The 54,620-nt window shown below is 68.2% G+C and carries 53 protein-coding genes and 1 pseudogene; 25 read left to right on the top strand and 29 right to left on the bottom strand.

Annotated features, from left to right (window positions below):
* The first annotated feature begins 71 nt into the window (after nucleotides 1-71).
* The gene (gene dnaB, locus A9G05_RS08720) at nucleotides 72-1,466 is read left to right on the top strand and encodes a replicative DNA helicase (protein WP_069560595.1); all 1,395 of its coding nucleotides are present in this window, start codon (nucleotides 72-74) and stop codon (nucleotides 1,464-1,466) included.
* Between the two features lie 87 nt (nucleotides 1,467-1,553).
* Nucleotides 1,554-2,630: an alanine racemase gene (gene alr, locus A9G05_RS08715; protein WP_069560594.1), complete on the top strand. Its 1,077-nt coding sequence runs from the start codon at nucleotides 1,554-1,556 to the stop codon at nucleotides 2,628-2,630.
* Between the two features lie 11 nt (nucleotides 2,631-2,641).
* Here the strand turns inward: alr and A9G05_RS08710 are convergent, their stop codons facing one another.
* Entirely contained in the window at nucleotides 2,642-4,549 is a 1,908-nt protein-coding gene (locus A9G05_RS08710; protein WP_069560593.1) for a diguanylate cyclase, read from the bottom strand.
* A gap of 210 nt (nucleotides 4,550-4,759) precedes the next feature.
* Between A9G05_RS08710 and A9G05_RS08705 the strand changes: the two genes are divergently transcribed.
* Nucleotides 4,760-7,054, top strand: a complete 2,295-nt coding sequence (locus A9G05_RS08705; protein ID WP_044401200.1) for a YgiQ family radical SAM protein — start codon at nucleotides 4,760-4,762, stop codon at nucleotides 7,052-7,054.
* Nucleotides 7,055-7,133: 79 nt separating this feature from the next.
* On the opposite strand, the gene A9G05_RS08700 is transcribed toward A9G05_RS08705, so the two are convergent.
* The 7 genes from A9G05_RS08700 to A9G05_RS27600 form a co-directional block, all read right to left on the bottom strand.
* Nucleotides 7,134-8,066, bottom strand: coding sequence for a transglutaminase family protein (locus A9G05_RS08700; protein ID WP_069560592.1), 933 nt, complete (start codon nucleotides 8,064-8,066; stop codon nucleotides 7,134-7,136).
* A complete protein-coding gene (locus A9G05_RS08695; RefSeq protein WP_069560591.1) occupies nucleotides 8,066-10,561 on the bottom strand; it encodes a circularly permuted type 2 ATP-grasp protein in 2,496 nt (831 codons plus the stop codon). The genes A9G05_RS08700 and A9G05_RS08695 overlap by 1 nt, the downstream gene beginning before the upstream one ends.
* A gap of 27 nt (nucleotides 10,562-10,588) precedes the next feature.
* Nucleotides 10,589-13,870, bottom strand: a complete 3,282-nt coding sequence (locus A9G05_RS08690) for a DUF2126 domain-containing protein (RefSeq protein WP_069560590.1) — start codon at nucleotides 13,868-13,870, stop codon at nucleotides 10,589-10,591.
* A 292-nt stretch (nucleotides 13,871-14,162) separates the two neighbouring features.
* Complete coding sequence (locus A9G05_RS08685) at nucleotides 14,163-14,537, bottom strand: GNAT family N-acetyltransferase (protein ID WP_305879753.1); 375 nt, start codon at nucleotides 14,535-14,537, stop codon at nucleotides 14,163-14,165.
* A 75-nt stretch (nucleotides 14,538-14,612) separates the two neighbouring features.
* Nucleotides 14,613-14,987, bottom strand: a complete 375-nt coding sequence (locus A9G05_RS08680) for a DUF393 domain-containing protein (protein ID WP_069560588.1) — start codon at nucleotides 14,985-14,987, stop codon at nucleotides 14,613-14,615.
* A 71-nt stretch (nucleotides 14,988-15,058) separates the two neighbouring features.
* Entirely contained in the window at nucleotides 15,059-15,646 is a 588-nt protein-coding gene (locus A9G05_RS08675; protein ID WP_069560587.1) for a TIGR00730 family Rossman fold protein, read from the bottom strand.
* Between the two features lie 101 nt (nucleotides 15,647-15,747).
* The gene (locus A9G05_RS27600; RefSeq protein WP_165672068.1) at nucleotides 15,748-15,885 is read right to left on the bottom strand and encodes a hypothetical protein; all 138 of its coding nucleotides are present in this window, start codon (nucleotides 15,883-15,885) and stop codon (nucleotides 15,748-15,750) included.
* 118 nt (nucleotides 15,886-16,003) lie between these two features.
* Here A9G05_RS27600 and azu point away from each other — a divergent pair, with 118 nt between their 5' ends.
* Nucleotides 16,004-16,453: an azurin gene (azu, locus tag A9G05_RS08665; protein ID WP_069560585.1), complete on the top strand. Its 450-nt coding sequence runs from the start codon at nucleotides 16,004-16,006 to the stop codon at nucleotides 16,451-16,453.
* A 427-nt stretch (nucleotides 16,454-16,880) separates the two neighbouring features.
* Here the strand turns inward: azu and A9G05_RS08660 are convergent, their stop codons facing one another.
* Together A9G05_RS08660 and A9G05_RS08655 are read right to left on the bottom strand one after the other, a co-directional pair.
* Nucleotides 16,881-17,906: a DUF1338 domain-containing protein gene (locus A9G05_RS08660; RefSeq protein ID WP_069560584.1), complete on the bottom strand. Its 1,026-nt coding sequence runs from the start codon at nucleotides 17,904-17,906 to the stop codon at nucleotides 16,881-16,883.
* 80 nt (nucleotides 17,907-17,986) lie between these two features.
* Entirely contained in the window at nucleotides 17,987-18,898 is a 912-nt protein-coding gene (locus A9G05_RS08655) for a LysR substrate-binding domain-containing protein (protein ID WP_044401243.1), read from the bottom strand.
* Nucleotides 18,899-19,028: 130 nt separating this feature from the next.
* Between A9G05_RS08655 and A9G05_RS08650 the strand changes: the two genes are divergently transcribed.
* The 9 genes from A9G05_RS08650 (at nucleotide 19,029) to A9G05_RS08610 (ending at nucleotide 30,089) form a co-directional block, all read left to right on the top strand.
* On the top strand, nucleotides 19,029-20,519 hold the full coding sequence (locus tag A9G05_RS08650) for an aldehyde dehydrogenase family protein (protein ID WP_069560583.1): 1,491 nt from the start codon (nucleotides 19,029-19,031) through the stop codon (nucleotides 20,517-20,519).
* A 33-nt stretch (nucleotides 20,520-20,552) separates the two neighbouring features.
* On the top strand, nucleotides 20,553-21,836 hold the full coding sequence (locus A9G05_RS08645) for an FAD-binding oxidoreductase (protein ID WP_069560582.1): 1,284 nt from the start codon (nucleotides 20,553-20,555) through the stop codon (nucleotides 21,834-21,836).
* 438 nt (nucleotides 21,837-22,274) lie between these two features.
* Nucleotides 22,275-23,396 carry a branched-chain amino acid ABC transporter substrate-binding protein gene (locus A9G05_RS08640; protein WP_069560581.1) on the top strand — a complete coding sequence of 374 codons (1,122 nt, stop codon included), beginning with the start codon at nucleotides 22,275-22,277 and terminating at the stop codon, nucleotides 23,394-23,396.
* A 275-nt stretch (nucleotides 23,397-23,671) separates the two neighbouring features.
* Nucleotides 23,672-24,586 (top strand): branched-chain amino acid ABC transporter permease LivH, encoded by a 915-nt coding sequence (locus A9G05_RS08635; RefSeq protein ID WP_069560580.1) that lies wholly within the window; start codon nucleotides 23,672-23,674, stop codon nucleotides 24,584-24,586.
* Nucleotides 24,587-24,588: 2 nt separating this feature from the next.
* A complete protein-coding gene (gene livM, locus A9G05_RS08630) occupies nucleotides 24,589-25,866 on the top strand; it encodes a high-affinity branched-chain amino acid ABC transporter permease LivM (RefSeq protein ID WP_069560579.1) in 1,278 nt (425 codons plus the stop codon).
* Nucleotides 25,863-26,738: an ATP-binding cassette domain-containing protein gene (locus tag A9G05_RS08625; protein WP_069560578.1), complete on the top strand. Its 876-nt coding sequence runs from the start codon at nucleotides 25,863-25,865 to the stop codon at nucleotides 26,736-26,738. The genes livM and A9G05_RS08625 overlap by 4 nt, the downstream gene beginning before the upstream one ends.
* Nucleotides 26,735-27,451: an ABC transporter ATP-binding protein gene (locus A9G05_RS08620; RefSeq protein WP_069560577.1), complete on the top strand. Its 717-nt coding sequence runs from the start codon at nucleotides 26,735-26,737 to the stop codon at nucleotides 27,449-27,451. Before A9G05_RS08625 ends, A9G05_RS08620 begins: the two co-directional genes overlap by 4 nt.
* Nucleotides 27,452-27,548: 97 nt before the next feature.
* Nucleotides 27,549-28,478 carry an ornithine cyclodeaminase family protein gene (locus tag A9G05_RS08615; RefSeq protein ID WP_069560576.1) on the top strand — a complete coding sequence of 310 codons (930 nt, stop codon included), beginning with the start codon at nucleotides 27,549-27,551 and terminating at the stop codon, nucleotides 28,476-28,478.
* A gap of 846 nt (nucleotides 28,479-29,324) precedes the next feature.
* Nucleotides 29,325-30,089 (top strand): SDR family oxidoreductase, encoded by a 765-nt coding sequence (locus A9G05_RS08610; protein WP_044401270.1) that lies wholly within the window; start codon nucleotides 29,325-29,327, stop codon nucleotides 30,087-30,089.
* A gap of 87 nt (nucleotides 30,090-30,176) precedes the next feature.
* Here the strand turns inward: A9G05_RS08610 and A9G05_RS08605 are convergent, their stop codons facing one another.
* Complete coding sequence (locus A9G05_RS08605) at nucleotides 30,177-31,100, bottom strand: LysR family transcriptional regulator (protein ID WP_069560575.1); 924 nt, start codon at nucleotides 31,098-31,100, stop codon at nucleotides 30,177-30,179.
* A gap of 105 nt (nucleotides 31,101-31,205) precedes the next feature.
* On the opposite strand from A9G05_RS08605, the gene mdlC reads away from it, so the two are divergent.
* From mdlC to A9G05_RS08585, 4 genes are all read left to right on the top strand, one after another.
* Entirely contained in the window at nucleotides 31,206-32,792 is a 1,587-nt protein-coding gene (gene mdlC, locus A9G05_RS08600) for a benzoylformate decarboxylase (protein ID WP_069560574.1), read from the top strand.
* A 66-nt stretch (nucleotides 32,793-32,858) separates the two neighbouring features.
* Nucleotides 32,859-34,250, top strand: coding sequence for an MFS transporter (locus A9G05_RS08595; protein WP_069560573.1), 1,392 nt, complete (start codon nucleotides 32,859-32,861; stop codon nucleotides 34,248-34,250).
* Between the two features lie 69 nt (nucleotides 34,251-34,319).
* Complete coding sequence (locus tag A9G05_RS08590) at nucleotides 34,320-35,258, top strand: ketopantoate reductase family protein (RefSeq protein WP_069560572.1); 939 nt, start codon at nucleotides 34,320-34,322, stop codon at nucleotides 35,256-35,258.
* 104 nt (nucleotides 35,259-35,362) lie between these two features.
* A complete protein-coding gene (locus A9G05_RS08585) occupies nucleotides 35,363-36,838 on the top strand; it encodes an aldehyde dehydrogenase family protein (RefSeq protein WP_069560571.1) in 1,476 nt (491 codons plus the stop codon).
* A gap of 1 nt (nucleotide 36,839) precedes the next feature.
* On the opposite strand, the gene A9G05_RS08580 is transcribed toward A9G05_RS08585, so the two are convergent.
* The 3 genes and pseudogenes from A9G05_RS08580 to A9G05_RS08575 form a co-directional block, all read right to left on the bottom strand.
* Nucleotides 36,840-37,757: a glycerophosphodiester phosphodiesterase gene (locus tag A9G05_RS08580; protein WP_069560570.1), complete on the bottom strand. Its 918-nt coding sequence runs from the start codon at nucleotides 37,755-37,757 to the stop codon at nucleotides 36,840-36,842.
* Nucleotides 37,758-37,981: 224 nt separating this feature from the next.
* Nucleotides 37,982-38,128 (bottom strand): annotated as a pseudogene (locus A9G05_RS28025) (urease accessory protein UreE); the annotation flags it as partial.
* A 171-nt stretch (nucleotides 38,129-38,299) separates the two neighbouring features.
* A complete protein-coding gene (locus A9G05_RS08575; protein ID WP_044401292.1) occupies nucleotides 38,300-38,935 on the bottom strand; it encodes a TetR family transcriptional regulator in 636 nt (211 codons plus the stop codon).
* Nucleotides 38,936-39,112: 177 nt separating this feature from the next.
* On the opposite strand from A9G05_RS08575, the gene A9G05_RS08570 reads away from it, so the two are divergent.
* Entirely contained in the window at nucleotides 39,113-40,219 is a 1,107-nt protein-coding gene (locus A9G05_RS08570; protein WP_069560569.1) for a ferredoxin reductase, read from the top strand.
* Nucleotides 40,220-40,230: 11 nt separating this feature from the next.
* The gene (locus tag A9G05_RS08565; RefSeq protein ID WP_069560568.1) at nucleotides 40,231-41,313 is read left to right on the top strand and encodes a fatty acid desaturase; all 1,083 of its coding nucleotides are present in this window, start codon (nucleotides 40,231-40,233) and stop codon (nucleotides 41,311-41,313) included.
* 2 nt (nucleotides 41,314-41,315) lie between these two features.
* Here A9G05_RS08565 and A9G05_RS08560 read toward each other — a convergent pair whose 3' ends face one another.
* From A9G05_RS08560 to A9G05_RS08525, 8 genes are all read right to left on the bottom strand, one after another.
* The gene (locus tag A9G05_RS08560; protein WP_069560567.1) at nucleotides 41,316-41,537 is read right to left on the bottom strand and encodes a hypothetical protein; all 222 of its coding nucleotides are present in this window, start codon (nucleotides 41,535-41,537) and stop codon (nucleotides 41,316-41,318) included.
* Nucleotides 41,538-41,747: 210 nt separating this feature from the next.
* Nucleotides 41,748-42,221 (bottom strand): hypothetical protein, encoded by a 474-nt coding sequence (locus A9G05_RS08555; RefSeq protein WP_069560566.1) that lies wholly within the window; start codon nucleotides 42,219-42,221, stop codon nucleotides 41,748-41,750.
* Nucleotides 42,222-42,627: 406 nt separating this feature from the next.
* Complete coding sequence (locus A9G05_RS08550; RefSeq protein ID WP_069560565.1) at nucleotides 42,628-43,074, bottom strand: GyrI-like domain-containing protein; 447 nt, start codon at nucleotides 43,072-43,074, stop codon at nucleotides 42,628-42,630.
* An 83-nt stretch (nucleotides 43,075-43,157) separates the two neighbouring features.
* Complete coding sequence (locus tag A9G05_RS08545) at nucleotides 43,158-43,694, bottom strand: bacterioferritin (RefSeq protein WP_069560564.1); 537 nt, start codon at nucleotides 43,692-43,694, stop codon at nucleotides 43,158-43,160.
* Nucleotides 43,695-43,808: 114 nt separating this feature from the next.
* Nucleotides 43,809-44,150 carry an osmotically-inducible lipoprotein OsmE gene (gene osmE, locus A9G05_RS08540; protein ID WP_069560563.1) on the bottom strand — a complete coding sequence of 114 codons (342 nt, stop codon included), beginning with the start codon at nucleotides 44,148-44,150 and terminating at the stop codon, nucleotides 43,809-43,811.
* Nucleotides 44,151-44,296: 146 nt separating this feature from the next.
* Nucleotides 44,297-44,641: an osmotically-inducible lipoprotein OsmE gene (gene osmE / locus A9G05_RS08535; RefSeq protein WP_069560562.1), complete on the bottom strand. Its 345-nt coding sequence runs from the start codon at nucleotides 44,639-44,641 to the stop codon at nucleotides 44,297-44,299.
* A gap of 118 nt (nucleotides 44,642-44,759) precedes the next feature.
* Nucleotides 44,760-44,972, bottom strand: a complete 213-nt coding sequence (locus tag A9G05_RS08530) for a hypothetical protein (protein ID WP_069560561.1) — start codon at nucleotides 44,970-44,972, stop codon at nucleotides 44,760-44,762.
* Between the two features lie 95 nt (nucleotides 44,973-45,067).
* On the bottom strand, nucleotides 45,068-46,333 hold the full coding sequence (locus A9G05_RS08525; RefSeq protein ID WP_069560560.1) for an Hsp70 family protein: 1,266 nt from the start codon (nucleotides 46,331-46,333) through the stop codon (nucleotides 45,068-45,070).
* A 131-nt stretch (nucleotides 46,334-46,464) separates the two neighbouring features.
* Here A9G05_RS08525 and A9G05_RS08520 point away from each other — a divergent pair, with 131 nt between their 5' ends.
* A complete protein-coding gene (locus A9G05_RS08520; RefSeq protein ID WP_044401336.1) occupies nucleotides 46,465-46,734 on the top strand; it encodes a PsiF family protein in 270 nt (89 codons plus the stop codon).
* A 25-nt stretch (nucleotides 46,735-46,759) separates the two neighbouring features.
* On the opposite strand, the gene A9G05_RS08515 is transcribed toward A9G05_RS08520, so the two are convergent.
* The gene (locus A9G05_RS08515) at nucleotides 46,760-47,197 is read right to left on the bottom strand and encodes a YqaA family protein (RefSeq protein ID WP_069560559.1); all 438 of its coding nucleotides are present in this window, start codon (nucleotides 47,195-47,197) and stop codon (nucleotides 46,760-46,762) included.
* A gap of 244 nt (nucleotides 47,198-47,441) precedes the next feature.
* On the opposite strand from A9G05_RS08515, the gene A9G05_RS08510 reads away from it, so the two are divergent.
* Together A9G05_RS08510 and A9G05_RS08505 are read left to right on the top strand one after the other, a co-directional pair.
* Nucleotides 47,442-48,311, top strand: coding sequence for an oxaloacetate decarboxylase (locus tag A9G05_RS08510; RefSeq protein ID WP_069560558.1), 870 nt, complete (start codon nucleotides 47,442-47,444; stop codon nucleotides 48,309-48,311).
* 105 nt (nucleotides 48,312-48,416) lie between these two features.
* Nucleotides 48,417-48,683 (top strand): DksA/TraR family C4-type zinc finger protein, encoded by a 267-nt coding sequence (locus A9G05_RS08505; protein ID WP_069560557.1) that lies wholly within the window; start codon nucleotides 48,417-48,419, stop codon nucleotides 48,681-48,683.
* A 7-nt stretch (nucleotides 48,684-48,690) separates the two neighbouring features.
* On the opposite strand, the gene A9G05_RS08500 is transcribed toward A9G05_RS08505, so the two are convergent.
* From A9G05_RS08500 to A9G05_RS08480, 5 genes are all read right to left on the bottom strand, one after another.
* Nucleotides 48,691-49,281: a hypothetical protein gene (locus A9G05_RS08500; RefSeq protein WP_069560556.1), complete on the bottom strand. Its 591-nt coding sequence runs from the start codon at nucleotides 49,279-49,281 to the stop codon at nucleotides 48,691-48,693.
* Between the two features lie 17 nt (nucleotides 49,282-49,298).
* Complete coding sequence (locus A9G05_RS08495; RefSeq protein ID WP_069560555.1) at nucleotides 49,299-49,700, bottom strand: DUF3592 domain-containing protein; 402 nt, start codon at nucleotides 49,698-49,700, stop codon at nucleotides 49,299-49,301.
* A gap of 124 nt (nucleotides 49,701-49,824) precedes the next feature.
* Entirely contained in the window at nucleotides 49,825-50,169 is a 345-nt protein-coding gene (locus A9G05_RS08490; protein ID WP_044401354.1) for a DUF805 domain-containing protein, read from the bottom strand.
* 223 nt (nucleotides 50,170-50,392) lie between these two features.
* Nucleotides 50,393-50,674: a DUF2218 domain-containing protein gene (locus tag A9G05_RS08485; RefSeq protein WP_069560554.1), complete on the bottom strand. Its 282-nt coding sequence runs from the start codon at nucleotides 50,672-50,674 to the stop codon at nucleotides 50,393-50,395.
* 86 nt (nucleotides 50,675-50,760) lie between these two features.
* On the bottom strand, nucleotides 50,761-51,402 hold the full coding sequence (locus A9G05_RS08480; protein ID WP_069560553.1) for an NAD(P)-dependent oxidoreductase: 642 nt from the start codon (nucleotides 51,400-51,402) through the stop codon (nucleotides 50,761-50,763).
* Nucleotides 51,403-51,507: 105 nt separating this feature from the next.
* Here A9G05_RS08480 and A9G05_RS08475 point away from each other — a divergent pair, with 105 nt between their 5' ends.
* The 3 genes from A9G05_RS08475 to bfr all read left to right on the top strand — a co-directional run bounded on the left by A9G05_RS08475 (nucleotide 51,508) and on the right by bfr (nucleotide 53,911).
* Nucleotides 51,508-52,398, top strand: a complete 891-nt coding sequence (locus A9G05_RS08475) for a LysR family transcriptional regulator (protein WP_069560552.1) — start codon at nucleotides 51,508-51,510, stop codon at nucleotides 52,396-52,398.
* 79 nt (nucleotides 52,399-52,477) lie between these two features.
* Complete coding sequence (locus tag A9G05_RS08470; protein ID WP_069560551.1) at nucleotides 52,478-53,359, top strand: PA4780 family RIO1-like protein kinase; 882 nt, start codon at nucleotides 52,478-52,480, stop codon at nucleotides 53,357-53,359.
* Between the two features lie 87 nt (nucleotides 53,360-53,446).
* The gene (bfr, locus tag A9G05_RS08465; protein ID WP_044401369.1) at nucleotides 53,447-53,911 is read left to right on the top strand and encodes a bacterioferritin; all 465 of its coding nucleotides are present in this window, start codon (nucleotides 53,447-53,449) and stop codon (nucleotides 53,909-53,911) included.
* 87 nt (nucleotides 53,912-53,998) lie between these two features.
* On the opposite strand, the gene cueR is transcribed toward bfr, so the two are convergent.
* A complete protein-coding gene (gene cueR, locus A9G05_RS08460; protein ID WP_069560550.1) occupies nucleotides 53,999-54,445 on the bottom strand; it encodes a Cu(I)-responsive transcriptional regulator in 447 nt (148 codons plus the stop codon).
* Nucleotides 54,446-54,620 lie beyond the last annotated feature (175 nt).

Genomic DNA, 54,620 nt, shown 5'->3' with positions numbered 1-54,620 from the left:
AACAATCGGGCACGTCATTGCGCAAGCGGTGACGTGCCCGTTGTCTTTCTACCCCCTTCCATTCCGAGCCCATGAACGAGATCAGCATTCCCGAGCAGTTCGACCTGGAAACCTCAGCCCTCAAGGTGCCGCCGCACTCCATCGAGGCCGAGCAGGCGGTTCTGGGTGGCCTCATGCTGGACAACAACGCCTGGGAGCGGGTGCTGGACCAGGTGTCCGATGGCGACTTCTACCGCCACGACCACCGACTGATCTTCCGCTCCATCTTCAAGCTCGCCGAGCGCAACATGCCCTTCGACGTCGTCACCCTGTCCGAGCAACTGGACAAGGAAGGGCAGCTCTCCCAGGTCGGTGGCCTGGCGTACCTCGGCGAACTGGCCAAGAACACCCCCTCGGTGGCCAACATCAAGGCCTATGCGCAGATCATCCGCGAGCGCGCCACCCTGCGGCAGCTGATCGGCATCAGCAACGAGATCGCCGACAGCGCCTATGCCCCCCAGGGTCGTACCGGCGAAGAGATCCTCGACGAGGCCGAGCGCAAGATCTTCGAGATCGCCGAAGCCCGTCCCAAGACCGGCGGCCCGGTGGGTATCAACGACATCCTGGTCAAGGCCATCGACCGCATCGACGAGCTGTTCAACAACGGCGACGCCATCACCGGCCTGACCACCGGCTTCGACGACCTCGACCAGCAGACCAGCGGCCTGCAGCCGGCGGACCTGATCATCGTCGCCGGTCGTCCCTCCATGGGTAAGACCACCTTCGCCATGAACCTGGTGGAGAACGCCCTGATGCGCAGCGACAAGGCGATCCTGGTGTACTCCCTGGAGATGCCCTCGGAATCCATCGTGATCCGTATGCTCGCCTCCCTCGGCCGCATCGACCAGACCAAGGTCCGTGCCGGCCGCCTGGACGACGACGACTGGCCGCGCCTCACCTCCGCCGTGAACCTGCTCAACGACCGCAAGCTGTTCATCGACGACACCGCCGGCATCTCCCCCTCGGAAATGCGCGCCCGCACCCGCCGTCTGGCCCGCGAGCACGGCGAGATCGGCCTGATCATGGTCGACTACCTGCAGCTCATGCAGATTCCCGGTTCCAGCGGCGACAGCCGGGTGAACGAGATCTCCGAGATCTCCCGCTCGCTCAAGGCTCTGGCCAAGGAATTCAACTGCCCGGTGATCGCCCTGTCCCAGCTCAACCGCTCCCTGGAACAGCGCCCCAACAAACGCCCGGTCAACTCCGACCTCCGCGAATCCGGGGCCATCGAGCAGGACGCCGACATCATCATGTTCGTGTACCGCGACGAGGTGTATCACCCCGAGACCGAGTACAAGGGTGTCGCCGAGATCATCATCGGCAAGCAGCGTAACGGCCCCATCGGCACCGTCCGCCTGGCCTTCCTCGGCAAGTACTCGCGCTTCGAGAACCTCGCCCCCGGCAGCTACAACTTCGAAGACGAGTAGACCGGCTCGCAACATCCGTCGTGGATCAATGAACACGGGCGCCCTGCAGGTATCATGGGCGCCCGTTTTCGTTCATGAGCCACCCCCATGCGCCCGCTGATCGCCGCCGTCGACCTCTCCGCCATCCGCCACAACCTTGCCGTCGCCCAGCGCTGTGCGCCTGGCCGCCAGGTGTTCGCAGTGGTCAAAGCCAACGCATACGGCCACGGCGTGCGCGAAGTGGTGAGCGTGTTGCGCGGCGTCGCCGACGGTTTCGCCGTCGCCTGCCTGGAAGAAGCCGCCGAAGTCCGCGCCCTGGACGACCGCGCCCGCATCCTGCTGCTGGAAGGCTGCTTCGAAGCCCGCGAAGTGATGATCGCCGCCCAGCTCGGCCTCGACCTGGTGATCCAGAGCGAGCGCCAGGCCCGCGCCCTGCTGGCGTCGGACATCGGCCGCCCGCTGAATGTCTGGCTCAAGCTCGACAGCGGCATGCACCGCCTGGGCTTCGACGCTGACGGCCTGCGCACCTGGCACGCCCGCCTGCAGGGTGACGCGCGCATCGCCGAGCTCAACCTCATCAGCCACTTCGCCTGTGCCGACGAGCGCGGCCACAGCCTCACCGAAGTGCAACTGGAGCGCTTCCTCGACGTCCTCGACCTGGATTTCCACCAGCGCAGCCTGGCCAACTCGGCCGCCGTACTCAGCGTCCCGGCCGCCCACATGGACTGGGTCCGCCCCGGCATCATGCTCTACGGCGCCAGCGCCATCAGCGACCTCAGCGCCCGCGAACTGGGGCTCAAACCGGCCATGAGCCTGACCGCCGAACTCATCGCCGTGCGCGACGTGGCTGCCGGCGAGAGCGTCGGCTACGGCGCCACCTGGGTCGCCCAGCGCCCCACGCGGATCGGCACCGTCAGTTGCGGATACGCCGACGGCTACCCGCGCCACGCCCCCAGCGGCACTCCCGTGGTGATCCATGGCCAGCGCGTCCCGCTGGTTGGGCGGGTGTCGATGGACATGCTCGCGGTGGACCTCACCGACCTGCCGGAGGCCCGCGAAGGGGATGCCGTGGAACTCTGGGGCGCGCAACTGCCGGTGGATGAAGTGGCCGCCGCCTGCGGCACCATCGGCTACGAGCTGCTGACCAAAGTCACCGCCCGCGTTCCCCGTCGCTACCTGAGCTGAGCGGGAGAGGCTCAGGTCAGCCCGGTCGACACCTTCAGCACGTCCAGGCGCAGGCAGGCCTCGCCGGAAAGCTCACCGTTGTCGCCGAAGATCGCGAAGCCCGAACGCCCCCGGGCCTTCACCCGGTAGAGCGCCTGGTCCGCCGTCTTGTACAGGCCGGCGAACTGCCGGGCGTGGTTCGGGTAGAGCGCCACGCCGATGCTGATGGTCACCGTCAGCTCGTGTTGGCCGTAGCACACCGGCCTGGACAGCTCCGCCAGCAGACGCTCGGCGATCTCCCGCGCGTGGGGCTCGGCATCCGGCCCGCAGATCAGCACCGCAAACTCGTCCCCGCCCAGACGCGCCACACTGTCGCCACCCCGCACGTGCTCGCGCAGGCGCTGGCCGATGGCCCGCAGCATCGCATCGCCGGCGTCGTGGCCATGGCGGTCGTTGATCGGCTTGAAGTGGTCCAGGTCGATCAGCATCAGTGCCACCGTCTCCTCGCGGCGCCCGGCATTGGCCAGGGCCTGCTCGGCGCGGTCGATCAGATGGCGGCGGTTGGGCAGGTCCGTGAGGCTGTCGTGGAAGGCCGCATGTTCCAGCTCGCACTCCCGCTCGCTGAGGCGCTGGTTGGCCGCCGCCAGTTCCGCCGTGCGCCGGGTCACCGCCGCCTGCAGCTCATCCGAACTGGCCTGCATCTGCGCCAGCCGCGCGGTCTTCTCGCGGTCGGCCAGCTCCAGCGCAGCCGCCTTCTCCTGCTTGAGCATCTGGATGCGGTAGGCCAGGGCGAAGGAGAACAGGATGGACTCGGCCGCCACCGCGATGGGAAACATGTAGGCCGTGAAATTGGTGGGCTGCACGATCCCCGCCGCACGCATCACCAGCACGGCGGTGCTGATCAGCACCGTGCCGTAGCCCACCAGGTAGAAGCGTGCCGGGAAGAAGCCCTGGTACCAGCGCACGCCGGCGCTGACCAGCGCGGTGGGCACCGTGACGATGGGCGTCAGGGCGATCAGCAGTGCGCCCTCGGCGCGGTAGCCGAGGGCGTTGATCAGGATGGCGATGGCATAGAGCACGCAGCCGGTGTTGAACGCCCGATCCGCCCACATCAGCCCGCGCCGGGTGTAGAGCAGCTCCTGGGTGAAGCGCATGACGAAGATGCCCCACAGCGAGGGCAGGGTGATGCGGTCCAGCCAGAACGGCACTGGCCAGTCCCCCCAGAAGTACTGGAAGCCGTGGCCGGTCATGCTGAGGATGAACACCAGCGCGCAGCCGGTGGCCAGCACGTACCAGAAGTAGGCCTTGTCTCGCAGCGCAACGAGGATGAACAGGTTGTAGAGGAACAGCGCCAGGATCACCCCGTAGATGATGCCGAAGCCCAGGTTCTCGGTGGCGCGCAGGTCCTGCAGGTCCTGCAACTGCCAGACCTTGAGCGGGAAGGAGTTGCCGGCCGGATCGTAGCTGCGGAAGTAGAAGGTCAGCCCTCGCTCATCGACGGGCGGCAGGCGGAACACCATGCGCCGGTAGTCGTGGTCGCGGCCCTCGGCGAAGGGCACGCTCTCGCTGGTGACGCGCTCCCGCCAGCCGCCCTGGCCATCCGGCAGGAACAGGCTCACCCGGTACACGGTGATGCCCGAGTTCTCCAGCCACCATTGCGCCGGAGCCCCCGGCGCGCGGGCCAGTTGCACCTTCACCCACCACTGGCTGCGACTCTGCCCCACTGAAGCACGCCCCTCGGCCGGCACGAAGCGCGCCTGCACCGCCGGGTCGGCCATGTCGGCGATGGTCAGTTGGCCGCTGGGATCTTCGAGGAGTTCGATGGAGCCGTTGAGGGTAAGGCCGCTGCTATCGGGTTGCAGCGTGAAGGGTGCTGCGCCGGCGTGCGTGCACAGGCCAAGAACACCCAGCAGAACCAGGGGGATGAGTCGAGACAACACCGCACGCTCCTGTGTGCCCGTTACCGGTGGAAGCGGGCGATCTTGTTATCGGCGGGAGTATAGCCATTGGACATCAACGCTTCATGACAGCAGCACGAAACGTGCCGTCATCTGTCCGAAGCACCCTCAAAAAACCCAGCGTGGGAGTCGGGCTTGTACATTTTTTGTGCTATATTCCGCGCCCCCGTGAAAGCCAGCTGATCAAAAAACATGCAAGCCGCCAAGCCACTGTTCGACTACCCCAAGTACTGGGCCGAGTGCTTCGGGCCCGCCCCCTTCCTGCCCATGAGCCGGGAAGAGATGGATCAGCTGGGCTGGGATTCCTGCGACATCATCATCGTCACCGGCGATGCCTACGTCGATCATCCTTCGTTCGGCATGGCCATCATCGGCCGCCTGCTGGAGGCCCAGGGCTTCCGCGTGGGAATCATCGCCCAGCCCGACTGGCGCTCGAAGGACGACTTCATGAAGCTCGGCGAGCCGAACCTGTTCTTCGGGGTCGCTGCCGGCAACATGGACTCGATGATCAACCGCTACACCGCCGACCGTAAGATCCGTTCCGACGACGCCTACACCCCCGGCGGCGTCGCCGGCAAGCGCCCCGACCGCGCCAGCCTGGTCTACAGCCAGCGCTGCAAGGAAGCCTACACCCACGTCCCGGTGGTGCTCGGTGGCATCGAAGCCTCCCTGCGCCGCATCGCCCACTACGACTACTGGCAGGACAAGGTGCGCCGCTCCATCCTCATGGACGCCACCGCCGACATCCTCCTCTACGGCAACGCCGAGCGCGCCGTGGTCGAGATCGCCCAGCGCCTGTCCCGTGGCGAGGCCATCGAACGCATCACCGACGTGCGCGGCACCGCCTTCGTCCGCCGCGACACCCCCGAAGGCTGGTACGAAGTGGACTCCACCCGCATCGACCGCCCGGGCCGCGTCGACAAGATCATCAACCCCTACGTCAACACCCAGGACACCGAAGCCTGCGCCATCGAGCAGGCCAAGGGGGAAGTCGAGGACCCGAACGAAGCCAAGGTCGTGCAGATTCTCGACAGCCCGCGCATGACCCGCGACAAGACGGTGATCCGCCTGCCGTCCTTCGAGAAGGTGCGCAACGACCCGGTGCTCTACGCCCATGCCAACCGCGTGCTGCACCTGGAGACCAACCCGGGCAACGCCCGCGCACTGGTGCAGAAGCATGGCGAGGTGGACGTGTGGTTCAACCCACCACCCATCCCCATGACCACCGAGGAAATGGACTACGTGTTCGGCATGCCCTACGCGCGCGTGCCGCACCCGGCCTATGGCAAGGAGAAGATCCCCGCCTACGAGATGATCCGTTTCTCGGTGAACATCATGCGTGGCTGCTTCGGTGGCTGCACCTTCTGCTCCATCACCGAGCACGAAGGCCGCATCATCCAGAACCGCTCCCACGACTCGATCATCCGCGAGATCGAGGAAATGCGTGACAAGGTGCCGGGCTTCACCGGCGTGGTCTCCGACCTCGGCGGCCCGACCGCCAACATGTACCGCATCGCCTGCAAGGACCCGGAGATCGAGCGTCACTGCCGCAAGCCGTCCTGCGTCTTCCCCGGCATCTGCGAAAACCTCAACACCGACCACAGCTCGCTCATCGAGCTGTACCGCAAGGCGCGCGCACTGCCCGGCGTGAAGAAGATCCTCATCGCCTCCGGCCTGCGCTACGACCTGGCCGTGGAGTCCCCCGAGTACGTCAAGGAGCTGGTGACCCACCACGTCGGCGGCTACCTCAAGATCGCCCCGGAGCACACCGAGCGAGGCCCGCTGGACAAGATGATGAAGCCCGGCATCGGCAGCTACGACCGCTTCAAGCAGATGTTCGAGAAGTACTCGAAGGAAGCGGGCAAGGAGCAGTACCTCATCCCGTACTTCATCGCTGCCCACCCCGGCACCACCGACGAAGACATGATGAACCTCGCCCTGTGGCTCAAGCGCAACGGCTTCCGCGCCGACCAGGTGCAGGCCTTCTACCCCTCGCCCATGGCCACCGCCACGGCCATGTACCACTCGGGCAAGAACCCCCTGCGCAAGGTCACCTACAAGAGCGACGGCGTCACCATCGTCAAGAGCGAGGAACAGCGCCGCCTGCACAAGGCCTTCCTGCGCTACCACGACCCGAAGAACTGGCCGCTGCTGCGCGAGGCCCTGCAGCGCATGGGCCGCGCCGACCTGATCGGCAACGCCAAGCACCAGTTGATCCCCACCTTCCAGCCCCAGGCCGACGAGTACCACAGCGCCCGCCGCAAGAACTCCACCACGGCCGGCACACGCAAGGCCGGCAGCACCGGCAAGGTGCTCACCCAGCACACCGGCCTGCCGCCCCGTGGCAGCGATGGCAGCAAGCCCTGGGACAAGCGCGAGCAGGCCAAGGCGGCAGCCCAGGCGCGCAAGCGCGCCGAGGAGAAGGCCGCCGGGCCCGGCAAGGGCGGTGGCAAGAAGCCCGCAAAGCGCCCCGTCGCGCCACGCTAAATGAAAACGCCAGCCTTCGGGCTGGCGTTTTTGTGTGTGCGCTCCAGCGGATGAGCCTCCCGGCTGCCGGGCGTGGAGACTAAACCGCCATCTCCCACAACGGCATCACCGTCACCCGCACCTCCGGGTCATGGCTGCCGCCCCCGAGGATCACCCCCCGCAGCGGCGAGACGTCCGAGAAGTCCCGGCCCCAGCCCAGGGTGATGTGCTCCAGGGCCGGCAGCATGTTGTTGGTCGGGTCGAAGTCCACCCAGCCGTACCGGGGGCAGTACACCGACACCCAGGCGTGGGAGGCGTCGGCGCCGATCAGCCGGGGCTGCCCCGGTGGTGGCTGGGTCAGCAGGTAGCCGCTGACGTAGCGTGCGGCCAGGCCCCGCGAGCGCAGGCAGGCCAGCATCAGGTGGGCGAAGTCCTGGCACACGCCACGGCGGCGTTCCAGCACTTCCACCAGAGGCGTCGCCACCTGGGTCGCGTCGGCGTCGAAGTCGAACTCGCGGAAGATCTTCTCCATCAGCGCTGCCACGCCCCGCAGCAGCGGTCGGCCGAGGGGGAAGCAGTCCTCGGCGTAGTCGGCGAACTGGCGCTTCAGGCGCACGTAGGGTGACTCGCTGCGGAAGCGGCAGGCCTCCAGCGTGTCCGCCGGCAGCGGCCGCCCGGTGTAGGCCAGGCCGGCCAGCACCTGTTCCCAGAGCGGCGAGGCGTCGAGGTCGCAGGGGCCACGGGGCAGCACCTCCACCAGCAGCCGCGCGTTGACCTGCAGTTCGTCGTGGGGTCGCTCGAAGGCCAGCCGGGTCAACGGGTTGCCGAACACGTCCAGCCCGTCGCTGCGGGTCGAGGGCGCGGGGTGGATCTCCAGGGACTGGCCATGGCAGCGCTGCCAGGGGCATTCCCGGGGCCACAGGTGCACCTGCTGCTGCGACAGCGACACCGGCGAGGTATAGCGGTAGAGGGTGTCGTGGAACACCTGGTAGCGCGCGCCCTGGGGCGCGAGGGAGAGGGCAGGGGCGTGCATCAGGTGGACACCGTTTGCTGGCTGACGTCATCGACATGGGCAAAATAGCGCAGCCCGAGGCGGTCGGAGAGCTGGCCGGCGAGGGTGGCGATCTCCTGCAGCAGGCCGGCCAGCCCCTCCAGCACCTCGTCGACGCTGTCGGCGCCGAACAGCGGGTTCTCCAGGCTGCCCAGGTCGAAGGCCAGCAGGCGCCCGATCAGCCCGCTGAGCACCAGCTCCTGGGGCGCCCCGAAGGTCTCGTGCACACGTGCCAGGGAGCGTTCCAGCGCCTGCAACTGGAAGCGCAGGGCGTGGGGGTTCTGTTCGTGCAGCAGCAGCAGGTCCAGCACCGGGATCAGTTGCGGCGAGGCCAGGTAGCGCGAGCGGTAGGTGATGGTGCTGTTGCCCAGCTCCAGCAGCCAGTCCAGGGTGCCGGCCTCCCAGGCCGCGCCGCCGCGCAGAACGCCGGCGATGGCCTCGGCGAAGAACTGCACCCGCTCGATGCGCCGGCCGATCATCAGGAAGCGCCAGCCGTCGTCGCGGGTCATGTCGTCCAGGGCGAAGCCCGACAGCGCCGCCATCGACATCAGCAGCCGCCCGAGGAAGTCCAGGGCATCGCCCAGGTCCACCTGGCGCGGGTCGAGGGCATTCACCTCGCGTTGCAGCTCCAGCAGCGCGTGCCAGTTCTCCCGTGACAGGCGCCCGCGCACCTGGGCGGCCGACCCGTGCAGCCGGCGCAGGTTGGCGCGCAGGCTGAAGGGCCAGTCCTCGCTCAGCAGGGCGTCCAGCAGACGTCGCTCCAGGGGCGCGTCGCCGGCTGGCAACTGCCCCAGTTGGCCGGCCAGGTGCAACGCGCTGTGCAGCGCCTGCTCGTCGCCGTCGGCGTCCACGTAGCGGGTCAGCACCACCCGCAGCAAGCGCGCCGAGTCGTCGCAGCGCTCGGCGTAGCGGCCGAACCAGAACAGGTTCTCCACCAGCCGCGAAGGCAGGTACGGGTCCTGGCGCACCAGGTCGCGCACCCCCAGTTCGCGCGGGCGCAGCGGCTCCCCGGTCACCGGGCGGTCGGCCAGCACCCAGGTGTCCTTGCTGGCACCGCCGCGCTGCATGGACACCACCTCGGCATCCGCCTCCGAGGCCACCCGCGTCAGCCCGCCGGGCATCACCCAGTAGCCGCCGTCGGCCGTGGCCACCGCGAACACCCGCATGCCGATGGCACGGGCCTGCAGGGTGCCGCCGTGGTCCGGCTGCCACACCGGGGCCAGTGACAGCTTTGCCTGGTGCTGCGCCACGTAGGCGTGGGGACGGGCCCGCAGGCGTTGGTGCAGGGCCTCACGCTCGGGGGCCGAGAGGGTGTGGCCGAAGACCGGCTCGAAACTCTGGGAAGGGAAGGCCGGCTTGATCACCAGCCCCTCCAGCCCGGTGAGGATGTCCCCCAGCGCGCCCGGTTCGCCGCACCAGCGGGTGCCCACGGTGGGCAGCAGCAGCTCCTCGCCGAACAGGCGGCGGTTCACCCTCGGCAGGAAGCCCAGCAGCCCCGGTGATTCCAGCACGCCGCTGCCCAGGGCATTGGCCACCAGCACCCGGCCCTGGCGCACCGCCTCCAGCAGGCCGGGCACACCCAGGGCCGAGTCGGTGCGCAGCTCCAGCGGGTCGCAGAAGTCGTCGTCCAGGCGGCGCAGCACGGCGTGCACGCGCTTCAGGCCGCCCAGGGTCTTCAGGTAGAGGGTGGCGTCGCGCACCGTCAGGTCGCTGCCTTCCACCAGGGGATAGCCCAGTTGCCGGGCCAGGTACAGGTGCTCGAAGTAGGTCTCGTTGAAGCGTCCGGGGGTCAGCAGCACCACCAGCGGCGTCTCGCCATCGCCGGGGGCCTGGCGCAGCAGGGTGTTCTGCAGGGCGCGGAAGTAGCCGGCCAGGTACTGCACCCGCAGGTCGCGGTACAGCTCCGGCAGGGCACGGGAAACGATCTGCCGGTTCTCCAGTGCATAGCCCGCGCCGGAAGGGGCCTGGGTGCGGTCGGCCAGCACGTGCCACTGGCCGTCGGCATCGCGCGCCAGGTCCACCGCGTAGCTGTGCAGGAAGCGCCCGCCCGCCGGGCGGATGCCCTGGCAGGGCCAGAGGAAGCTGGTGTGGCCGAACACCAGCTCGCTGGGCAGCAGGCCCTCGCCGAGCAGGCGCTGGTCGCCGTAGAGGTCGGCCAGCACCGCGTCCAGCAGGCGTGCGCGCTGGGCCACGCCAGCGGCGATGGGCGCCCATTCCGCCGCGCTGAGCAGGTTCGGCAGCAGGTCCAGCTCCCAGGGGCGGTCGGTGCCCTTGGGGTCGGCGTAGACGTTGTAGGTGACGCCGTTCTCCTGGATCTGCCGTACCAGCAGTTCCTGGCGCTGGCGCAACTGGGCCGCGCCGCTGCGCGCCAGTTGCTGGTGCAGGCGCTGCCAGTGGGGGCGCACACGGCCCTCCGCCTCCAGCAGCTCGTGGTAGGCGGTGGGGCTGTAGGGGTAGTGGGCGAGCAGCTCAGGCATCGGGGACTCGGTTCAGGGTGGCCCGGATCAGCGGCGGCGCAGGTCCAGGGTCATGGGCAGTTCGTCGCTCCTCGCCGGGGCGCTGACCTCCAGCGTGCCGGGGCTGTGCCCGTGGCGGAAGAAGCGCGCCAGGCGCCGGCTTTCCGCCTCGTAGGCGTTGACCGGTACGCGCTCGTAGTTGCGCCCGCCCGGGTGGGCCACATGGTACTGGCAGCCGCCCAGGGAGCGCTGCATCCAGGTGTCCACCAGGTCGAACACCAAGGGTGCGTGCACGCCGATGGTGGGCTGCAGGCACGCGGCCGGCTGCCAGGCGCGGTAGCGCACGGCGCCGATGTACTCGCCGACCCGGCCGGTGTTCTGCAGCGGCACCGGTTCACCGTTGCAGGTCAGCACATAGCGGTCCGGGGCCAGGCCGCCGAGGCGCACCTGCACCCGCTCCAGGGAGGAGTCGACGTAGCGCACGGTGCTGCCGATGGCGCTTTCCTCACCGAGCACGTGCCAGGGCTCCAGGGCCTGGCGCAGCTCCAGTTCGATGCCTTTCACGGCGAAGTCGCCGTACCGCGGGAAGCGGAACTCGAAGTGCGGGTCGAACCAGTCGCTGCGCACCGGGTAGCCGGCTTCGTTCAGCTCCTGCACCACGTCCTCGAAATCCTGGCGCACGACGTGCGGCAGCATGAAGCGGTCATGCAGGTCGGTGCCCCAGCGGGCCAGCTTCGGCGGTGCGTAGGGCGTCTCCCAGAAGCGTGCCACCAGCCCGCGCAGCAGCAGCTGCTGGGCCAGGCTCATGCGTGCGTGGGGCGGCATCTCGAAGGCGCGCAGCTCCAGCAGGCCCAGGCGGCCGCTGGCGCTGTCGGGGGAATAGAGCTTGTCGATGCAGAACTCGGCGCGGTGGGTGTTGCCGGTCACGTCCACCAGCAGGTTGCGCAGCAGCCGGTCCACCAACCAGGGCGGGCAGTCGCTGCCGGGCGCGGGCATCTGCGAGAAGGCCACTTCCAGCTCGTAGAGCGCATCGTTGCGCGCCTCGTCCACCCGGGGCGCCTGGGAGGTGGGGCCGATGAACAGGCCGGAGAACAGGTACGACAGCGACGGGTGGTTGTGCCAGTAGCTCACCAGGCTGCGCAGCAGGTCCGGGCGGCGCAGGAAGGGCGAGTCCGTCGGGGTGGCGCCGCCGAGGACGAAATGGTTGCCGCCGCCGGTGCCGACGTGGCGGCCGTCGACCATGAACTTCTCGCTGGCCAGCCGCGTCTGCCGGGCCGCTTCGTAGAGGAACTCGGTGCGCTCCTCCAACTCGTCCCAACTGCTGGACGGGTGGATGTTCACCTCGATCACCCCCGGGTCCGGGGTGACGCGGAAGAACTCCAGGCGCGGGTCGCGCGGCGGCTCGTAGCCCTCCAGCAGCACCGGGCAGGCCAGGGCCCCTGCGGTGGCCTCGATGGCCGCCACCAGTTCCAGGTAGGCCTCCAGCTCGCCCAGCGGCGGCATGAACAGGTACAGCCGGCCCTCGCGGGGCTCGGCGCAGAGCGCGGTGCGGGTGATGCCGCCGGCGGACTGGTGCGTGCCGGGCGGCTGCTGTGCCGGCGTGGCGGCCCCATGGCGCGGCTGGGTGCGCAGCTCGGCGGCTCGGCGCAGCGGGGGGAAGGCCTGGCTGGGGTCGGCGGCCTGCACGTAGGGGTAGTCCGCCTCGCTGACCCAGGGCTGCGAGTCCAGCGGCAGGCGATAGCCCAGCGGCGAGTCGCCGGGGATCAGCCGGCAGTGTTCGTCCCGCAGGAACCAGGGGCCGGTCTGCCAGGCGTCGCCGGCCGGGCTGCGCGCCAGCGGCAGCACCTGCCCGACCACGCTGCCCAGGCCGCGCTCGAACACCCGGCGCAGGCGTTCACGCTCCAGCGGGTCGGCCAGGCGCGGGTCGTCCGGGGTGACGTTGATCGGCAGGCGGCGCTCGCGCCACAGGTAGTAGAGGGCGTCTTCATAGGCCGGGAACAGCGCCGAGTCCGGCAGGCCCAACCGCTGGGCCACGCTGGCCAGGAAGCGCGCCGCCAGCTCGGCGTCGGCACCGTAGTCGCGGCGTTCGTCGGCCAGCAGGGCGCGGTCCTGCCAGACCGGCTCGCCGTCCTTGCGCCAGAAGCAGTTCAGCGACCAGCGCGGCAATTGCTCGCCGGGGTACCACTTGCCCTGGCCGAAGTGCACCAGGCCCTGGGGCGCGTAGTGGTCGCGCAGGCGGTGGAACAGCTCGGCGGCCAGGCGACGCTTGTTGGGGCCGAGGGCGGCGGTGTTCCACTCCGGGTCGTCGGGGTAGTCGATGGCGACGAAGGTCGGTTCGCCGCCCATGGTCAGGCGCACGTCGCGGGCCAGCAGGTCGCGGTCGATGCGCCGGCCGAGGTCCTGGATGGCCTGCCATTGCGCGTCGCTGTAGGGGCGGGTGACCCGCGGCGCTTCCCAGACCCGCTCCACGCGCATGCTGTGGCCGAACTCGCACTCGCATTCCTCCAGCATCCCGCTGATGGGCGCGGCGGAGGAGGGCTCGGGGCTGCAGGCGAGCGGGATGTGGCCCTCACCGGCGAACAGTCCGGACGTGGGGTCCAGGCCGATCCAGCCGGCGCCGGGCAGGTACACCTCGCACCAGGCGTGCAGGTCGGTGAAGTCCACCTCGGTGCCACTGGGGCCGTCGAGGGCCTTCTGGTCGGCGGTGAGCTGGATCAGGTAGCCGGAGACGAAGCGCGCCGCCAGGCCCAGGTGGCGCAGCAGTTGCACCAGCAGCCAGGCCGAGTCGCGGCAGGAGCCGGAGCCCTTCTCCAGGCTCTCCTCGGGGCTCTGCACCCCCGGCTCCAGGCGGATCAGGTAGCGGATGTCGTTGGCCAGGCGCTGGTTCAGCTCCACCAGGAAATCCACCGTGCCCCGGGGCGTGCGGTCCACGCCGGCCAGGTAGTCGGCGAACAGCGGGGTGGCCGGCAGGCGGATCAGGTAGGGCGCCAGTTCGCGGGCCTCGTCGGCGGTGTAGTCGAAGGGCGCCAGCTCGGCGTAGGGCTCAAGGAAGAAGTCGAAGGGGTTGAACACCGCCATCTCGGCCACCAGGTCCACTTCGACCTTGAGTTCGCCGGTCTTCTCCGGGAACACCAGGCGCGCCAGGTAGTTGCCCTGGGGGTCCTGCTGCCAGTTGATGAAGTGCTGCTCGGGCAGCACCTTCAGGCTGTAGCCGAGGATGCGGGTGCGGCTGTGGGGCGCCGGGCGCAGGCGGATCACCTGCGGACCGAGGGCAATGGCCCGGTCGTAGCGGTAGTGGGTGACGTGATGCAGAGCGACGTGGATCGACACGGCGTGCCTCCTGCGAGCCTGGGCGATGAGCCTGCTGCGCAAGTCTCATGCCAGCGGCCAGGGTCCTGTTTTGGGGTGGTCGACGGCGCTTGCGGCACCGCATTGGGGCCGCAACCGCACCGTTTCGAGCGGCCTGCACGAAAATGGTTCGTGCCGCCCTCGGGTCGGTTCCGCGGGTGAGCTTAGACAGGGGCGATACGCCTGGCAGGCTCCGTCATGGTTTTTATTGAGTTGGCCCTGTGGTGCTGAAAAGACGTGTAGCCAGGTTTTCAGGAGGCTGCTGCCCGGCGGTTCAGCCGGGTAGGCGCAGGTGCAGGATGGGGAAGGGGCGGCCGGAGCCGTCCAGCTCGGAGCGCTGCTCCAGCTCGAAGCCCAGGTGGTAGTAGAAGCCCACGGCCTGAGGGTTCTGCTCGTTCACATCCACCGCGCGGGCGCCGTCCACGTCGATGGCGTGTTGCATCAGGCGGCGCCCCAGGCCCTGGCCGTGGCAGGCCGGGTCGACGAAGAGCATCTCCACCTTGCCCTCTGCGGTGCCGACGAAGCCGTGCAACTGGCCGACCGCGTCCCGTGCGGCGGTGAGCCGCACGCAGTCCAGGTAGGTGTCGCGCACCAGGGGACGGAAGAAGTCGATGTCGTCCTCGCCGAGGAAGTGATGGGTGGCGCGCACGGCGGCTTCCCAGACGGCTGCCAGGCGCTGGCGGTCGGCGTCGGTGAGGGGAAGAGGGTTACCAGGTCCATTGGGTTACCAGTGTCCTTTGCGTCGGTTCCAGCGGTAGAGCAGGCGGGCGAAGGCCCTGTAGCCTAGCTGCGCCAGATAGTGGATCAGGGGCAGCGATATCAGCCGGGCCTTCCAGCGCTCTTTCGGCGAGTGGCGCCAGAGCACGATGAAGGCGTCCACGCCCATGCGCTTCACGCCCTGTTCATCCACCACATGCAGGCGCTCGCGCACGTATTCCAGCGATTCGCCGATCTCCGCGACGGCGTCGTTGTCCTGGTGGATGTCGGCCCATTGCACCTGGCAGGCGGTGGTCTTGTCCTTCTGCCCTTCGATGCCCGCCCGGCACACCGGGCAGGCGCTGTTGTAGTAGACCTTGATGCGGTCCTGGTCATCGGCCATGGGGCACTCCCTGCGCGGGCCGGATCGGCCCGGACGCCAGGGTGCTGCAGCGCCCTCGGGCTGTCCAGCGGTCAGTGCGGCTTGCGGTCCACCCACTTGGGCGCGACGGTGGGCTGCCAGGCTTCCAGGCGGCCGAGCAACTGGTCGGGGGTGCCGCCGACCTGCAGCATGCCGCGGTGCTGGTCGCGCACGAAGCGCTCTTCCACCAGGTGGTCGAGGAACTCGGTGAGCTTGCCGTAGAAGCTGTTCACCTCCAGCAGGCCCAGGGGTTTGCTGTGGTAGCCGAGCTGGCCCCAGGTCCACACCTCGAACAGTTCCTCCAGGGTGCCCAGACCGCCCGGCAGGGCGATGAAGGCGTCGGCCAGTTCGGCCATGCGGGCCTTGCGTGCGTGCATGCCGTCCACCACTTCCAGGCGGCTGAGGCCCTTGTGGCCGATCTCGGCCTCTTCCAGGCTGCGCGGGATGATGCCGATCACCTCGCCGCCAGCGGCCAGGGCCGCATCGGCCACGGTGCCCATCAGGCCCACGGCGCCGCCGCCGTACACCAGGGTGATGCCGCGCTCGGCGAGGGTGCGGCCCAGGTCGCTGGCCGCGCGTTGGTAGATGGGTTTGGCGCCGGGGCTGGCGCCGCAGAATACGCAGACGGAGCGCAAGGTCATGATCGGTTCCTGGCGAAAAAAGCGCGCAAGATTACCGACTTCGCACCCGTCCCGGAAGCGGCGCATGGGCGCAGCTTCCGAACGGTAGGGACGCGCCGGGCTCAGTCGGCGCAGGTGCCGCTGGCGCCGGCGGCGTAGGCGGCGAGCAGGCTCTGCAGGACGTTCATGGCAAGGCTCCGTGGGGATGACGTGCACAGCCTAGGGGCGCCCGCCGTGCCTTGCACGACAAGGCTTTGCATGGCCCCGATAGGCACTTGCCAATCGTGCGGCCCGTTGCCGCAGGTTATGGGAACTGGCCTCCGAGTCAGGCAGTCTTCCATGTCGGGCGCTTTGCCCGAACCTGCCAAGGAGAAACCCATGATTCGCAAGCTCGTCGTTGCATCCGTGCTGGCCCTGGCCAGTGCTCCGCTGCTCGCTGCCGAATGTGCCGTGGATGTCGAGGCCACCGACCAGATGACCTTCAACACCAAGGAAATCAAGGTCAGCAAGAGCTGCAAGAGCTTCACCGTGAACCTCAAGCATGTGGGCAAGCTGCCCAAGGCTGTGATGGGTCACAACTGGGTGCTGACCAAGACCGCCGACGCTCAGTCGGTTGCCACCGAAAGCATGGCCGCCGGTGTCGACAAGGACTACGTGAAGGCCGACGACGCCCGCATCATCGCTCACACCAAGCTGATCGGTGGCGGCGAGAGCACCAGCGTCTCCTTCGACGTGTCCAAGCTGGCTGCGGGTGAAAGCTACGAGTTCTTCTGCTCGTTCCCCGGCCACGTGGCGATGATGAAGGGCAACCTGGCCCTGGTCGACTGATCACTCAGGCAAGGCAAGAAGGCCGCTCATCGAAGCGGCCTTCTTCATTGGGGTGTATGGATTCTGGACAGTTATCGAGTTCGCGGACGTCTCTGGTTTCGCCCCGCCGGGCGAGTTTCTTTTTTCAGTCGTCGGAATGCCGCCCACAAAAAAGAAACCAAAAAGGCTCGCCCCTGCATACGGGTCCCGCTGCGCGGGACTTCCCTCGCTCCGTCGTCGTTCCAGGGGCCCGCGCTGACGGGCCATCCCTGGCCCGGCAGCGCTCTCGCGACATCCATGTCGCTCAACCCCTTCCACGACGATTCCACTCGGCCTCCTGAAGGGGCAGGTCTCGCTGCCCCACCATCCGACCTTGGAATGGGAACGGCATGTGCTTCAGCCTCGCACCTTTCCCCTAGGAGCGAACTCCCGGGCAGGGAAGCCCGTATCAGGCCCCGACCTGCCCCGCGGTCATCTTGAAGATGCCCTGGGCATTGCTGCTGTCGAAGGCCAGGTCCAGGCGGCCGGTGCTGTCGTCCACCTGGCGCTGGATGAACTCCACGAAGGACCCCGGAACCTCCCGCTGCACCGGGCGGCCGCTGGCGTCCAGCAGTTCGCGCCGGACCTGCACGGCGCGGTAGGCGGTCTGCAGGACGCGGCCGGAGGCGGAGACCTCGATGCTCGGTTTCATCGGCCGGCCCTTGGCGTTCTGCTCGGCCACCAGGGCCTCCAGGTCGGCGACGCGGTCTGTCAGGTGGTTGAACATGTTGCCCTCGGTGGCGATCCAGGCCATCTCCACGCTTTCCTCCCGCAGGCGCAGGTAGTCCGCTTCGTGCGGGGCCGGGTGCTGGCGGCCGAAGGCGGCGTGGAGCGCCGGGAGCAGTTCGCGGGCCTGGGCCGGGCTGCACTGGCGCTCCCGCCAGAGCTGGTCGAGCACCACCAGGTGCGCGGGCGAGAGCGGGTCACGGCTTTCGCCCACCACGCGGCTCACGGCCTCGCGGAAGCCTTCGCTGAAGCGTCCCGGGTGCAGTTCGGAGACGAAGAACTGGGCGATGTCCTCCGGCAGGTCGAGGTGGCGGTAAGCGTGCCCGGTCATGTTCAGGCGGGTCAGCGGGTAGGTGCGCACGTCGGTGAAGCCCAGGGGCTCCAGCAGGCGGTTGAAGGCCTGGCGACCGCGCGGCAGCGCGCCGTTGTCCGGCCAGTCGACGGTGCGGATGGCGCCGTGGTCGAAGCACACCTGGCGCCCGGCGGCGCGCTGTTCCTCGACATAGGTGCGGCCGATGGGCACCGCCTCCACCAGTTTGTGGAACAGGCACAGGTTGAGCGCCTCGGCCAGCCAGGCGCGGTGCACCTGCCGGTCATCGAGGGGGAAGGCGGCCAGGCCCTCGGGCACTTCCACGTGGGTGCGTACCCAATGGGCGGCGTCGGGGCCGATCACATGGGCAACCAGGTCGAACAGGCGGTCGGTGGACATCGGCGGCTTCCAGCGGCGAGGACGATGGCGCTATCCAAGCAGCCGGGCGGGGGCGCGGCAAACGAAAAAAACCGCTGCATTCATTCCGTTTTTTCCTGATGGGGCGGTTCCAGTTGCTCGCGCATCCAGCGCACGAAGTCGCGCACCTTGGGCACCTCGGCGGTGTGCTCGGGGTAGGCCAGGTAGTAGGCGTTGCGGCTGGGCATGGCGTGGTCCCAGGGGATCGCCAGCTTGCCCTCGGCCAGTTCCTCTTCCACCAGGAAGCGCGGCAGCAGGGCCACGCCGCAGCCGGCCTGGGCGGCGCGGATGCACATGTAGGAGGTGTCGAAGCGCGGCCCGTGGTAGCTGTGCTCGGTGTGCCGGCCCTGGCTCTGGAACCACTCGTGCCAGGCTTCCGGGCGGGTGGCGTTCTGCAGCAGCACCAGGCGGGTGAGCTGGGTGGGGTCGGTGAAGGGCGCCTCGGGCAGGGTGGAGGGGGCGCACACCGGCACCACTTCCTCGCTGAACAGGCGGATGCACTCGGCGCCGGGCAGCGCGCCCTGGCCGAAGAACAGCGCCACGTCGGCGCGGCCCTGCACCAGCGCATCCGGCTCCAGCTCGTTGCGCACGTCCAGGTGGATGTTCGGGTGGCGCAGGCGCCAGCCCTTCAGGCGCGGGATCAGCCAGCGCGCGCCGAAGGTGGGCGGCGTCGCCACCCGCAGCACCTCGGTCTCGCCGCCGTAGGACAGCATGTAGTGGGTCGACATCTCCACCTGGGTGAGGATCTTGCGCACCTCGGCCAGGTACAGCGCGCCCGCCGGAGTCAGTTGCAGGCGCCGGCGCACGCGGCGGAACAGCAGGTGCTGGAGCATGTCCTCCAGTTGCGCCACCTGCTTGCTCACGGCGCTCTGGGTCAGCGCCAGCTCCTCCGACGCGCGGGTGAAGCTCAGGTGCCGGGCCACGGCCTCGAAGCATTGCAGGGCGGTGAGGGAGGGCATGTGGCGCTTGAGCATGGGCGGGTCCGGGCGGCTGGGGTTCATGAGCAAACGGAATGATATGTGGAGCAAAGGTCGTTTGTTGGCAAGCCCCCGGAGCGGCTAATACTGGCGCCGACCTTTCATCCCGTGCTTTCCAGGAGTTCCCATGGTTGCCGCATTGCTCGATCGCCTGGGCGTCGCCCCCGGCCTCTACCAGCAGGGCGATCACGCCGTGCACACCCCCATCGACGGCAGCGTCATCGGCCGGGTGCGGCTGCAGGGCCGTGACGGGGCGCGGGCCTGCATCGAGCGGGCCGACGCCGCCTTCCAGGCCTGGCGCCAGGTGCCGGCGCCCCGCCGGGGCGAGCTGCTGCGCCGCTTCGGCGAGGCGCTGCGTGCCCACAAGGCAGACCTCGGCGAGCTGGTCTCCCGGGAGGCCGGCAAGATCGCCCAGGAAGGTCTGGGCGAGGTGCAGGAGATGATCGACATCTGCGACTTCGCCGTCGGCCTGTCGCGCCAGCTCTACGGGCTGACCATCGCCTCCGAGCGGCCGGGCCACCACATGCGTGAGACCTGGCACCCGCTGGGTGTGGTCGGGGTCATCAGCGCCTTCAACTTCCCGGTGGCGGTGTGGTCGTGGAACGCCGCGCTGGCGCTGGTGTGCGGCAACAGCGTGGTGTGGAAGCCCTCTGAGAAGACCCCGCTCACCGCCCTGGCCTGCCAGGCGCTGTTCGAGCGCGTGGCCGCTGACTTCAGCGATGCCCCGGCGCACCTCTGCCAGGTCCTGCTGGGCGCCCGCGAGGCCGGCGAGGCGCTGGTGGACGACCGTCGCGTGGCCCTGGTCAGCGCCACCGGCAGCACCCGCATGGGCCGCGACGTGGCGCCCCGGGTGGCGGCGCGCTTCGGTCGCAGCATCCTCGAACTGGGCGGCAACAACGCCATGATCCTCGCCCCCAGCGCCGACCTCGACCTGGCGGTGCGGGCCATCCTCTTCAGCGCCGTCGGCACCGCCGGCCAGCGCTGCACCACCCTGCGCCGGCTGATCGCCCACGAGTCGGTGAAGGCCGAGATCGTCGAGCGGCTGAAGGTCGCCTATGCCCGCGTGCGCATCGGCCACCCGCTGGAGGGCAACCTGGTCGGCCCGCTGATCGACCGGGGCAGCTTCGAGGCCATGCAGGCCGCGCTGGACAAGGCCCGCGCCGAGGGCGGCACGGTGTTCGGCGGCGAGCGCCAGTTGGCCGAGCGCTACCCTGGCGGCTACTACGTGTCGCCGGCCATCGTTGAGATGCCGGGGCAGACCGAGGTGGTGTGCCACGAGACCTTCGCGCCGATCCTCTACGTCATCGGCTACCACGACTTCGACGAGGCGGTGGCGCTGAACAACGCCGTGCCCCAGGGCCTGTCGTCCTGCCTGTTCAGCACCGACGTGCGCGAGGCGGAACGCTTCCAGTCGGCGGTGGGCAGCGACTGCGGCATCGCCAACGTCAACATCGGCCCCAGCGGGGCGGAGATCGGCGGCGCCTTCGGCGGCGAGAAGGAAACCGGCGGGGGCCGCGAATCCGGCTCCGACGCCTGGAAGGCCTACATGCGCCGGCAGACCAACACCGTGAACTACTCCCACGAACTGCCGCTGGCCCAGGGCATCACCTTCGATTGAGCGGGTCGCTACAGCGGCCCTGAGGAGTCGTGCATGTCCCTGCGTTCGTCCTGTCTCTGGGAGTCCGTGACACCAGCGTTGCCCGAGGCCGCTGCGCTGTCCGGCGAGGTCCGGGCCGACGTCTGCGTCATCGGTGGCGGCATCACCGGCCTGAACGCCGCCCTGCGCCTGCTGGAGGCGGGGCGCCGGGTGTGCGTGCTGGAGGCCCATGAAGCGGGGCACGGCGGCTCCGGGCGCAACGTCGGGCTGGTCAACGCCGGCCTGTGGATTCCGCCGGACGACATCGTCGCCGGGCTCGGCGAGCCGGTCGGCGAGCGCCTCAACCGCACCCTCGGCGGCGCCCCGGCCCAGGTGTTCGAGGTGATCGAACGCTACGGCATCGACTGCCAGTTGCGCCGCGAAGGCACCCTGCACATGGCCCACAACGCCCGCGGCCAGGCCGACCTCGCCAGCCGCTGCGCCCAGTGGCAGCGGCGTGGCGCCCCGGTGGAGCTGCTCACCGGCCAGGCCTGCCGCGACGCCACCGGCACCGACCGCATCGCGGCGGCCCTGCTGGACCGCCGCGCCGGCACCCTCAACCCCATGGGCTACACCCGGGGGCTGGCGCGGGCGGTGGTGGGGCAGGGCGGCCAGTTGTTCCACCACAGCGCGGTGACCCGGCTGGAGCGCCAGGGCTCGCTCTGGTGCGTCGCCACCGAGCGCGGCACCGTGATGGCGCCCCAGGTGGTCATCGCCTCCAACGCCTACACCGAAGGGGAGTGGACCGAGCTGCGCCGCCACTTCTTCCCCGGCTTCTACTACCAGGTGGCTTCGGCGCCGCTGACCGGCGAGGCCGCCGCGCGCATCCTGCCGGGCGGGCAGGGCTCCTGGGACACCCGCCAGGTGCTCAGCAGCATCCGCCGCGACGCCGAGGGCCGCCTGCTGCTGGGCAGCCTGGGCAATGGCGCGCAGAAGCCGCTGTGGTTCCTCAAGGCCTGGGCCGACCGTATCCAGGGTCACTACTTCCCCTACCTGGGCAAGGTGGAGTGGACCCACACCTGGACCGGCTGCATCGCCTTCACCCCGGACCACCTGATGCGCCTGTTCGAGCCAGCCCCCGGGCTGGTGGCGGTCACCGGCTACAACGGCCGGGGCGTCACCACCGGCACCGTGGTCGGGCGCGCCTTTGCCGACTACCTGCTGGGCGCCTCGCCGGATGCCCTGCCGATGCCCTTCCAGCCGATGACGCCGGTGGCCGCCGTGGGCCTGCGCAGCGGCCTGTACGAGCTGGGTTTCTCCCTCTACCACGCCGGGCAATGCCTGCGGGTGGTCATCTGATGGGCCACCGCCCCGACCGCCCGGCCGGGCGCGGTGCGGCCCCTTCGCGACAGCGGCGCGCCGAGCCGGGCCTTCGCCCGGCCTGCGACGCCGTGTCCATCACACTGTCGGCAATCCGGACCGCCGCCCGGGCGGTCATGCACTAGCCTGTATGGGTGCGCGAGCCCGCCGCCCGCGCACCAGGCGTGTGCACTTCGGTGACAGTGGCAGTTACCAGGGGTTGCGCTTGCGGCGCCGTGGGTTGCTATTGCCTGGCAAGTGCCCGGAGTCATGGGTTCTGCTTGGTTGCACCTTTGTCGGGAGGCGGGTTGCACATTGCCGTTCCAGACGGTTCGGAGGGCTGTACGACGTTTTTTCAGGATGCGCAAAAACGAGTGGCACGGCGCTTGCTGAAGTAACCGCTGCCCACACATAACCTCCCTCAGGAGCACAACTCCCATGCCTCACAAGTCTTTCAAGAAAGGTGTTCTGGCTGTTGCGGTTTCCAGTGTTATGAGTCTGTCTTCCCTGGCGTTCGCCGATGTGGTGATCGGTGTCGCCGGGCCCCACACCGGGGCCAACGCCTCCTTCGGCGAGCAGTACTGGCGTGGTGCGACCCAGGCCGCCGAGGACATCAACGCTGCCGGCGGGGTCAACGGCGAGAAGATCAAGCTGGTCAAGGCCGACGACGCCTGCGAGCCCAAGCAGGCCGTGGCGGTGGCCAACCGCCTGGTGGACCAGGACAAGGCCATCGGTGTGGTCGGGCACTTCTGCTCCTCCTCCACGATCCCGGCGTCGGAGGTCTACGACGAGGCGGGCATCATCGCCATCACCCCCGGCTCTACCAACCCGACGGTGACCGAGCGTGGCCTGTCCGGCATGTTCCGCATGTGCGGCCGTGACGACCAGCAGGGCATCGTCGCCGGCGACTACATCGTCGACGTGCTCAAGGCCACCAAGGTGGCGCTCGTCCACGACAAGGACACCTACGGCCAGGGCCTGGCCGACGCCACCAAGGCGCAGTTGGCCAAGCGCGGCGTGAAGGAGGTGCTGTACGAGGGCCTGACCCGTGGCGAGAAGGACTTCAACGCTCTGGTCACCAAGATCCGCGCCAGCGGGGCGGAAGTGGTCTACTTCGGCGGCCTGCACCCCGAGGCCGGTCCGCTGGTCCGGCAGATGCGCGAGCAGGGCCTGACGGCCAAGTTCCTCTCCGGCGACGGCATCGTCACCGACGAGTTGATCACCACCGCCGGCGGCCCGCAGTACGTCAAGGGCGTGCTGATGACCTTCGGCGCCGACCCGCGCAGGATCGCCGACGGTGCCGCCGTGATCGAGAAGTTCCGCGCCAACGGCTTCGAGCCGGAAGGCTACACCCTCTATGCCTATTCCTCCCTGCAGGCCCTGGCTGCGGGCTTCAACGGCGCCGGCGCCAACGACCCGGCCAAGGCGTCCGCCTGGCTGAAGGCGAACCCGGTGCAGACCGTGATGGGCAAGAAGGAATGGGACACCAAGGGTGACCTGAAGGTGTCCGACTACGTGATCTACGAGTGGGATGACCAAGGCAAGTACCACCAGCAGTAAGCGCCGGCCGGGAACGGCCGCGCGGCGGCCCGGCGGTGTCCATGACGCCGCCCGGCCTGCGAGCGACCGACCCCCGGTGTAATGGCTCGGCCGGCCCGCCAGGTGCCACCCGTACCTGGCCGGTCGGTGTATTCCGGGTCCCGCTCGAATCCCACCTGCTTGTGCCGCGCAGGCGACTGCCCGACGTAACACGGCGATTCAGTGGCACCCGTCCGATTTCACTCGCGGGGGCTGGCCGAACCCAAGGCCCGTCCTCCAGAAGACGAGACTGATCAATGGACGGCATCTTCCTGCAACAGCTGATCAACGGCCTGACCCTCGGGTCGGTCTACGGGCTCATCGCCATCGGCTACACCATGGTTTACGGCATCATCGGCATGATCAACTTCGCCCATGGCGAGGTGTACATGATCTCCGCCTACCTCTCGGCCATCGGCCTCGCGCTGCTGGCCTTCTTCGGGCTCGAATCCTTCCCGCTGCTGATCCTCGGCACCTTGCTGTTCACCATCGCGGTGACCGGTGTCTACGGCTTCGTGATCGAACGCATCGCCTACAAGCCGCTGCGCAACTCCACGCGCCTGGCGCCGCTGATCTCCGCCATCGGCATGTCGCTGATCCTGCAGAACTACGTGCAGTTGGCCCAGGGCGCCCGCCAGCAGGGCGTGCCCACGCTGCTGGACGGCGCGTTGAAGTTCCACATCGGCGACGGTTTCGTGCAGCTCACCTACACCAAGGTGTTCATCCTGGTGGCCGCCTTCATCGGCATGGGCGTGCTCACCTACGTGATCCAGCGCACCAAGCTCGGGCGCATGTGCCGTGCCACCCAGCAGGACCGCAAGATGGCCTCGATCCTCGGCATCAACACCGACCGGGTGATCGCCTACGTGTTCGTCATCGGCGCCGCCATGGCCGCACTGGCCGGCGTGCTGATCACCATGAACTACGGCACCTTCGACTTCTATGCGGGTTTCATCATCGGCATCAAGGCGTTCACCGCCGCAGTGCTCGGCGGCATCGGCTCACTGCCCGGGGCGATGCTCGGCGGGATCATCCTCGGGGTCGCCGAGGCGCAGTTCTCCGGGATGGTCAACACCGACTACAAGGACGTCTTCAGCTTCTCCCTGCTGGTGCTGATCCTGATCTTCCGTCCCCAGGGCCTGCTCGGCCGCCCGCACGTCGCCAAGGTGTAAGCATGTCTTCTGCCTCCAAGATCGATATCAAGAAGAGCCTGGTGGACGCCATCGTCGCCGGCCTGCTGGCGCTGATCGTGTTCGGCCCCATCGTCGGGGTGGTGCTCGACGGCTACAGCTTCAACCTGCAGCCGGAGCGCGTCGCCTGGATGGTCGGCGCCGTGGTGGTCGGCCGCTTCTTCCTCAGCCTGTACCTGCAGAGCGCCGGCGGTGCCGGCCTGCTGGAGCGCTTCGAGCGCGGCGGCTCCGGCGTCCATGTGCTGCCGCCGGACCACCGCAGCGCCCTGCGCTGGGTGCTGCCGCTGGTGATCGTCGCCGCGGTGATCTTCCCCTTTTTCGCCAGCAAGTACCTGCTCACCGTGGTCATCCTCGGGCTGATCTACGTGCTGCTGGGCCTGGGGCTGAACATCGTGGTCGGCCTCGCCGGCCTGCTCGACCTCGGCTACGTGGCCTTCTACGCCATCGGTGCCTACGGCCTGGCGCTGGGCTACGAGCACCTGGGGCTGGGTTTCTGGAGCGTGCTGCCGCTGGCCGCCCTGGCTGCCGCCCTGGCCGGGGCCATCCTCGGCTTCCCGGTGTTGCGCATGCACGGCGACTACCTGGCCATCGTCACCCTCGGCTTCGGCGAGATCATCCGCCTGGTGCTGAACAACTGGCTGAGCTTCACCGGCGGCCCCAACGGCATGTCGGTGCCGTCGCCGACCTTCTTCGGCCTGGAGTTCGGCCGGCGGGCCAAGGACGGGGGGACGCCGATCCACGAGTTCCTCGGCATCGCCTACAACCCCAACCTGAAGTTCCTGTTCATCTACGTGGTGCTGTTCCTGGTGGTTCTGCTGGTGCTCTACATCAAGCACCGCCTCACCCGCATGCCCGTCGGGCGGGCCTGGGAGGCGCTGCGCGAGGATGAGATCGCCTGTCGCTCCCTGGGCCTCAACCATGTGCTGGTGAAGCTCTCCGCCTTCATGCTCGGCGCCTCCACCGCCGGCCTCGCCGGGGTGTTCTTCGCCAGCTACCAGGGCTTCGTGAACCCCTCGTCCTTCACCTTCTTCGAGTCGGCGCTGATCCTCGCCATCGTGGTGCTTGGCGGCATGGGCTCCACCGTCGGTGTGGTGATCGCTGCGTTCGTGCTGACCATCGCCCCGGAGATGCTGCGCAGCTTCGCCGACTACCGGGTGCTGATGTTCGGCATCCTCATGGTGGTGATGATGATGTGGCGGCCGCGCGGGCTGATCCGCATCAGCCGTGCCGGTTTCGCCCCGCGCAAAGGAGTTGCGCCATGAGCCAGGACACCATCCTCAGCGTGCGCAACCTGATGATGCACTTCGGCGGCATCAAGGCCCTCAACGACGTCAGCCTGGACATCCAGCGCCACTCCATCTCGGCCCTGATCGGCCCCAACGGCGCCGGCAAGACCACGGTGTTCAACTGCCTCACCGGCTTCTACAAGGCCACCGGCGGCAGCATCCTGCTGGACGCCGGGGGCACCTCCACCGACGTCATCCAGGTGCTCGGCGAGCCCTTCCAGCCCACCGACTTCGTCAACCCGGCGCGCTTCGGCAGCCGTCTCTACTACAAGATGTTCGGCGGCACCCACCTGGTGAACCGCGCCGGGCTTGCCCGTACCTTCCAGAACATCCGCCTGTTCCGGGAAATGTCGGTGGTGGAGAACCTGCTGGTGGCCCAGCACATGTGGGTCAACCGCAGCCTGCTGGCCGGCGTGCTCAACACCCCGGGCTTCCGCCGCTCCGAGCAGGAGGCCCTGGACCACGCCTTCTACTGGCTGGAGGTGGTGGACCTCACTGACTGCGCCAACCGCCTGGCCGGCGAACTCTCCTACGGCCAGCAGCGCCGACTGGAGATCGCCCGCGCCATGTGCACCCGGCCGCAACTGATCTGCCTGGATGAACCTGCCGCCGGCCTCAACCCGGCGGAAACCGAGGCGCTCAGCCGGATCATCCGCACGCTGCGCGACGAACACCAACTGACCGTACTGTTGATCGAGCACGACATGGGCATGGTGATGAGCATTTCCGACCACATCGTGGTGCTGGACCACGGCATGGTGATCGCCCAGGGCGGCCCCGACGCGATCCGCAACGATCCGAAGGTGATCGCCGCCTACCTGGGCGCCGACGAGGAGGAGGTCGCATGAGTGCCCCCCTGCTCGAATTCAAGGATGTCGACGTCTTCTACGGGCCCATCCAGGCCCTGCGCCAGGTCAGCCTGCACATCAACGAAGGGGAGACGGTGAGCCTCATCGGCGCCAACGGGGCCGGCAAGTCCACCCTGCTGATGTCGATCTTCGGCCAGCCCCGCGCGGCTGCCGGGCAGATCCTCTACCAGGGCATCGACATCACCCGCAAGTCGCCGCACTACGTGGCCTCCAACGGCATCGCCCAGTCCCCCGAGGGGCGCCGCGTGTTCCCCGACATGAGCGTGGAGGAGAACCTGCTGATGGGCACCATCCCCATCGGCACCGCCCATGCCGACGAGGACATGCAGCGCATGTTCGACCTCTTCCCCCGGCTCAAGGAACGGCGCAACCAGCGCGCCATGACCATGTCCGGCGGCGAGCAGCAGATGCTCGCCATCGCCCGTGCGCTGATGAGCCGGCCCAGGCTGCTGCTGCTGGACGAGCCGTCCCTGGGGCTCGCGCCCATCGTGGTCAAGCAGATCTTCCAGACCCTGCGCGAGCTGGCGAAGAGCGGCATGACCCTCTTCCTCGTGGAGCAGAACGCCAACCACGCGCTGAAGCTCTCCGACCGCGCCTACGTGATGGTCACCGGGGAGATCCGCATGAGCGGCACCGGCGAGGAACTCCTGGGCAACCAGGAGGTGCGCAACGCCTACCTCGGCGGCCACTAGCCAGCCGTCACCCCACGCCGCCACCCGGGCCACCGGGGGCGGCTGCCCCAGGAACGCGGCCACCGGCAGGGTGGCCGTGGCGGCAAAGGAGCGCGTCATGTCCAGCATCCGTTTCTTCACCAATGCCGAGGTCGCGGCGACCCTGGCCTATCCCGCACTCATCGAAGCCCTGCGCCAGGGCCTGGCACAGCCTGCCGAGGCGCCGGTGCGCGCCTGCCACGCCCTGCCGCAGGACGCCTCGCTGCTGTGCATGCCGGTGTGGCGCGCCGGGCAGGGCGTCGGCGTGAAGCTGGTGACGGTGTTCCCCGGCAATGGCGCCCAGGGCCTGCCCGCCGTGGCGGCGGTGTTCGCCCTGTTCGACGACGTCACCGGCCAGCCCCTGGCGCTGCTCGAGGCCTCCGAACTCACCGCCCGGCGCACCGCCTGCACCTCGGCCCTGGCGGCCGACCACCTGGTGCGCGCCGACGCCGAGCGCCTGCTGGTGGTGGGCACCGGCACCCTGGCGCGGCATATGGTGCGGGCCCATGGCTGCGTGCGCGGGTACCGCCGCATCGAACTCTGGGGCCGTGACGCGGGCAAGGCCGCGGCGTTGGCCACCGCGCTGCGCGACGAGGGCTACCCGGTGCAGGCGATCCGCGACCTGGCCAGTGCCGTGGCCACGGCGGACTGCATCAGTTGCGTCACCACCTCCCGCGAGCCGCTGGTGCGGGGCGAATGGCTGCGCCCCGGCACCCACCTCGACCTGGTCGGCGCCTTCCTGCCGAGCATGCGCGAGACCGACTCCGCCGCCGTGGGCCGTGCCCGCGTAGTGGTGGACACCCGCGAAGGCGCGCTGGAGGAAGCCGGCGACCTGCTGTTCGCCATGGCCGACGGCGCCTTCGACGCCGACCGCCTCGACACCGAACTGCGTGACCTGCTCGCCGGGCGCGGCGCCCGGCGCGATGCCACGGAGATCACCCTGTTCAAGTCGGTGGGCTACGCCCTGGAAGACCTGGTGGCTGCGCGCCTGCTGTTGGCCAGCGCCTGAGTCAGGCGCTCCATCTCGCCCGTAGGAGCGAGCTCTGCTCGCGAAGGACGTAGGGTGGACCGCGCTTCACCGGTCCACCAGACGGGGGCATGGCGAACGCCCTTGGTGGATGGAAAGAGCGCCATCCAACCTACGCCCCGAGCGGCGATGCCCCGTGCGTGGCGGCCATGTAGGGTGGGCCGGGCGGCGTTCCGCTTCAGCCCACCAGCGGTGGTCAGCGTGGGCTGAAGCCCACCCTACGGCACCGCACGCTTCCTGGACGAATGAATGCGCCCCTACCGGCGGCAGGCGGGCACTTCGGGCTGCTCACAAAATCTGTGGACCGGGCTGTTGAAAACATGTGGGCAGCTGGCTGCCGGGCCCGACCAGCGGTCGTCCGCGGCGGTTGCTCGGGATTCGTACAGCCAGGGTTTTTTTAAGCAGAACAGTTGCTTGCATGTGGGCCTTGAAGTGCCCTGGCAGTTATCCCCGTCGCCTGTGGATAACTGTGTGGGCAAGCTCTGGAGCCCTGGCCGGCGGCCCCTGCCGTCGGGGCGCCGGTCAGGCTGCACGAAAAATCACCAGTCACGTCCCCGTGACTTCGTGAAGGCCGCGTGATTGCTGGCGTTCACGAACGAAGGCGAACGGCCGGGCCGGGGTGGCCAGGCCCGCTGGAGTTGTCCCCATGATCTGTGGAACAGCCTGTGGCCTGCCTGTGGAAAACCTGGGGGCGGATGGCGCAATCCCACGCCCTGCAAGGGCCCGTTGGCGGCCGCCTGGAAATCCGCCACGGGCTAGGAGAACCCGCCCGCTTTCTGGCACTGTGGGCGCCCCGTGACATAGCCCGCCCCAGCGAGGAGAGATTCCATGACATCCACCCTGTTCATCACCGGCGCCACCTCCGGGTTCGGCGAAGCCTGTGCCCGTCGCTTCGCCCAGGCGGGCTGGAAGCTGGTCATCACCGGTCGCCGCGAAGACCGCCTGAAGGCCCTGGCCGCCGAACTCTCGGCCCATACCGAGGTGCTGCCGCTGACGGTGGACGTGCGTGACCGCCAGGCCATGGAGGCCGCCATCGCCGGCCTGCCCGCCCAGTTCGACCGCCTGCAGGGGCTGATCAACAACGCCGGCCTGGCCCTGGGCACCGACCCGGCGCCCAAGTGCAGCCTGGATGACTGGGACACCATGGTGGACACCAACATCAAGGGCCTGCTCTACAGCACCCGCCTGCTGCTGCCGCGCCTGATCGCCCACGGCCGGGGCGCCGGCATCGTCAACCTCGGCTCCATCGCCGGCACCTACCCCTACCCGGGCAGCCACGTGTACGGCGGCACCAAGGCCTTCGTCCGGCAGTTCTCGCTGAACCTGCGCAACGACCTGGTGGGCACCGGTGTGCGCGTCACCGACATCGAGCCGGGCCTGTGCGAGAGCGAGTTCTCCCTGGTGCGCTTCGGCGGCGACCAGGCGCGCTATGACGCGACCTATGCCGGGGCCGAGCCGATCCAGCCGCAGGACATCGCCGAGACCATCTTCTGGGTGATGAACCAGCCGGCCCACATCAACATCAACACCCTGGAGCTGATGCCGGTGAGCCAGACCTGGGCCGGCTTCGCTATCGATCGCTCAGCGAAGTGAGGCGGGGCGACCGCCCCAGCAACTGCAGGGCGCGGTCGGGGGAGTCGGTGATCAGCGCCTGGGCGCCCGTGTCCAGCAGGCGCTGCATCAGGCCGAGGGCATCGGTTTCGGTTGGTGGCTCTGCCCGGCGATGATGGCGTCGGCAATGGTCCGGCGGAACCATTCCAGTGCAGGGGAGCGCTCACTGCTGGCGCGCCAGTGCAGAGAAACGTCGAATGGCGGTACCTCGAAGGGCAGTTCCAGCACTTTCAAGCCGCCCTCCGCTGCAAACAGGTAGGCAATCTGGGCCGGCAGCACCGTGAGCAGGTCGGTTCCGGGAAGCAGCTTGGGCAGGACCGAGAAATGCGGGACATGCAGGGCGATACGGCGCTCCACGCCCATGGCCTTGAGTACATCCTCGGTGCTGCCATGCCCGCTGCTGCGTGTCACCACGACATGGCGCTCCTGCAGGTAGGCCGGCAGGCCCAGGTGGTTGTCGATGCGCGGGTGATCGGCGCTGAGCAGGCAGACATACCGCTCCCGGATCAGGGCTTGACTGCGGCTTCCCGCAACGGCTTGCCGGCAGATGGCCGTATCGACCTTGCCGCTGGCCAGCCAATCCCCGACCTGGTCGATCTGCAGCGGCAGGACCTCCACTTCAGCCCGGGGGGCCTCCCGATTCAGGCGTTCGAGTATGAGCGGTAGAAAGCCGATTTCACCCAGGTCGCTGAGCGCGATCCGGAAGCGCCGCTCGGTGCTGGCCGGATCGAAGTGATGCACGGCTTGCACGGCCTCTTCGATGCGCGTCAGTGCTTCGCGAAGCGTGACGTAGAGCTGCTCAGCGACGAAGGTCGGTTGGACGCCTTCACGGCAGCGGGTGAACAGAGGGTCTTCGAACACATCACGCAGCCGCCCCAGGGCATGACTGACTGAGGGTTGGGTCACGAACAGGCGTTCAGCCGCAAGGGTCACGCTGCCTGCTTCGTAGAGCACCACGAAGGTTCGGATCAGGTTGAGGTCGATCTGGGTCATGAGGTTCACATAGATGGCATCTATATTATTTAGACGAACTATCGATTTGATTGATTCTTAGCGGGCCATGAGAGTCATGCCAATCCCTTGAAGAGCAGGATTGGTATGAAAACGGTCCATCAAGCGTCCTACGACATCCTCCGCCGCCATGGCCTGACAACCGTCTTTGGCAACCCCGGCTCGAACGAATTGCCATTCCTGAAGGACTTCCCCGAGGACTTTCGCTACATCCTGGGGTTGCATGAAGGGGCCGTGGTGGGGATGGCCGACGGCTTTGCACTGGCCAGCGGCAAGCCGGCATTCGTCAACCTGCATGCGGCCGCCGGTACCGGCAACGGTATGGGGGCCCTGACCAATGCCTGGTACAGCCACAGCCCCCTGGTGATCAGCGCAGGCCAGCAGGTGCGTTCGATGATCGGGGTCGAGGCGATGCTGGCCAATGTCGACGCCACTCAACTGCCCAGGCCGCTGGTGAAGTGGAGTGCGGAGCCGGCCTGTGCGCAGGATGTGCCCCGCGCCCTGAGCCAGGCCATCCACATGGCGTCGTTGGCACCGAAAGCACCGGTCTACCTGTCCATCCCCTATGACGATTGGGGGCAACCCGCTGCAGCCGGAGTCGAGCACCTGGTTTCCCGCACGGTGGCCGATGCCGGGATGCCATCGCCAAGCCAGTTGGCCGACCTGGCGAAGCGCCTGTCGAAAGCCTGCAACCCGGTACTGGTGCTGGGGCCGGATGTCGACGGAGCCGGTGCGAATCCCCTGGCCGTGCAACTGGCCGAGCGCTTGAGCATGCCCGCCTGGGTCGCACCCTCTGCTTCACGTTGCCCGTTCCCCACCCGCCATCCGTGCTTCCGTGGCGTCTTGCCGGCCGCCATCGCAGGCTTGTCTCGGGCGCTGGCCGAACACGATCTGGTCTTCGTGGTGGGGGCGCCCGTGTTCCGCTACCACCAGTTCGTGCCGGGGGACTACCTGCCGGCGGGCACCCAGCTCATCCACCTGACCGTCGACCCGGGTGAAGCGGCCCGTGCGCCGATGGGGGATGCCCTGGTCGGTGATATCGCCCTCACCCTGGAGGCCCTGCTGGAGCAGGTGGAGCGCAGTACACGGCCCCTTCCCCGGGCACTCCCGCGGCCTGAGCCCCGGGGCGAGGCGCCGGGCCTGCTGCATCCTGAAGCCGTCTTCGAGGTCATCGATGAGCTGGCGCCCGAGGACGCCATCTTTGTCAAAGAGTCCACTTCCACGGTGGGGGCCTTCTGGAGACGGGTGGAGATGCGCCAGCCGGGCAGCTACTTCTTTCCGGCTGCCGGCGGACTGGGCTTCGGCCTGCCGGCAGCGGTCGGGGTGCAACTGGCACAGCCCCAGCGCCGCGTGATCGGCATCATCGGCGACGGTTCGGCCAACTACGGCATCAGCGCGCTCTGGACGGCGGCTCAGTACCGTATCCCGGTGGTGTTCATCATCCTCAAGAACGGCACCTATGGTGCCCTGCGCTGGTTCGCCGGGGTGCTCGATGTACCCGATGCGCCGGGGTTGGACGTGCCAGGTCTCGACTTCTGCCAGATCGGGCGCGGCTACGGAGTGCGCGCTGTGCAGGCCGGCGATGCCAGGACCTTGCGGCACGAACTGGCCCGAGCACTCGAGGGCGATGAGCCCGTACTGATTGAGGTGCCCACGCTGACCATCGAGCCCTGATACGCAAAGACCACGCCCCGGCCGATTCAGGTCGGCACTCACCACAAGAACAAGAACGAGGTGGCTATGAAGACGATCACCGTCAATGACGTGCTGGATGCAGTGCCCCCACAGCCAGGGCTTCGCGGAGGGACGGCCGATATCGCCGCCCTGCTCGACGAGGGGCCCTATACCCGGATGCAGAAGATGGTGGTCTTGATGGCCGCGTTCTCGATTGTCCTGGATGGCTTCGACGGTCAACTGATTGGCTTCGCCATCCCGTTGATGATCCAGGAGTGGGGCATCACCCGTGAGGCGTTCGCCCCAGCCGTAGCGGCTGGACTCATCGGGATGGGGATTGGCAGTGCGTGTGCGGGGTTGTTCGCTGACCGCTTCGGACGCCGGATGGCCGTCATCGCCAGCGTATTTCTCTTCGGCTCTGCGACCTGTGCGATCGGCTTGGCACCGGATGCCCTGACGGTAGCCTTGTTGCGCTTCATTGCCGGCCTCGGAATAGGCGGTGCACTGCCCAGCGCCACCACCATGACCGCCGAGTTCACGCCGGCACGGCACCGCACCCTTGCCGTAACGGCGACCATCGTCTGTGTTCCCTTGGGGGGCATGCTGGCCGGCCTGTTCGCCGGGCAGGTACTGCCGCTCTACGGGTGGCGGATGCTGTTCTTCATCGGCGGGGCGTTGCCCATGGTGCTGGGGTGCCTGCTCTGGTTTGGGTTGCCCGAGTCTCCACGCTTCCTGGCGCGCCGCCCAGGGCGCTGGGAAGAGCTGCGACGACTGCTCGGGCGCATGGCGCGTCCGATGCCTGATGGCCTGCGCTATGTGGATGCCCTGGAGCAGGGCGCTGTGTCCCACGACGGCTTCCGGAATCTGTTCATGGCCGGTTACGGGCGCGACACGGTGGCCATATGGATTGCCTTCTTCATGTGCCTGACGGCGGTGTACAGCGCATTCAGTTGGCTTCCCACCATGCTTCAGTCCGAGGGGCTGGCGCTTTCCGTCGCAGGCTCTGGCCTGACCGCTTACAACCTGGGCGGGGTGATCGGGGCGCTGATCTGTGCGCTTGCCATGACCCGCTGGGGCTCCTTCTGGCCTTTGCTGATCTGCTGTGCCGGCGGCGCCATCAGCGCCTTCGCCATGAAGCTGATCGACATTCATCAGAACGCCAGCCTGCTGATCTTCGGCTTTGCCCTGCACGGGCTCTTCGTCAATGCCGTGCAGTCAACGCTCTACGCGCTCTGTGCCTTCATCTACCCCACCGGGGTCAGGGCAACGGGTACCGCTTCGGCACTGGCGTTCGGTCGCCTGGGGGCGATCCTCAGCGCATTTGTCGGGGCCTCGGTCATCACCCTGGGAGGGGCTCAGGGCTACCTGGCGCTTCTGGGCAGTGTGATGTTGCTGGCGCTGGTGGCGTTGGCCCTGGTGCGGCGCCACATCCCGCGACGCTCGCCGAGCCCCCAATGATCCGCTTGACCGTTCAGGTCGTTGCATTCGAGTGAGTCGGCATGGCCGACGCTATCAAGGAGGTGCTTGATGAACATCACCATTCTGGGGGCTGGAGCCATGGGCTCGCTTTTCGGCGGGCGGCTTGCAGAAAGCGGCCAGAGCGTGACGTTGGTGGACGTCAACGATGCCCATCTGGAGGCGATCCGCCGGCATGGCCTGCGCCTGGAGACCGATGACGGGGACCGGCGCATCGCAGGCATGACGACCTGCCGTCCTGAGCAGGTATCAGGCTATGCCGATGCCGTGCTGGTGTTCACCAAGACCCTGCATACCGACCAGGCGTTGGCGAGCATCCGTCCGCACCTGGCCAGCCATACGTTGGTGCTGAGCCTGCAGAATGGCCTGGGCAACGCCGAGACACTGAGCCGCCACGTGGCCCCGGAGCAGGTGATGATCGGGATGACCAACTGGCCTGCCGACATGCTCGAGCCTGGCCATGTGCGCTCCCACGGGCGCGGCGTGGTGCGGCTGCTGACACTGGATGCTGTCGAGCGGCCTGCCGCCGCCGAGATGGTTGCCGTCCTGGCGGGAGCCGGGCTGGACTGCTCCCTGGACCGCAACGTGTGGACGTCGATCTGGGAGAAGGTCGCCTTCAATGCTGCGATGAACGGGCTGTGCGCCGTGACCGGCTGCAGCGTGGGGCAACTGGATGCCGTTCCCGAAGGCTTCGTCCTTGCCCGCGAAATCGTCCAGGAAGTGATCGCAGTCGCCCAGGCGTCGGGCGTCGAGGCCGATCTCCAGCGCTGCCTGGCGAGCGTGGCCGATGCCATGGCTCATCACCGCACCCACAAGCCCTCCATGCTGCAGGACGTCCTTGCCGGTCGCCCCACGGAAATCGCCTCGATCAATGGCGAAGTCATCGCCCGGGCTCGCCAGGCCGGGGTTCCGGTGCCCCGGGTGGACACCCTGTATGCACTGGTGCGACTGGTCGAAGCGCGAGCACTGTCCGCTGAACCACCGGCGTGACCGCTCAGGGAAGGGCGGGGGCATCGCAGGCCCCATCTTCCCTTCCCCGGACAGTCGCTGATCGACACCCCGTCTCTATTGCCCGTCATTGAAGGAGTCTCAGCATGAGCGCTGCCAATGTCCCCTATGGGGATCTTCACCTGCAACCCATCGCCGGCGAGTGGCGTCACGGCCGCAGCCCGCTGTGGCTGAGCACCGTCGATCCCTATGACGGCGACTTGCTGGTGGAAATCCTCCAAGCCAACCAGAGTGACGTCGACCTGGCCTATGCCAAGGCCGCCGAGGTTCAGCCGGACTGGGCAGGCCGTGCCCCGGCAGAGCGTGCCGAACTGCTGCTGCGTGTCGTAGCGGTGTTCGACACGCGGCGCGAGGAGATCATCGACTGGATCATTCGCGAGTCGGGCAGTACCCGCCTGAAAGCCAGCCTCGAATGGGCTGCGGCCCGTGCCATCACCCTGGAGTCCGCCTCGTTCCCCAGCCGTGTCCAGGGGCGTCTGCTCGACTCGAACATTCCCGGCAAGGAAAGCCGTGTGTACCGCGGCCCCATTGGCGTAGTGGGGGTGATCAGCCCCTGGAACTTCCCCTTCCACCTGACCCAGCGCTCACTGGCCCCGGCCCTGGCGCTGGGTAACACCGTGGTGGTCAAGCCCTCCAGTGATACCCCCGTCTGCGGAGGCTTGCTCCTGGCGCGGATCTTCGAAGAGGCCGGGTTGCCGCCCGGGGTGCTGAGTGTGGTGGTCGGATCGGGTCAGGAGATCGGCGATGCCTTCGTCGAACACCCTGTTCCAGGGCTCGTCACATTCACCGGTTCGACCCCCGTGGGGCGCCGCATCGGGGCCCTTACCAGCGGGGGCGCGCACCTCAAGCACGTGGCCCTGGAACTGGGGGGCAACAGCCCGTTCGTCGTGCTGGCCGACGCCGACCTGGAACAGGCGGTCAAGGCGGCCGTGTTCGGGAAGTTCCTCCATCAGGGGCAGATCTGCATGGCCATCAACCGCATCATTGTCGAAAAGCCGCTGTACGACGCCTTCGCCCAGCGCTTCGTCGAACGGGTCCGTCAGCTCAAGGTGGGCGACCCCCATCTGGCCGACACGGCTATCGGTCCGATCATCAACCCACGGCAGCTCGAAGGGCTGCTCGAGAAGGTCGCCCGTGCCCGTCGAGAGGGGGCCAAGCCGTTGTACCAAGGCGGGGTGCAAGGTCTGATGATGGGCCCCCACGTCTACGGCGAAGTGAAGCCCGAGATGGAAATCGCCCGCGATGAAATCTTCGGCCCGCTGATCGGCCTGCTACGCGCCGATGACGAAGCCCATGCCCTGGCCTTGGCCAATGCCAGCGACTATGGACTGTCCAGTGCCGTGTTCACCCGCGACCTCGAACGCGGCGTGCGCTTTGCCCGACGCATTCGGGCCGGCATGACCCATGTGAATGACATACCGGTCAACGACGAGGCCCACGCCCCTTTCGGCGGAGAAAAGAACTCCGGCCTCGGGCGCTTCAATGGCGAGTGGGCGATTGACGAGTTCACCCGCGATCACTGGATCAGTGTTCAGCACCGGCCGCGAGACTATCCGTTCTGAGTCATTCAGCGGCGGCTTGCGACCTCAGGTGGGTCGACCGCCCCAGCAACTGCAGGGCGCGGTCGGGGTAGTCGGTGATCAGCGCCTGGGCGCCCATGTCCAGCAGGCGCTGCATCACCGATTGTTCGTTGATGGTCCACATCTGCACGTTCAGCCCGCGCTCACGGGCGCTGAGCATCATCGACGGTGTGGCCAGGTGTATCCCGGCGTGCTCCTCGGGGATCTGCAGGGCCTCGTAGGAGGGGCTCAGCAGGCGCTCCAGGCCCAGGGTCTGCAGCACCACCAGCAGCTTCACCGAGGTCGGCCCGGCCGAGGTGGCTACGCCGGGGCAGACGCTGCGGAAGTGGGTGAGGCTGCGTTCGTAGAAGCTGCCGACGATGACCCGGTCGCGCTGCCCGGACTGCTCCAGCGCTGTGCACAGGCGCTCTTCCAGCCCCACGTCGGGCACCTTGATCTCGATGACCTTGGCCATCTGCGGGAAGCCTTTCAGCACCGCGTCGAGGGTGGGAATGCGCACCCCCTGGCCCCGGTAGGGGTGGCTTTCGCCGCCGTCGGCGGTCCAGCGGTAGCCGGCGTCCAGCGCCTGCACCTGGGCGAGGCTGAGGGCGGCCACCGCGCCGCTGCCTTCGGTGGTGCGGTCCACGGTGGCGTCATGCAGCACCACCACCTGGCCGTCGGCGGTCAGGCGCAGGTCCATCTCCAGCATGTCCACCCCGAGCGCGGCGGCGCGCTCGAAGGCGAACAGGGTGTTCTCCGGCCACAGCCCGCGGCCGCCGCGATGGGCGATCACCAGTGGGCGGTCCCCCAGCCCGGCGAGCACCGCCGGCCGTTCCACCGGGCGGCTGGTCAGGGCCATGCCCAGCAGGGCGATGGCCAGGAGGCAGAGCGGAACGAGGCAGAACCGGGCAAAGCGTTTCATGGGGGCTTCCATTTCGATGAAGACGGGCGTGCCGAATCAGACCCGGCGACTATGACAAAGACATGAAAGCGCCGCGAGCGGCGATGTGTCCCAGGGCCCCGCGCGTGGGCGAGGGACCGGTTCTGCCCACAGAAACGGTGGGCCAGCCTGTGGATATCTTCTGGGCTGATCGTTGCAGGCCCTGCAGCCCGCGGGCTGCCGCCCGCCGGACGGTTTTTCGCCAGCGGCTGGCCCTGTTCGAGAAACAGCCCGACGTCTTCATCGGTGACGGTGAAGCAGCGCAGGCGGCTCGGGCTTCGCGCTTCGTGGGTGAGCAGCAGTTATTCATCCCACTGCTCGCGGGGCGGGAGGCGTTCCTGGATGACCGGCATGGGCAGTTCCGGCAGTGTGCAATGCCGGTACCTGAGCAAGGGGCTTGCCAAGACGACGAAACGCCCGGGGCGCGGGTCTGCGGTGTGGGCATGCGCAAGGACGGGGCGCTCGGGTGCGTGCTGCAGGTGCGTGGCGTGGGTCGAAATGGTGCGCGGACGCTTCGGTCCGCTTCAGGCCCGGCCGAGGCCGTGCCAGTGCTTGCCGCCGATCATGATGAAGCGCAGTTGCTGGGTGATCTTCGCCGCCGGGGTGAGGTGCGCCGGCAGGTCGCGGGCGGGCGGGTCGATCAGCTCGGGCAGGGTGGCGAAGACGGTTTTCACCACCAGGTCGGAGACCACGTCGAGGGCGTCGTCGTCCAGGTGCGGCATGCGGTTGATCAGCTTGAGGTCGGCGGCCAGGTCGTCGGTGATGCGCTCGCGCAGGGCGGCGATGGCCTGGCGCACCGGTTGCGAGCCGCCGTACTGCTCGCGGGCGAGGAACAGGAACTGGCCACGGTTGGCGGCGACGGCGTCGAGGAAGATGCGCACCGAGGCGTCGATGATCCCGCCCATCTCGAATTCGTTGTGGCGCACCACGCGGATGGTGGCGCGGAAGGTCTCGCCCACTTCCTCCACCAGGGCCAGGCCGAGCTGGTCCATGTCGGCGAAGTGGCGGTAGAAGCCGGTGGGCACGATGCCGGCGGTGCGGGCGACTTCCCGCAGGCTCAGGCTGCCGAAGCCGCGTCCGCTGTCCATCAACTGGCGCGCCGCGTCCATCAGGGCGTGGCGGGTCTGCTGTTTCTGTTCCGAGCGGGGCGTCGTGGACATGGAGCGAAGTCGAGGCCGAAGAATGGGCCGCACTCTAGGGGCTGTCACCGCATTGGTGCAAGTTGCGCGGTGCCCGGTGGGGCTGGAGAGCGGGCGTCGGATTTTTCAGTGAACGACTGTTGACTGGAATTCCTGCCTTCAGGCAGCCTAGTGCACGACTGTTCACTGGATAGCTCCATGGCCCTCATCCCCTTTCCCCTGGCCCGCCGACTCGGCGCGTGGCTGGCTCCGTTGCGTGCGCTGGTGCGCCGGGCCTGGTTGCGCGAGTCGGAGGTGGATTTCTTTCTCGCCCGGCTGCACCCGGTGCTGCGCCTGAACCGGGTGTTCGCCCGCGTCGAGGGGCGCCGCTGGGTGGCCCAGGACATGCTGGCGCTGACTCTGCGCTGCAACGGCAATGCCCGCCACTGGCGGGCCGGCCAGCATGTGCAGTTGCACCTGGCGCTGGACGGCGTGCGCCTGGCGCGCAGCTACAGCCTCACCGCCGTGCACGGTGATGGCCGTGTCGAGCTGGCGGTGCGTCGCCAGCCGGGCGGGCGCCTGTCCGGCCACCTGCTGGAACGGGTGGAGGTGGGCCAGGTGCTGGAGCTGGGCCAGGCCGAAGGTGAGCTGAGCTGGCCCGAGGGACAGGGCGATGTGCTGCTGCTGGCCGCCGGCAGCGGCATCACGCCGCTGCTCGGCCTGTTGCGAGAGGCGCTGGCGCGGGGCTTCTCCGCGCCGGTGACGCTGCTGCACTACGTGCGCGAACGGGGCCAGCGGGCCTTCGTCGATGAGCTGCTGGCCCTGACCCGCCGCTACCCGAACTTCAACGTGCGCTGGGGCCTCAGCGGCGATGCGCCGGCGCCCGGTGAACTGGCCGGGCGCTTCCAGCCGGAGCACCTGGCCGGGCTGGCGCCTCGGGACCTGCTGGTCTGCGGCCCCCACGGCTTCGTCGACACGGTGCGCCAGTGGTGGCAGACCGCGCCCCGCGCCGGTCGCCTGCAACTGGAAGCTTTCAGCCTGCCGCGCACGGCGCCGTCTTCGGCCAGCCAGACCGTGCGCCTGGGCTTCGCCCGCTCCCGCGTCGACGGTGAGGGCGACACCCACGGCAGCCTGCTGGAACAGGCCGAGTCCTTGGGCCTGCGGCCGGCCCACGGCTGCCGCCAGGGCGTCTGCGCGCAGTGCACCTGCCGGCTGCTCAGCGGTGCGGTGCGTGACCTGCGCAGCGGCGCCATCCAGCACGAGCCCGACCAACCCATCCGCCTCTGCGTCAGCGCCCCGGTGGGCGATGTGACGCTCGACCTGTGACGAGGACTGCCATGCGCCACGACCGCCCCCTCGATGCCGAGGCTGCCCGTGCCTTCGGCGAAGAACTGGACGCACTGCGCCAGCGCACCCTGGCCGACCTGGGCGAGACCGACGCCCGCTACATCCGCCGCGTGCGCAGCATCGCCCGGGCCTGCTGCTGGAGCGGCCGGGCCCTGCTGATGCTGGGCTGGTTCCCGCCCACCTGGCTGCTGGGCAGCCTGCTGCTGGGGCTGGGCAAGATCATCGAGAACATGGAGCTGGGCCATAACGTCATGCATGGCCAGTACGACTGGATGAACGACCCGGAATTCGCCGGGCGCACCTACGAGTGGGACATCGTCGGGCCGGCCGACTTCTGGCGGCACACCCACAACCACATCCACCACACCTACACCAACGTGCTGGGGCACGACGACGATGTCGGCTACGGGCTGGTGCGGCTGTTCCCCGAGCAGCGCTGGAAGCCGTTCTTCCGCTGGCAGCCGCTGTGGGTGACGCTGCAGGCGCTGCTGTTCCAGTTCGCCGTGGCAGTGCAGCACCTGCGCCTGGACAAGTACCTCAAGGGCCGCATGACCCTGGAGGAACTGCGCCCGCGCCTGCGCACCTTCAACGCCAAGGTGCTGCGCCAACTGGTCAAGGACTACGGGGTGTTCCCGCTGTTGGCGCTGCTGCTGGGGGCCAATGCCTGGGCGGTGCTGGCGGGCAATGCGCTGGCGAACCTGATCCGCAACCTGTGGACCTTCACGGTCATCTTCTGCGGGCATTTCACCGAGCGGGCGGCGGTGTTCCCGCCTGAAGTTCTGGAAGGGGAGACCCGTGGCCAGTGGTACCTGCGTCAGCTACGGGGCTCCAGCAACCTGGAGGGCGGCCCGCTGCTGCACTTCATGACCGGCAACCTCAGCCACCAGATCGAGCACCACCTCTTTCCCGACCTCCCGGCCCGCCGTTACGGCCAGCTCGCGGTGGAGGTGCGGGAGATCGCCCGGCGCTACGGGCAGGAGTACAACACCGGGCGCCTGTCCCGGCAGTTCGCCACCGTGCTGCGGCGCATCTGGGTCTACCGCCGGCCGGAGACCGCGTTGCCGGCGGCCTGATCTCAGGCGACGCCGTGGGCGCGCAGCAGGCGGTCCGAGCCGCCTTCGGCCAGCCGCTGGTCGGGGGCCTGCTGAACCGGGTTGCCGGCCAGTGGCTCCAGCACCGGCCGTTCGGCCGCGCCATCGCGGGCTTCACCGAGCACGGGCGGGTGTTCGGCGGGCAGGGCAAAGGCGGCGCTGGACAGGACGCTGAGGAAGAGGGCGGCGAGGGCGTGGGCTTTCATGATCGGACTCCTCTGCAAGGGTTGAAGAACACGTTGCCTAGGGTACGGATCGGGCGCCCGGGGAGAAGTGAAGGTGGGCGATGGTGGTCATTGATGGAGGTGATGGCGTTGATCCTGATAACCAGCTTGGCCCCGTAACACCTCATTGGATACAGCCAACAAAAAGCCCGGCCTGTGCCGGGCTTTGACTGCCGTTACCGCTGGCTCGCATCAGGCCACGCGGTTGGAGCGATCAGCACCGCCTTCAGCAACCCGGAAGCCCTGGGTACGGTCCGAACCATCTTCGGCGACGCGGAAGCCTTGGGTACGGTCCGAGCCGTCTTCAGCAACCCGGAAGCCCTGGGTGCGAGCCGAGCCATCCTCGGCGACGCGGAAGCCCTGGGTACGCGCCGAACCGTCTTCAGCGACGCGGAAGCCTTGGGTACGGTCCGAGCCGTCTTCAGCAACGCGCAAGCCCTGGGTACGGTCCGAACCATCCTCGGCAACGCGGAAGCCCTGGGTACGGTCCGAACCGTCTTCAGCAACTCGGAAGCCTTGGGTGCGGTCCGAGCCGTCTTCGGCGACGCGGAAGCCTTGGGTACGCGCCGAACCATCTTCGGCAACGGTGTAGGACACGGCGGATTGGACGACCGGTACAGCGAACAGGCCGGCGAGGAAGAGGACGGCGAGGGCTTGGCTTTTCATGGTGGTTCTCCTGGAAGTGGGGGGCCGTTGTGGCGACGGGGCCTATGTTCCGCAGCGGCACGCTGGTCAGGAAGTGAACAACCGCGATAGTCGCCATCGACGGCGCTGATGGTTGGAAATACCGTTTCGAATCAGCAATTTGCGTTGCCTGAGCGGCGCGCAGGGGGAGTGATCAGGATGACGGGGCGGGTCGTTTGCGGAGCCATCCGGCCTCGCATCGACCTCGCTGAGCCACGGGGGGAGCTGCGGCGTCAGAGCGATGGGTGCAACAACTGGACCTTCGACACCCCGAAGCAGGACGGCGACGCGCCGCCGCCTCCCGGACCCGCCTCACCCTGCAGGCCGACCCGTTGGGCCAGGTTCAGCGACAGCGCCGACGAGAGCGCTGCCGGCAAGGGCGGCGGGGTCAGAACACCGGGACCCAGAGCAGGGTTTCCGACTTCGGGTCGTGGGGGCCGTGGAAGCCGTCGCCGTATTCCTCGAAGCAGATGCCGGGGCCGGCTTCCAGCCCGCGCTCGGCGAGCAGGAAGTCGTGGATCACCTGGAAGCTGAGGGCGATGTCCGGTGCGGTGCCGACGTGGGTGAACACGGCGTAGCGGCCGGCGGGGACGTCGATCAGGGTCATGCCGTCCGGCACCGGGGTGCCCGGTTTGACCGGGTAGCCGGCCAGGTAGCCCAGCTCGCCGTTGGGGCGGTGCAGGCAGAGCCCGCAGGGCACCCCATCGCGGCCGCTGATCTCCTCGCTGCGGGGCAGGAAGCGCTCCCACAACTGGCCGATGTCCTCTGGTGGGGCGTCCGGGCGTTCCAGTCCGATGACTTGAAAGGCGGGGCGTTCGATGATGCGCGCGCGCATGGCCGTGTCCTCTTCGGCAGTCTGCTCGGCAGACTTTGCGGCCAGCGCGCGCCGGGATCAAGGGGCATGATGGCCCCGAGCGATCATTCCTTGAGGTCTTCGAGGATATCGGCCATGTCGTCGGCGTGTTCCTCCTCCTGGGCGAGGATCTCCTCGAACAGGCGGCGGGTGGTCGGGTCCTTGTCGCTGAGGAACTGCACGATCTCGCGGTAGCTGTCGATGGCGATACGCTCGGCGATCAGGTCCTCGGTGACCATCTCGCGCAGATTGCGGCCGGCCACGTACTGGGCGTGGGAGCGCGCCTCCAGCCCGGCGGGGTTGAAGTCGGGCTCGCCGCCCAACTGCACGATGCGCTCGGCCAGTTGGTCGGCGTGCTGCAGCTCCTGCTGGGCATGTTCGAGGAACTCGGCGGCGGCGATGCTCGCCTTGAGGCCGGTGGCCATGTAGTAGTGGCGCTTGTAGCGCAGGTGGCAGACCAGCTCGGTGGCCAGGGCTTCGTTCAGCAGGCGCAGCACGGTGGGGCGGTCGGCGTTGTAGCCCTCGGTCACGGCGCCATCCAGCACGTTCTGGCGGGCGCGCTGGCGCAGGGTGTTCACATCGGTCAGTTGCACGTCACTCATCACGGTTCTCCTTCACGGGTTCTCGGGCCGTGGCGCGACTCTGGGGTCGCAGGCGCAGCGGCCTCCCAGGTGTGTGAGTGCGGCGAAGCAGAAAAAGTTTAGGAAATCCGTGCTTCAGAACAGCCCGTCGCGCTCCACCGTCTCGCGTTGGCCGCAGGTCATGAAGCCGCTGTGCTGCACGCGGCCATTGGCGCCGAAGCTGACGTGGTAGGCCTGCTGGTGGCCCTGGCGGTTAAGGATGTAGTTGTTGCACGAGCCGGGGTGGATGCTGCGCTGGACGATGGAGGACGGGCGTCCGCCGATGGCCAGTACCTGCTCCTTGCTCATGCCTTCCTTGACCTGGCTCACCAGGGGCTCGTTGTGGAAGGTGAGGTAGTCGGTGGGGTTTTCGATCTTCGTCGCACAGCCGGACCCCGAGGCCAGAGCGGCTGCAAGCAGGAGCGCGCGCGGATGCATGCACAGTCCCCGTCATGTCGGCGGTTGATAACAGCGCTTGGACAGCAGGGGCCGCCCGCGGTTCGCCCGGATCGGGGCGGCGGGTGTGCGCCAGTCGGCAAATACGGCACAGGGTCATCCCGGGGCCAGGCCCCGGGAGGCGTGGCTCAGCGCTTGGCGGCCTCGGCCTCGTTGCGCTCGTACTGTTCGCAGGTCATGAAGCCCTTGCCATCGACCCGGGCGTTGGCGTCGAAGCTGACGTAGTAGGGCTGCTGGTGGCCTTCCTTGTTGAGCACGTAGTCGTTGCAGGTGCCGGGATGCACCACGCGGCGCACCTCGCTGGAGGGCGGGCCGCCCAGGGTGAGCACCTGCTGGCGGTCCATGCCGTCTTCCACCTGCTTCACCAGGGGCTCGTTGCGGTAGGTGACGTAGTCGGTGGGGTTTTCCAGCTTTGTGGCGCAGCCGGTCACGGCGGCCAGGGCCAGGGCGGCGGGCAGGATGTGCTTGTACATGAAGGTGTCCTCGCATGGGGCTCAGTGGGCCTACGGGACGTTCGAGCACGGGCTCGCTTGGCGAGTTCGAGGAATATTTGCAGGGCGCCCCGGCACGAGCGGCAGGGGCGGCGCGGCTTCAGTGGGTGGCGTCTTCGGCGGCATCCAGGCGTGCCTGGTTCTGGGCATTGGCCTGGTCGATCTGCTGCTTGAGCTGGTCGGCCTGCTGTTGCAGTTGGCGGGCCTGGTCTGCCTGTGCCTTGGCCTGGGCCGCGCCGGTGGCGGCGGTTTCGCCGAGGCCGCAACCGCTGAGCAGCAGGGCGGCCAGGGTGAGGAGAAGCGGTGTGCGCATGAGGGTGTCTCCGGTGACGAGGCCCTCACGGTGCCCCCGCCGCCCGGTGCCGGCAAGCGGGGCCGGCGCGAATGGGGGCGGGGGCCGACCTGCGGTCAGCCGTAGCGTTTGCGCGCTTCGATGGCCAGGCCGCTGCCGATGCTGCCGAAGGCGTTGCCTTCGACATGGCGGGCGTTGGGCAGCAGGTCGGCGACGCAGCGGCGCAGGGCGGGGATGCCGCTGGAGCCGCCGGTGAAGAACAGCGTGTCCACCTGCTCCAGGGCGACGCCGGCCTGGGCCAGCATGGCCGTTACGCTGGCGCGGATGCGCTCCAGCAGCGGGCCGACGGCCTCCTCGAAGCCGGCGCGGTCCAGCGGCGCCACCAGGCCGGGCTCGACGCGGCCGAGGTCGATGGGGCGCTCCAGGGCTTCGGTCAGCTCGATCTTGCTGTCTTCCACCTGCATGGCCAGCCAGTGTCCGGCGCGCTGCTCGATGAGGCGGAACAGGCGGTCGATGCCGGTGGTGTCGACGATGTCGTAGCGCATGTTCTTCAGCGCCAGTTGGGACTTCTGCGCGTAGACGGCGTTGATGGTGTGCCAGGTGGCCAGGTTGAGGTGCACGCTGGTGGGCATCAGTGCGTCGCTCTTCATGCGGCTGCCGTAGCCGAACAGCGGCATCACCCCGGCCAGGGAGAGCTGCTTGTCGAAGTCGGTGCCGCCGATGTGCACGCCGCCGGTGGCGAGGATGTCGCCCTGGCGGTCGGCCACGTCGCGGCGCTCAGGCGACAGGCGCACCAGGGAGAAGTCGGAGGTACCGCCGCCGATGTCGACGATCAGCACCAGCTCTTCGCGCTGGATCTCGCGCTCGTAGTCGAAGGCGGCGGCGATGGGTTCGTACTGGAAGGAGACGTCCTTGAAACCGAGCTTGTGGGCGACGGCCACCAGGGTGTCCTGGGCCTCGCGGTCGGCCTCGGGGTCGTCGTCGACGAAGAACACCGGGCGGCCCAGTACCACTTGCTCGAAGGGGCGGTCGGCGGCGGCTTCGGCACGCTTCTTCAGCTCGCCGATGAAGATGCCCAGCAGGTCCTTGAAGGGCAGGGCGCTGCCCAGCACGGTGGTCTCGCTCTTGAGCAGCGGCGAACCCAGCAGGCTCTTGAGCGAGCGCATCAGGCGCCCCTCGTAGCCTTCCAGGTATTCGTTCAGGGCCTGGCGGCCGAAGGCGGGGCGGCGCTCTTCGGTGTTGAAGAAGATCACCGACGGCAGGGTGACCTTGGCGTCCTCCAGGACGATCAGCGGCTCGCAGTCCGGGCGCCACCAGCCGACGGTGGAGTTGGAGGTGCCGAAGTCGATGCCCAGGGCGCGGGCGGGGAGGGTGGTGCTCATGGTGCGAACGGTCCGGGGGTGGAAAAACGGCCGCGCACTATACGCGAGGCGAGGGCCGGTTGCGCGCCCGGCCCGGCGCAGTCCGTCGCACCGTCTAGACTTGCCGGCACCACCGCCCTGGGAGTTCCCCCATGAAGACGCTCCGCCTGCCCCTGCTCGTCCTCGCCCTGCTGGCCAGCCTGCCGACCCTGGCCGCCACCCCGCAGGAAAAGATGAAGTCCTGCAACGCCGACGCCACCGCCAAGGGGCTCAAGGGCGACGAACGCAAGGCGTTCATGTCGCAGTGCCTGAAGATCACCCAGCAGGAACGCATGATCAATTGCAACAAGACCGCTTCGGACAAGGCGCTCAAGGGGGACGAGCGCAAGGCCTTCATGAGCGAATGCCTGAAGAAGCCGTAGGCCGCTCACGGCCCATCGCGACGACTTATCCCCAGCCCAGCGCCAGGGCCGCCACCACCGTGTAGCGGCCGGCCTTGGCCAGCAGCACCAGCAGCAGGAACACGCCGAGCGATTCGCGCATCAGCCCGGCCACCAGGGTGAGTGGGTCGCCGACGATCGGCATCCAGGACAGCAGCAGGGTCCAGCGACCGTAGCGCAGGTAGTGCCGGCGGGCCCGTTCGATGGCGGATTCCGATACGGGGAACCAGCGCTTCTGGCGGAAATTCGCCAGGTAGCGCCCCAGTAACCAGTTCACCAGCGAACCCAGCACGTTGCCGACGGTGGCCACCAGCAGCAGTGCCCAGGCCGGCTGCGCGCCGTTGAGCAGCAGGCCGAGCAGTACGGCCTCCGACTGCAGGGGCAGCAGGGTGGCGGCGCCGAAGGCGGCGAGGAACAGGCTGGTGTAGGCGAGCAGGTCGGGCATGGCAGGCGGGGACCTATCCGGGATGGGCGCTGGCAACGGGATGCGGGCGCAATCTAGCGACGGCCGCGGCAAAGGTGAACTGCTTTCTGCACGCGGCGGCCCTGCGTTCGGTGGCCATTAAGGAAGCTGAAAGACGGAGGCGCGTAGAATGCCCCCACGGCCTATCCGCCGGTCGGTGTGACCTGGGGGTGCGATACTTGCATCCTTCTCGTCGTTCAACCTTGCCTGCTGTCTGGACATCACAATGAGAAGAGCCTCCCACCATGAATTGCGCACGGCGTTTCGTGCGTTGCTGAATTCCTCCGCCTGCTACCACACCGCCTCGGTGTTCGACCCCATGTCCGCGCGCATCGCCGCCGACCTCGGTTTCGAGGTGGGCATCCTCGGCGGCTCCGTCGCCTCGCTGCAGGTGCTGGCAGCGCCGGACTTCGCCCTCATCACCCTCAGCGAGTTCGTCGAGCAGGCCGTGCGCATCGGCCGCGTGTCCCGCCTGCCGGTGATCGCCGACGCCGACCACGGCTACGGCAACGCCCTCAACGTGATGCGCACGGTGGTGGAGCTGGAGCGCGCCGGCATCGCCGCGCTGACCATCGAGGACACGCTGCTGCCGGCCCAGTTCGGCCGCAAGTCCACCGACCTGATCAGCGTCGAGGAAGGCGTCGGCAAGATCCGCGCGGCCCTCGAAGCCCGGGTCGACCCGGACCTGGCGATCATCGCCCGCACCCACGCCGGGGTGCTCGGCACCGACGAGGTGATTGCCCGCACCCAGGCCTACCAGGCTGCCGGTGCCGACGGCATCTGCATGGTCGGGGTGGAGGACTTCGAACACCTGGAGGCCATCGCCGCCGGGCTCCATGTGCCGCTGATGCTGGTCACCTACGGCAACCCCAAGCTGCGCGACAACCAGCGCCTGGCCGACCTGGGCGTGCGCATCGTGGTCAACGGCCACGCCGCCTACTTCGCCGCCATCAAGGCCACCTACGACTGCCTGCGCGAGCAGCGCCACATCGACACCAGCGCACCGGAGCTCAGCGCCACCGAGCTGACCCACAAGTACACGCTGCCCGAGGACTACATCGTCTGGGCGCGGGAGTACATGAACGTGAAGGAATAGCCCGGAGCGACCTCCACTTGTCGCCCACCGGCCCACGGCCTTGCAAAAGGCCGCCGGCCGCCCGCATAACTCCAGGGTCATCGACAGCGAGAACGGGAGGTCGTGATGGCCAGTGGCTGGGCGGGAGACGGCGCGGTGCAGGAGCAGATCGACAGCACCATCGAAGACGCCGTGCAGCGGGCACGCAGCCAGTTGCCCAAGGGCGAGAGCCTGAAGTACTGCGAAGAATGCGATGCCGTGATTCCCCAGGCGCGCCGCGAGGCGGTGCCGGGGGTGCGCCTGTGCGTGAACTGCCAGGCCGAACACGACCGCGAGAACGCCGCCTACGCCGGCTACAACCGGCGCGGCAGCAAGGACAGTCAGTTGCGCTGAGGGCGCGTCAGAACAGCGCGCCGAGGTAGGCCGCGCCGCCGGCGCCCGCCTGCAGGCCGACGTTGGCACCGCCCATCACCAGGGCACCACGGGCCGATTTGAGCAACTGCCGGGTCAGCATCGGCGACACCGAGAGGCTGGTCAGCGGGCTGGCGTTCATCAGCATCACCGTTGCCAGCAGCTTGGTGTCCAGACCGAACAGCATGGCCGTGCCGGAGACCCCGGCGAGCACGCCGGCGCCCACTTCCATGTACAGGCAGGGGCCGGTGATCTCGTCGCGGGTCAGGTCGCGGTCCTTGATGTCGTCGGCGACGAACACCGCACCGTCGCTGGGGAAGGCTTCCGCCGCTCCGGCACCACCGATGCTCTTGCCCTTGATCTTCACGTCCACCTTGCCGAAGCGCGGCAGCTTGGCGCCGATACCGAGGCCGGCACCGATGCCGCCGTAACGGAACGGCAGGTCCTGGCCCTGAGGCGAGCGCAGGGTGATGGAGCCGCCGCCCCCGGCGACGAAGGCGATGGTCAGGCCACCGCCGCTGGCGGTGATGTACTGCCAGCGGCTGGGGTTGGCGGGGAAGGGAATGGGCATCTGCGACATGGGTACATCCTTGTGGGTCAGGGGCGGCGGCCGAAGAGGGTCATCAGACCGGTGGCGGTGAACACCGCACCCAGCACGCCGAGCAGGGCAGAGGTGCCCCACAGCGCGCCGAAGTCATCCACCACGGCACTGCCGGTGGGGTCGTTGGCCTGGTAGTGGACCTTCACCGGCTGGCCGACCTGGTAACCGAAGATCAGCCCGCCCTGGGGATAGGAAACCCGGGTGCCGGTGCTGTCGGTGAAGGCGATCTCGGGGTGCGAGCCGCCGGCGTTCAGGGCAACCACGGCGCCGTCGGCAACCAGGGCCGATTGCAGGAAGCCCACGCGGGAAGAAGCGTTGATGGCCATGGCGGCCAGCAGGGCCAGACCGAGGAGGGCGAAGAGACCGCCCTTGAAGAGGGATACCTGGGGTTCCGACATCCTGTGGGTTCCTGAACGTCCGTTTCTGAAAGCAGAACGGACGGTTGCCCGCCCGTTCTGGTGGCTGCCCTGGGACAGCCGCCTCGCCTGTGGGTTCCCGTTCAGGCGGGAACCCCGGCCTGGATCAGGCCTTCGGGTTGGGACCGTAGGCGTTCTGGCCCGGGTCGCTGTCCTTGGCCAGCAGGTAGATCAGGTACAGACCGACCAGCGGGATCAGGGCGATGAGCATGAACCAGCCGCTCTTGCCGATGTCGTGCAGACGGCGGGCGGTGACACCCAGGGCCGGCAGCAGGACGGCCAGGCTGTACAGGTTGGCCAGCGGCAGCAGCTTCTCGCTGATCACGCCGAAGATCACGGTCAGTGCGATGGAGATCACGAGGTTCACCAGGGTGAACATCCAGTACTCCTTGCGACGCGCACGGCCGTTGAAATCAAAATATTGCTTGAGGCACTTCAAATACCATTCCATTGCGGAACTCCCTTTCTTCGCCGCCGGGCGGCTGTTCGTATCGATGGATGCCAGGCGGTCGGACATGGCTGGCAAGGGCTGCATGGGGATGCAGGGCCGCGACTATAGCGTCTCGTAACAAGACATTGCGTGTGCCGGTTCACGGGCCAGCAAATTGCCACCCAGTCAATTCTGGGCGGCGTGGGCATGGTGTTATCGCGTCAGATCCCCGTCCCAGACGGCCTCAGTGCCAGTTCAACTGCAGCGCTTCCTGCCAGGCGAAGCGTTCGAAGTGGCTGGCCATCACTTCCTTGAGTCGTTCCAGGCTGACGGCGTCTTCGGCTTCCACCCGAAGCGTCAGGCCGCCGGCTTCGGCCTGCAGCAGGCCGAGGCCGATGTCGAACTGGATGCGCCCTTGCTGCTCGTCGTAGCTGACGGGGATGCGGTGGGCGAAGTGCTTGCACAGCCGGCTGATGTAGCGGGCCGGGGTTTCGGTGATGACGTGGGTGGAGGCGACGAGGGTCATTGAGGGACTCCTGAACGGTGTAAACGGGAGCAGGCCGCCGGAAAAACCGGCGACCTGCTTGGATAACGCAGGGCGAGTACCCGGCTTCAGTAGCCGACGGTGAAGCGCTTGCGCAGGTGCTGGGGGTTCTCCAGCTCGTCGACGATGGCCACCGCCAGGTCGGCCACGGTGATGCGTGCCGGGTGGTCGCCGTCCATCAGCAGCTCGTTGCCGCCAACGCGGAAGCGGCCCGTGCGTGCGCCGGGCTCCAGCAGCGCCGGCGGGGAGAGGAAGGACCAGTCCAGGTCGGTCTCGGCCTGGATCAGGTTCAGTGCCTGGCGCGCGCCTTCGGCGCCTTCCTTGTACTCGGCGGGGAACTCCGGGGTGTCGATCAGTTGCAGGCCCGGCGCGACGTACAGGCTGCCCGCCCCGCCCACCACCAGCAGGCGACGGACACCGGCCCGGCGCACGGCGTCGAAGATGGCGCGGGTGCCCTGGATGAACTGCTCGCGGATGTCGGGGTTGCCCCAGCCGGGGTTGAAGGCGTGCACCACGGCGTCGTGCCCGGCGAGGACGGCAGCGGTGGCGGCCACGTCGTGGATATCGCCCTTCACGGCGGTCAGACGGTCATGGGGCGGCAGTTTTTCCGGGTGGCGGACCACAGCAGTGATCTGGTGGCCGCTTTGCAGGGCTTCCTGGACGACGGCGCTGCCGACGAAGCCGGTGGCACCGAGGATGGCGATCTTCATGGCTGTCTCCTGTTGAGAATCGTTTGCGACGGTCGCCATCTTGCGGCTGGATAATCGGCGGAAAAAGTGGCAAAAACCGCTTTCACAATTAAGCAGGGCTTACGAATGGAGCAGCTCAAGCGCATGGCGGTGTTCGCCACGGTGGTGGAGAAGGGCTCGATGGTCGCCGCCGGCGAAGCCCTGGGCATGAGCGCATCGGCAGTCAGCCAGCAGATCCGCAAGCTGGAGGAGGCCACCCAGGTCAGCCTGCTCCACCGCACCACCCGCAAGCTCACCCTCACCGAGGCCGGCGCGCTGTTCTACCGCAATTGCGCCCAGGTGCTGGAGCTGGCGCAGCAGGCCGAACAGCGCCTGGCGGAACTGCGTGATGCGCCGGTGGGCGAGCTGCGCATCGCCGCCCCGGTGGGCTTCTCCGATCGCATGGTCACCGAGGCGCTGGCGCCCCTGCTGGCCGCCCACCCCGGGCTGACGCTGCGGCTGTTCTTCGACGACGAGCAGATCGACCTGGTGGAGCGGCGTATCGACCTGGCCATCCGCGTCGGCCGCCAGGACGACTCCAGCCTGGTGGCGCGGCACCTGGGGGACTGGCCGTCGTTGCTCTGCGCCGCGCCCGGCTACCTGGCGCGGCTGCCGACCCTCGTCCGCCCCGAGCAACTGCTGGAGCTGGACTGGGTGACCCTGCACGCCGAGCGCGCCCTGGGGCCGATCACCCTGGTCGGGCCGGGCGGCGAGGTGCAGCGCCTGCGCATCGAGAGCCGCGTCAGTTGCAACAACATCCTCTCCGTGCGCAGCTTCACCCTGGCCGGTGCCGGCCTGTCCCTGCAGCCGGAACCGGAGATCCGCGAAGAGCTGGCCAGCGGCCGGTTGCTGCGGGTGCTGCCCGACTGGCGCCCGCCGGAGATCGGCCTGTACATCGTCACCCCACGGCGCGACGCGCAGCCGGCCAAGGTGCGCTATGCCATCGAGGCGTTGCGTCACAGCCTGTCGCGGCGCTGATGGTCCTGCCGGCGCGCATGCCGTATAAAGTCGGACCATTCCAGTCCCAACCCATTTTCCCGAGGAACGCCGGCAAGGCATGAAGACACCCAAGCGCATCGAACCCCTGGTGGAGGATGGCCTGATCGACGAAGTGGTCAGGCCGCTGATGAGCGGTAAGGAAGCATCCGTCTATGTGGTGCGTTGTGGCAGCGAGCTGCGCTGCGCCAAGGTCTACAAGGAGGCCAACAAGCGAGGCTTCCGCCAGGCGGCCGAGTACCAGGAAGGGCGCAAGGTACGTAACAGCCGCGACGCCCGGGCCATGGCCAAGGGCTCCAAGTACGGGCGCAAGGAGCAGGAAGAGAACTGGCAGAACGCCGAAGTGGCCGCCCTGTTCCGCCTGGCCAACGCCGGCGTGCGGGTGCCCAAGCCCTACGACTTCCTCGATGGCGTGCTGCTGATGGAGCTGGTCACCGACGGCTACGGCGACGCCGCCCCGCGCCTCAACGACGTCGACCTGACCCCCGAGGACGCCCGCGAATTCCACGCCTTCATGATCGGCGAGATCGTCAAGATGCTCTGCGCCGGCCTGGTCCATGGCGACCTGTCCGAGTTCAACGTGCTGCTCGACCCCTATGGCCCGGTGATCATCGACCTGCCCCAGGCGGTGGACGCCGCCGGCAACAACCACGCCTTCCGTATGCTCGAGCGCGACGTCGGCAACATGGCCGCGTACTTCGGCCAGTTCGCCCCCGAGCTGCGCTACACCCGTTATGCCAAGGAAATGTGGGCGCTCTACGAGGACGGCAAGCTGACCCCGGATACCAAGCTCACCGGCCAGTTCACCGAGCCCGAGGAAACGGCCGATGTGGATGCGGTGATGCGCGAGATCAAGGCCGCCCTCGCTGAAGAGGAGCGCCGCCAGGCGCTGCTGAAGGACACCAGCGACGAACCGCCGACCCCGCCCTGGATGAAGGAGTGAGGGTGTGGCATCGGGCTGCTTGACCGGGCGGTTCCCGAGGACGACCATTGCGCCCTCGGATCACCGCGTTTGCAGGGGAGAACACAGATGAAAGGGCAAGCGGAAGTCGTCGAATACCTCAAGGATCTGCTGCGAGGTGAGCTGGCCGCACGCGACCAGTATTTCCTGCACTCGCGCATGTATGCCGACTGGGGCTTCACCAAGCTCTACGAGCGCATCAACCATGAGATGGAGGAAGAGACCGAACACGCCGATGCCCTGTTGCAGCGCATCCTCTTCCTGGAAAGCACCCCGGACATGACGCCCAAGGCCATCCACCCCGGCGCCACCGTGCCGGAGATGCTGCGTTCGGACCTGAACCTCGAATACGAAGTGCGCGCCGCGCTGAGCAAGGGCATCACCCTCTGCGAGCAACATGGCGACTACGTCAGCCGCGACATCCTCGCCCTGCAACTGCAGGACACCGAGGAAGACCATGCCTACTGGCTGGAGCAGCAACTGGGCCTGATCGACCGGGTCGGTCTGCAGAACTACCTGCAATCCCAGAGCTGATCGGCGCCACCACGCCTTACACGAAGCCCCGGCAGGCGCACCTGCCGGGGCTTTTTCGTCTGAAGGGGCCTGCCAGCGCCTGGCTGTTCAGGTCGGCGGTGGCTGCTCCACGCCTGCCGAGGGCACCGCTGTTGCCCCGCAGCAACCGCCCGATGCCAGGTCCTTGAGGATCGGGCAGTCGGGGCGGTGATCGCCCTGGCAGTGGTCCACCAGCTCCTGCAGGGTGTCGCGCAGGCCCACCAGCTCGGCGATGCGCTGGTTCAGTTCGTCGATGTGGGCATTGGCCAGGGCCTTCACGTCGGCGCTGGCGCGGCCCCGGTCGCGCCACAGGGTGAGCAGGCGGCCCACTTCCTCCAGCGAGAAGCCCAGGTCCCGCGAGCGGCGGATGAAGGCGAGGCTGTGCAGGTCCTGCTCGCTGTACTGGCGGTAGCCGCTGTCGCTGCGGCCGGCCTCGGGGAGCAGGCCGATGGATTCGTAGTAGCGGATCATCTTCGCGGTGAGCCCGCTCTTCTTCGCGGCCTGGCCGATGTTCATGCAGCTGTCCTCTTGGGTTGAGGTGTCCGGGCGCCCCTTGTGGGGGGGCTTGGTGATTGAACTGGCTCTGTCTGCTTTCAAGTGTTGCCAGGACATTTTTGGCCAGGCCGAATGCCGAATTTTGCTGTTGGTTTCTGTTTCGCCTTGCCGGGCGAGTCACTTTTCTCAATCGCCA

The organism is Pseudomonas sp. ENNP23 (assembly GCF_001728945.1).
GTDB classification, from domain to species: Bacteria; Pseudomonadota; Gammaproteobacteria; order Pseudomonadales; family Pseudomonadaceae; genus Metapseudomonas; species Metapseudomonas otitidis.
Note: the sequence above shows the minus strand (reverse complement) of the source record. Positions and strands in the feature narration are given on the sequence as shown.

Excerpts from the sequence above, each read along its gene's own strand:
- dnaB (WP_069560595.1), top strand. The coding sequence starts at position 72 with ATGAACGAGATCAGCATTCCCGAGCAGTTCGACCTGGAAACCTCAGCC.
- alr (WP_069560594.1), top strand. The coding sequence starts at position 1,554 with ATGCGCCCGCTGATCGCCGCCGTCGACCTCTCCGCCATCCGCCACAAC.
- A9G05_RS08705 (WP_044401200.1), top strand. The coding sequence starts at position 4,760 with ATGCAAGCCGCCAAGCCACTGTTCGACTACCCCAAGTACTGGGCCGAG.
- A9G05_RS08700 (WP_069560592.1), bottom strand. The coding sequence starts at position 8,066 with ATGCACGCCCCTGCCCTCTCCCTCGCGCCCCAGGGCGCGCGCTACCAG.
- A9G05_RS08695 (WP_069560591.1), bottom strand. The coding sequence starts at position 10,561 with ATGCCTGAGCTGCTCGCCCACTACCCCTACAGCCCCACCGCCTACCAC.
- A9G05_RS08680 (WP_069560588.1), bottom strand. The coding sequence starts at position 14,987 with ATGGCCGATGACCAGGACCGCATCAAGGTCTACTACAACAGCGCCTGC.
- A9G05_RS08675 (WP_069560587.1), bottom strand. The coding sequence starts at position 15,646 with ATGACCTTGCGCTCCGTCTGCGTATTCTGCGGCGCCAGCCCCGGCGCC.
- A9G05_RS27600 (WP_165672068.1), bottom strand. The coding sequence starts at position 15,885 with ATGCAAAGCCTTGTCGTGCAAGGCACGGCGGGCGCCCCTAGGCTGTGC.
- azu (WP_069560585.1), top strand. The coding sequence starts at position 16,004 with ATGATTCGCAAGCTCGTCGTTGCATCCGTGCTGGCCCTGGCCAGTGCT.
- A9G05_RS08660 (WP_069560584.1), bottom strand. The coding sequence starts at position 17,906 with ATGTCCACCGACCGCCTGTTCGACCTGGTTGCCCATGTGATCGGCCCC.
- A9G05_RS08655 (WP_044401243.1), bottom strand. The coding sequence starts at position 18,898 with ATGCTCAAGCGCCACATGCCCTCCCTCACCGCCCTGCAATGCTTCGAG.
- A9G05_RS08650 (WP_069560583.1), top strand. The coding sequence starts at position 19,029 with ATGGTTGCCGCATTGCTCGATCGCCTGGGCGTCGCCCCCGGCCTCTAC.
- A9G05_RS08645 (WP_069560582.1), top strand. The coding sequence starts at position 20,553 with ATGTCCCTGCGTTCGTCCTGTCTCTGGGAGTCCGTGACACCAGCGTTG.
- A9G05_RS08640 (WP_069560581.1), top strand. The coding sequence starts at position 22,275 with ATGCCTCACAAGTCTTTCAAGAAAGGTGTTCTGGCTGTTGCGGTTTCC.
- A9G05_RS08635 (WP_069560580.1), top strand. The coding sequence starts at position 23,672 with ATGGACGGCATCTTCCTGCAACAGCTGATCAACGGCCTGACCCTCGGG.
- livM (WP_069560579.1), top strand. The coding sequence starts at position 24,589 with ATGTCTTCTGCCTCCAAGATCGATATCAAGAAGAGCCTGGTGGACGCC.
- A9G05_RS08625 (WP_069560578.1), top strand. The coding sequence starts at position 25,863 with ATGAGCCAGGACACCATCCTCAGCGTGCGCAACCTGATGATGCACTTC.
- A9G05_RS08620 (WP_069560577.1), top strand. The coding sequence starts at position 26,735 with ATGAGTGCCCCCCTGCTCGAATTCAAGGATGTCGACGTCTTCTACGGG.
- A9G05_RS08615 (WP_069560576.1), top strand. The coding sequence starts at position 27,549 with ATGTCCAGCATCCGTTTCTTCACCAATGCCGAGGTCGCGGCGACCCTG.
- A9G05_RS08610 (WP_044401270.1), top strand. The coding sequence starts at position 29,325 with ATGACATCCACCCTGTTCATCACCGGCGCCACCTCCGGGTTCGGCGAA.
- A9G05_RS08605 (WP_069560575.1), bottom strand. The coding sequence starts at position 31,100 with ATGACCCAGATCGACCTCAACCTGATCCGAACCTTCGTGGTGCTCTAC.
- mdlC (WP_069560574.1), top strand. The coding sequence starts at position 31,206 with ATGAAAACGGTCCATCAAGCGTCCTACGACATCCTCCGCCGCCATGGC.
- A9G05_RS08595 (WP_069560573.1), top strand. The coding sequence starts at position 32,859 with ATGAAGACGATCACCGTCAATGACGTGCTGGATGCAGTGCCCCCACAG.
- A9G05_RS08590 (WP_069560572.1), top strand. The coding sequence starts at position 34,320 with ATGAACATCACCATTCTGGGGGCTGGAGCCATGGGCTCGCTTTTCGGC.
- A9G05_RS08585 (WP_069560571.1), top strand. The coding sequence starts at position 35,363 with ATGAGCGCTGCCAATGTCCCCTATGGGGATCTTCACCTGCAACCCATC.
- A9G05_RS08580 (WP_069560570.1), bottom strand. The coding sequence starts at position 37,757 with ATGAAACGCTTTGCCCGGTTCTGCCTCGTTCCGCTCTGCCTCCTGGCC.
- A9G05_RS08575 (WP_044401292.1), bottom strand. The coding sequence starts at position 38,935 with ATGTCCACGACGCCCCGCTCGGAACAGAAACAGCAGACCCGCCACGCC.
- A9G05_RS08570 (WP_069560569.1), top strand. The coding sequence starts at position 39,113 with ATGGCCCTCATCCCCTTTCCCCTGGCCCGCCGACTCGGCGCGTGGCTG.
- A9G05_RS08565 (WP_069560568.1), top strand. The coding sequence starts at position 40,231 with ATGCGCCACGACCGCCCCCTCGATGCCGAGGCTGCCCGTGCCTTCGGC.
- A9G05_RS08560 (WP_069560567.1), bottom strand. The coding sequence starts at position 41,537 with ATGAAAGCCCACGCCCTCGCCGCCCTCTTCCTCAGCGTCCTGTCCAGC.
- A9G05_RS08555 (WP_069560566.1), bottom strand. The coding sequence starts at position 42,221 with ATGAAAAGCCAAGCCCTCGCCGTCCTCTTCCTCGCCGGCCTGTTCGCT.
- A9G05_RS08550 (WP_069560565.1), bottom strand. The coding sequence starts at position 43,074 with ATGCGCGCGCGCATCATCGAACGCCCCGCCTTTCAAGTCATCGGACTG.
- A9G05_RS08545 (WP_069560564.1), bottom strand. The coding sequence starts at position 43,694 with ATGAGTGACGTGCAACTGACCGATGTGAACACCCTGCGCCAGCGCGCC.
- osmE (WP_069560563.1), bottom strand. The coding sequence starts at position 44,150 with ATGCATCCGCGCGCGCTCCTGCTTGCAGCCGCTCTGGCCTCGGGGTCC.
- osmE (WP_069560562.1), bottom strand. The coding sequence starts at position 44,641 with ATGTACAAGCACATCCTGCCCGCCGCCCTGGCCCTGGCCGCCGTGACC.
- A9G05_RS08530 (WP_069560561.1), bottom strand. The coding sequence starts at position 44,972 with ATGCGCACACCGCTTCTCCTCACCCTGGCCGCCCTGCTGCTCAGCGGT.
- A9G05_RS08525 (WP_069560560.1), bottom strand. The coding sequence starts at position 46,333 with ATGAGCACCACCCTCCCCGCCCGCGCCCTGGGCATCGACTTCGGCACC.
- A9G05_RS08520 (WP_044401336.1), top strand. The coding sequence starts at position 46,465 with ATGAAGACGCTCCGCCTGCCCCTGCTCGTCCTCGCCCTGCTGGCCAGC.
- A9G05_RS08515 (WP_069560559.1), bottom strand. The coding sequence starts at position 47,197 with ATGCCCGACCTGCTCGCCTACACCAGCCTGTTCCTCGCCGCCTTCGGC.
- A9G05_RS08510 (WP_069560558.1), top strand. The coding sequence starts at position 47,442 with ATGAGAAGAGCCTCCCACCATGAATTGCGCACGGCGTTTCGTGCGTTG.
- A9G05_RS08505 (WP_069560557.1), top strand. The coding sequence starts at position 48,417 with ATGGCCAGTGGCTGGGCGGGAGACGGCGCGGTGCAGGAGCAGATCGAC.
- A9G05_RS08500 (WP_069560556.1), bottom strand. The coding sequence starts at position 49,281 with ATGTCGCAGATGCCCATTCCCTTCCCCGCCAACCCCAGCCGCTGGCAG.
- A9G05_RS08495 (WP_069560555.1), bottom strand. The coding sequence starts at position 49,700 with ATGTCGGAACCCCAGGTATCCCTCTTCAAGGGCGGTCTCTTCGCCCTC.
- A9G05_RS08490 (WP_044401354.1), bottom strand. The coding sequence starts at position 50,169 with ATGGAATGGTATTTGAAGTGCCTCAAGCAATATTTTGATTTCAACGGC.
- A9G05_RS08485 (WP_069560554.1), bottom strand. The coding sequence starts at position 50,674 with ATGACCCTCGTCGCCTCCACCCACGTCATCACCGAAACCCCGGCCCGC.
- A9G05_RS08480 (WP_069560553.1), bottom strand. The coding sequence starts at position 51,402 with ATGAAGATCGCCATCCTCGGTGCCACCGGCTTCGTCGGCAGCGCCGTC.
- A9G05_RS08475 (WP_069560552.1), top strand. The coding sequence starts at position 51,508 with ATGGAGCAGCTCAAGCGCATGGCGGTGTTCGCCACGGTGGTGGAGAAG.
- A9G05_RS08470 (WP_069560551.1), top strand. The coding sequence starts at position 52,478 with ATGAAGACACCCAAGCGCATCGAACCCCTGGTGGAGGATGGCCTGATC.
- bfr (WP_044401369.1), top strand. The coding sequence starts at position 53,447 with ATGAAAGGGCAAGCGGAAGTCGTCGAATACCTCAAGGATCTGCTGCGA.
- cueR (WP_069560550.1), bottom strand. The coding sequence starts at position 54,445 with ATGAACATCGGCCAGGCCGCGAAGAAGAGCGGGCTCACCGCGAAGATG.